Origin of the sequence: Ensifer sp. ENS03 (assembly GCF_014852035.1) — a bacterium.
GTDB lineage: Bacteria > Pseudomonadota > Alphaproteobacteria > Rhizobiales > Rhizobiaceae > Ensifer > Ensifer adhaerens.
Map to the genome: position 1 here is coordinate 115,344 of NZ_JACVAV010000004.1, position 57,671 is coordinate 173,014.

A 57,671-nucleotide genomic window follows, 5' to 3' on the forward strand; every position below is an offset into this window, starting at 1 on the left:
TTGGCGTGGTCGTGCAGCGGCTTCAGCGCGACGACGAGCTGGGCGGTCGAGCAATTCGGGTTGGCGATGATGTTCTTCTTGGTGAACTGCGCGATTGCGTCCGGGTTCACTTCCGGAACGATCAGCGGCACTTCGGCGTCGTAGCGCCAGGCCGAGGAGTTGTCGATGACGACGCAGCCCTGCTGGCCGATCTTCGGCGAATACTTCAGCGATACGGCGCCGCCAGCCGACATCAGGCAGATATCGGTGTCGGAGAAGTCGTAGTTTTCGAGGTTCTTGACCTTGAGGGTCTTGTCGCCGAAGGAAACTTCGGTGCCCTGGGAGCGGGCGGAAGCGAGGGCGACCACTTCATCCGCGGGAAAGCCGCGTTCGGAAAGGATGTTCAGCATCTCCCGGCCGACATTGCCGGTGGCGCCTGCGACTGCAATCTTGAAACCCATGATCTAAGCTCTCTTTTCTGTCTCTCCTCGTCGGGTGAGGGGGAAACCGCGCGACCTGCCGCGAGGGTTCCTGTCCCCGGCCAAACCGGGGAGAGAGCGGAGGGCCAGAGACGTCAGACGGTTTTCGTCGTCGTTTTGGCCGTTGTTTTGCAAGCGAACGAAAAATCGACATCCTGCCCCGCGGCAAGAGCCGGCAGGATCAAAGCAGCGATGGCTGGACCAATCGGTCGCATGGTGGTGATTTCCTCGTTCGTCGCTGCTCTTACGCGGTTTTGGGGAAGAGTCAAGACATTGCCGCGCGCCGGCACGCCCCCGCCCTGCCCGCGATCGATCGCCGCATTAGACGAAAGTCATAAGCCGAAAGCATCTCTGCCTGTGATGACACTTTTCTGACATCCTCATTTCAGGCGCACCACGTCCGGACGTTCGAGGGAGGAATGCTGGACCAGCCAATGGGCGCTCCTTTGGAGTGGAGGATTATCAAAATGGCAAATGTCGCGACAGCGGACGACGCAAAAACGCGTCCGATGACCGGCGAGGAGAAGAAGGTCATCTTCGCCTCGTCGCTCGGTACCGTCTTCGAATGGTACGATTTCTATCTTTACGGTTCGCTCGCCGTCTACATCGGCGCGACCTTCTTCAGTTCCTACCCGGAAACGACGCGTAACATCTTCGCGCTTCTGGCCTTTGCCGCGGGCTTCCTGGTTCGCCCGTTCGGCGCGCTCGTCTTCGGTCGCCTGGGTGACCTCGTTGGCCGCAAATACACCTTCCTCGTGACGATCCTGATCATGGGTCTGTCGACCTTCCTGGTCGGCATCCTGCCCGGCGCTGCCTCGATCGGCATTGCCGCGCCGATCCTGCTCATCGTGCTGCGCATGCTGCAGGGCCTGGCGCTCGGCGGCGAATATGGCGGTGCGGCAACCTACGTGGCCGAACACGCGCCGCATGGGCGTCGCGGCTACTTCACGTCCTGGATCCAGACCACGGCGACGCTCGGTCTGTTCCTGTCGTTGGTGGTGATCCTGCTCGTGCAGTTCGCGCTCGGCAAGGAAGCCTTCGCCGCCTGGGGCTGGCGCATTCCGTTCCTGCTGTCCTGCGTGCTTCTCGGCATTTCCGTCTGGATCCGCCTGAAGATGAACGAATCGCCGGCCTTCAAGAAAATGAAGGAAGAGGGCAAGGGCTCCAAGGCGCCGCTTCGGGAAGCCTTCGGCCAGTGGAAGAACGCCAAGATCGCACTTCTGGCGCTGTTCGGTGCCGTCGTCGGTCAAGCCGTGGTCTGGTACTCCGGTCAGTTCTACGCGCTGTTCTTCCTGACCGGCGTGCTGAAAGTAGACGGTCAGTCGGCCAACATCATGGTCGCCGCCTCGCTTTTGATTGGCACGGGCTTCTTCGTGCTCTTCGGCTGGCTCTCCGACAAGATCGGCCGCAAGCCGATCATCATGGCCGGTCTGCTGCTTGCGATGCTCACCTACTTCCCGCTGTTCAAGGCGTTGACCTGGGCCGGTAACCCTGCACTCGCTGAAGCCCAGGCAACCGTTCGCGCAACGGTGACCGCGGCTCCCGGCGACTGCAAATTCCAGTTCAACCCGACGGGCACGGCGAAGTTCACCACCTCGTGCGACATCGCAACTGCGTTCCTCACCAAGAACTCCGTTCCCTACGACGTCGTCACGACGGCCGCGGCGGGCACGGCGGCGACGGTCAAGGTCGGCGACACCACGATCAACAGCTACGACGCAGTCGCTGCTGGCGATGGTGCCAAGGCCGCCAACGCCGCCTTCGAAAAGCAGACCAACATGGCGCTCCACAATGCCGGCTACCCGCTGGTTCGTGGCGCGGCAAAGGTTCCGGACGCCAAGCTTGACGGTTTTGTCACCGCCAACCCGGAACTGTCGCTTGACGCAGCCGCTGTCCGCGGCGGCGAAAAGACCATGGTTCCGGCCGAAAAGCTCATCGCCGACAAGCTGCTGACCAAGGATGAAGTGGGCGCTGCCACCGAAATGGCTGTCTACACGATCGCCGGCGGCGGCACCTACGCGATGGTCGCGGATCCTGCCAACGTCAACTGGACGACAATCATCGCGGTGCTCACCGTGCTCGTCATCTACGTGACGATGGTCTACGGCCCGATCGCAGCCCTGCTGGTCGAACTCTTCCCGACCCGCATCCGCTACACCGGCATGTCGCTGCCCTACCACATCGGCAACGGCTGGTTCGGCGGGTTGCTTCCGGCAACGGCCTTCGCGATGAGTGCTGCCCAGGGCGATATCTACTACGGCCTCTGGTACCCGATCGTCTTTGCAGGGATTACGCTGGTCATCGGCCTCCTGTTCCTGCCGGAAACGAAGGATCGCGACATCCACGCGATGGATTAAGCCTGGCGCTCCCGGAGAGAACAAATCCCGGGAGCACCTCAAATCTTCCCCGAGCTATTATGGCTCTCCTGACTCCGGCGCGGTCTTCTGCGCCGGCTTTTTTATTGGGTCGGCTCGCTGCGTCCGGCAAGCGGCCAACCGCCCGGGCCGAGGCGAAACAGGCGACCGTATTTGGCGAAGACAAACGCCATCATCACCGATGTCCAAAGGCCGAGCAGCAGCCCGGCGGCGACGTCGCTCGGATAGTGTGCGCCAACGATGACGCGGGAAACACCGATTATCAGCGCCAGGACCAGAAAGAGTGGCCTCAGGCTCGGCAGCAGCATGGCGAAGACGCCGAAAAACGCACCGGCCGCAGTCGAGTGCCCCGACGGAAAGCTCTCATAGAGATCACTGGCGGCGAACGGCGTCAGGCTGTAGGCGCCGAGCTCGGCAAAGAGTTCCGGTCGTGCCCGGCCGATCAGGAGCTTCAGCGTATGCACCAACGCGCTGGCGGTGCCGATCGTCAAAAGGAAATAGGCGGCGAGGTCGCGGGCAGTGCGCGCCTTGTTTTGAAGCGGCCCCTGGCTTGCCGCCCGGCGCAGCACGAAGGCTCCCGCAAGCAGGATACCGGAAAGATAGATCATCCAGCCAAAGGTACCGAAATCGGTGATCCTTTCATTGAAGGTGACGATGTTGTCCGGCAGGCCTTGCGCGCGCTGTGACAGGAACGGATCGAGCGGGATGAGCGCGAACACGAGGATGGCTGTTGTCAGCACGATCCATCCGGTGGCCGCAAGTGGTCGGTTCATGGTTCTCCCATCCTGCCACCCAGATCGCGCGGCAATTGTCTGTTCCTGTCGGGGCACGATGCAGGGCACTTCCCGCGCCAGACGGCCCCGGTCCGTCTTTTCCCGATGTGTCGGTTCTTTTGGCAAATTCAAGGCCGTGAAACGCAAAACACCTCCGGATGCGCTCCGGAGGTGTTGGTTTTCGTAGGCCTGTTGGCGTCGGCGTGACGCCGTTCGGGATCGGTTGTCGCTTACGCCGACAGCGCCTTGAACTCGGCAAGGATGGCGTCGCCCATCTCGGTGGTGCCGACCTTCTTCGCCCCTTCGGCCATGATGTCGCCGGTGCGGATGCCCTTGTCGAGCACGGTGGCGATCGCCTTCTCCAGATTGTCGGCTTCCTTCACCAGGTTGAAGGAGTAGCGCAGGCACATGGCGAAGGAGGCGATCATCGCGATCGGGTTGGCGATGCCCTGGCCGGCAATGTCGGGTGCCGAGCCGTGCACCGGCTCATAGAGCGCCTTGCGCTTGCCGGTGACGCCATCCGGTGCGCCGAGCGAGGCCGAGGGCAGCATGCCGAGCGAGCCGGTGAGCATGGCGGCCACGTCCGACAGCATGTCGCCGAACAGGTTGTCGGTGACGATGACGTCGAACTGCTTCGGCTGGCGCACCAGCTGCATGCCGCCGGCGTCCGCCAGCATGTGCTCGAGCTGGACGTCGGAATACTTCGCCTTGTGCGTCTCGGTCACCACCTGGTTCCACAACACGCCCGACTTCATGACGTTGCGCTTTTCCATCGAGCAGACGCGGTTGTTGCGGGTGCGGGCCAGCTCGAAGGCGACGCCGGCGATGCGCTCGATCTCGTAGGTGTCGTAGACCTGGGTGTCGATGCCACGCTTCTGGCCGTTGCCGAGATCGACGATCTCCTTCGGTTCGCCGAAATAGACGCCACCGGTCAGCTCGCGCACGATCAGGATGTCGAGGCCTTCGACCAGTTCGGGCTTGAGCGACGAGGCGGCGGAAAGCGCCGGATAGCAGATCGCCGGGCGCAGGTTGGCGAAGAGCTCGAGATCCTTGCGCAGGCGCAGCAGACCGGCTTCCGGGCGAACCTCGTAGGGCACCGCATCCCACTTCGGACCGCCGACGGCGCCGAACAGCACCGCATCGGCGGCAAGCGCCTTTGCCATGTCCTCTTCCGAGATCGCCTGACCGTGGGCGTCATAGGCCGAACCGCCAACCAGGCCCTCGTCCGTCACGAAGCCGGCACCAAGCTCGGCATTCATGTAGGCGATGATTTTGCGGACTTCCGCCATGGCTTCCGGGCCGATGCCGTCGCCGGGCAGAAGGAAGAGGTTGCGCACAGTCATGGATAGTCCTTCTCGCGGGGGGAAAACTCGGCCGCGTTCTAGCGCAACTTCGTATCGAGGGAAATCGGCGAAACGAAAGATTTGTGCGCGGCCGCGAGCGGAACGTTCCCTACGGAACAGCTGATCGGTCGAGGCACTGCGATCATCGCCCAGAAGCCGTGTACCTGCCTGGCCGTCGATCCCACGAGGAGAAAAACATGCGCAATTTTGTTCACGCCGTCGCCACCCATATCCGCGCCACGACCAAGAACCTGACCTTTACTGGCCGGCCTTCCGGCAAGCGCTCACCCGCGTCGTCTTATAGTTGGCTTAGCTTTCCTCTTGACTGAAACGGTGCCTCCGGATCGAATGCGGGTAACACAACTGGGAACCCGCCATGTCCGAGACGCTGCTGATTGGAGCCTTTCTCGCCGCCCTCTCCTACGTCCTTATTCCCGGACCGGCATTTCTGGCGCTGCTCGGCATCGGCGCCGGCCAGGGGCGCAAGGCAGGCGCCTTGTTCATGGGCGGACACCTTGCCGGTGACGTTCTCTGGTCGACCCTGGCGCTGGTCGCAATCGTCGGCGCGCGCTCCGTCGGCACGACGATTTTCGATATCCTCGGTCTCTTCTGCGGCGCCTATCTCGGCTGGATCGGCTGGACGGCATTGCGCGCACGCCCCGCCGGCGAGAACCGCGCGCTCGTGACAGTCGAGCGTCCTTTGAGACGCGGACTGATTTTTGGACTCACCAATCCCAAGGGCTATCCGGTAGCGCTCGCAACCTTCACGGCGCTGCTGGCCAGCTCGGCCAACGCGCTCGAGTTCGATGCGCTGCCGGCGCTGCTCGGCGTTTCGCTGATCGGATTTCTCGTGGCCGATCTGATCCTGATCGTCATCATCGGCACCTCCGTCGTGCGGCGTTTCTACCGACGCCACGAACTCGCGATCGTCCGGCTCTCCGGTCTCCTGTTCATCGGCTTTGCCGTTCAGGCGGTCTGGCACGCTGCCCCCGGGCTTCTCGGTTTGCGCAGGCCTTGACGGCAAGCCCCCTCACGACCACCTCCATTGCCTCCGCGTCCTGATGTCATAGATCAGCGACGCCCCTCCCCGGCCCCGCGTCGGACCGCATGCGAAAGGATTTCTGATGACCACCAGCACCCCGCTCAATCCCGCGCTCACCGCATGGACCGGCCACGAAGGCCTGCCGCGTTTCGACCTGGTGAAGGACGAGGATTTTGCTCCGGCGTTCGACGCGGCTTTCAGGGAACATGAGGCGGAGATCGACGCGATTGCCGAAAACCCGGCGACGCCGACCTTCGAAAACACGATCATTGCGCTGGAGATCGCCGGTGACGGACTGTCGCGCGTATCCTCGATCTTCTGGAACAAGGCCGGCGCCGACACCAACGAGACGATCCAGGCGCTGGAGCGCGATATCGCGCCGAAGATGTCCCGGCACTATTCGAAAATTGGCATGAATGCGGCGCTCTTCAAGCGCATCGACACGCTGTGGGAAGGGCGCGCAGGGCTTGGCCTCGATCTTGAAGCGACGCGCGTACTCGAGCGCCACTGGAAGGGTTTCGTCAAATCCGGCGCCAAGCTCGCAAAGCCCGAGCAGGAGCGGCTGGCAGCGATCAACGAGAAACTCGCCGGCCTCGGCGCCAGGTTCGGGCAGAACGTGCTCGCCGATGAGAAGAGCTGGGTTCTGTTCCTGGAGAGCGAGGAACAGCTCGCCGGCCTGCCGGACTTCCTGCGCGACGCCATGGCGGCGGTTGCCGAAGACCGCGGCCAGAAGGGCAAGTACGCCGTCACCCTGTCGCGCTCGATCATCGAACCGTTCCTGACCTTCTCCGACAATCGCGAGCTTCGCGAGCAGGCCTTCCGCGCCTGGATCGCGCGCGGTGAAAATGGCGGCGACACCGACAATCGCGGGCTGATCGCCGAGATGCTGGCGCTGCGGGCCGAAAAGGCGAAGCTGCTCGGCTATGATAACTTCGCGTCGCTGAAGCTCGACGATACCATGGCGAAGACGCCCACTGCCGTGAACGGCCTGCTGATGCAAGTCTGGGAAAAGGCGGTTGCCCGCGCCCGCGAGGAAGAGGCCGAGCTTGCCCGGCTTGTTGCCGACGAGGGCCGCAATCACGACGTCATGCCCTGGGACTGGCGCCATTACGCCGAGAAGCTCCGCGCCGAAAAGTTCAATTTCTCCGAAGGCGAACTCAAGCCTTACCTGCAGCTCGAAAAGATCATCGAGGCCTGCTTCGATGTCGCCAAGCGTCTGTTCGGCATTACCGCGACGGAGAAGAAGGGCATTGCCGCCTACCATCCCGACGTGCGCGTCTTCGAGATCAAGGATGCATCCGGCAAGCTGGTGGCATTGTTCCTTGGCGACTACTTCGCCCGGTCTTCGAAGCGCTCCGGTGCGTGGATGAGTTCGTTCCAGTCGCAGCACAAGCTCAAGCTGAAGAACGGCGCCGAAGGCGAGCTGCCGATCATCTACAACGTCTGCAATTTCGCCAAGCCCGCCGAGGGCAAGCCGGCGCTGCTGTCGCTCGATGATGCCCGAACGCTCTTCCACGAGTTCGGGCACGCATTGCATGGCATGCTATCCAACGTCACCTACCCTTCGGTGTCCGGCACGGGTGTGTCGCGTGACTTCGTCGAGCTGCCGTCGCAGCTTTACGAACATTGGCTGACGGTGCCGGAGATCCTGAAGCGTTATGCGGTGCACTACCAGACCGGCGAGCCGATGCCGCAGGCGCTGCTCGACAAGGTGCTGGCGGCGCGAACCTTCAACTCGGGCTTCGCAACAGTCGAGTTCACGTCGTCCGCACTGGTCGATATGGCCTATCATACGGCAGCGGTGACGGCGGAACCGATGGCGCTCGAAGCCAAGAAGCTCGATGAGATCGGCATGCCGAAATCCATTGTCATGCGCCATCGCAGCCCGCACTTCCTGCACGTCTTCTCGGGCGACGGCTACTCGGCCGGCTACTATTCCTACATGTGGTCGGAAGTGCTCGACGCCGATGCCTTCGCCGCCTTCGAGGAAACCGGCAACGCCTTCGATCCGGCCATGGCCGCCCGCCTCAAGGACAACATCTATTCGGTCGGCGGCTCGATCGATCCGGAGGATGCCTACAAGGCCTTTCGCGGCAAACTGCCGAGCCCGGATGCGATGCTCGCGAAAAAGGGCCTGGCTGCCTGAGCCATGCCAATTGCCGATCACGCCATCCGGCGTGATCGGTTGTTCCAAAGTCCCCGCACTGTCTCGCAAGCAGCCTCGAAGTCGTCGTGATTGCGCACACTGACAAGGGCGGCAGCCGCCGTCGTAATGATGGTGGTTTCCGCGCGCTCGTCGCGGGCAGCACCAGTCCAAACCGCCTGCCAGTATTCGCGGCTGCTCAAGCCGGTGCGCGGTTCGGCCAGCGGCGCGATTTTCGCGGGAATGATGACGTCGGAGGCTTCGCCGCCGACAAGGCGGAAAAGGGGCGTCTGGCGGTAGGGCGTGAACTCAGCGTGGTCGCGGGTGTTGCCGAGGATCGTCAACTCTCTCGTGCCGAGCAGCATGGCGATGTCGCGGCTGAGCGTGCGGCTCGAGGGATTGGCGACTCCGAGCAGGCTTGTCCGTCCGCCCATCGGATTGATGAGGTGAATGGCGGCGTTTAGCGGCATGCGCATCTCCATCAGCCGATAGAGCCCCAGCAAGCGATAGACCTGCGGCGCAAAGGCCGAGAGCGGCAGATAGGCGATGCCTGCCGACCGAAGCGCTGTCTTGGCGGCCGTGATCGACGTGCAGATCGGGATGCCGGCTGCGGAAGCGGCCACCTCCAGCTTGTGCCGATCCGTACCCTCCTCACCGTAGCTTCCATGCAGCACGACGCGATGCCGTTTCCCGGTTCAATTGCGCCGATATGGCGGCGCATGGCGCGCACGAAACCGGCCACCTCCACCGCCGTCGGTCCGCGATAATGCAGCACCGTCATCAGCGCACCGATCTGCACCGGGTCCGCTTCGCCGGCAAGGATGATCGCCAGCGCGTCCTCGGCCTCCTCTTCGCTCAAGGGGCGGCTGCGGCCGGCGCCCGTTCCGACAGTCGCGATGCAGCGAGCCAATCGTCGTTCAGGGGCGGCATCGTCCCCGATTTCGGCCAGCTTTGCGGCGAACTGTTCCGGTGCCGGCTCCCCCTCAAGCAGGCGGCTTGGCCGGACCGCCAGCGGTGGTGCGTCGGTCAGTGCCTGCCCTCCCCAGCCGGAGTGACCTGTCTGTGTGGGTGCGGACGCAGAGCCAGCGGAGCGTGCGTCAAGCAGGGCTTCGGTCTCTGCGGCAAGAGCGCGCACGCGTAGCCGCAGAGACTCGGCAAGCGGGGTCGGGCGCAGGCCATGACCTGTGCGCAGGAACAGCGGATCGGCATAGTCCTCACGCAATTGACCGAGCAAGCGGCTCATTGCCGAGGGCTGCAGACCGACGCTTGAAGCGGCACGGCTGACGCTGTTTTCGCGTAGCAGTGCGTCCAGCGCCAGGAGCAGGCGCAGCTTGCTCAGATCCGTCTGACGTTCGTTGGAGGCCGACGCGCCTCCTGTCACGCTCGCCGTTGCTTTCGCCATGGTTCCGTCCCGCCTTTCTGTCTCATCCGGCATATTCGTGGGCGCTGTTTTGCGTCGTTTCGTATTTGGAACGGTTCCAAAACAGCGTCGTTGACCGTCTCCCTCGCCAATAACTAAGTGGAGTTCACTACTCAAGATATATGCGGGGCGAAGATGATGAAGCGGATGGGGCCTGAGACCGAAACCGAGGGGCAGCGGCAAGGGGCCCGCTGGAACCGGTGCGGCTCGGCCGGATGGCCACGTCGTTTCGTCTGCGCCTGCCTCGCCGGCACGGCGCTGACGGTGCCGACGGAAGCCTTGGCACAGAAGGCCAAGGAAAAGGAGAAGGCGACCGAACTCGAGCAGATTGTGGTGACGGCGACCGGGTTCGAGCAAAACGTCAAGGATGCGCCGGCGAGCATCACGGTGATCTCGGGCGAAGACCTGCAAAAGCGGTCGTTCCGCGATCTCACCGATGCGCTTCGCGACGCGCAAGGGGTTGCGGTGACCGGTGTCGCCAACGAGCGCGACATCTTCATCCGCGGCCTGCCCGGCTCCTACACGCTGATTCTTGTCGACGGAAAGCGCCAGAGCACGCGTGACGCGCGCACCAATGGCAACTCCGGTTTCGAGCAGAGCTTCATTCCGCCGGCCGCCGCCATCGAGCGTATCGAGATCGTCCGTGGGCCGATGTCGTCGCTCTACGGTTCCGATGCCATGGGTGGGGTCATCAACATCATCACCCGCAAGGTCGCCGACAGCTGGACCGGCTCGTTTACCACCGACGGCACGATGCAGCAGCACAAGCAGTTCGGCAATTCGGGCCAAATGTCGTTCTATACCAGCGGGCCGATCCTGAAAGACACGCTCGGCGTACAGATCTGGGGCCGCGGCCTGAAGCGCAGTGAGGACAGGTTCCTTTCCGGCATCACCGGTTCGAAGGAACACGATCTGACTGCGCGGCTTTCCTATACGCCGAACGAGGATTATGACTTCTTCCTCGAAGGCGGGACCGCACGGCTTCGCCGCGATGCCAATGTCGGCAAGACGATCGAGCCTGGACCGCGCGCGGTCAGCACCTACAACGACAACGACCGCGATCACTGGTCGTTCTCCCATACGGGGCGCTGGGGACCGACGACGTCTGACTTCTCCATCCTGCAGGAATGGGCGGAGCGCCGGACCTACAACTACAGCCAGGCAGACGGTCGCTTCGTCAAGCAGCCGCGCGCGCCCGAGGTGCGCAACACCGTCATCGACGGCAAGTTCACCACCCCCATCGATCTCGGCGGCAGCCACACGCTGGTGACTGGCGGGCAATATTTCGAGGCGCGGCTTTCCGACCAGAACCCGGGTCGACGCACGGGCTTGAACGAGACCTTCTCGGCGACGCAATGGGCGCTGTTTGCCGAAGACGAATGGCGCATGGTCGATGACTTCGCGCTGACCACGGGCCTGCGTCTCGATCATCATGAGGAATATGGCTACCACTTGAGCCCGCGCATCTACGGCGTCTGGAACGCGACCGACATGCTGACGGTAAAGGGCGGCATTTCCACCGGCTTCCGTGCGCCCGATATCCGCAGCATCGCGCCGGGTTATGCCTATACGACCGGCGGTGGCGGTTGCTCCTATGGTCCGACCGGCACCTGCGGCGTGATCATCGCCGACCCGAACCTGAAGGCCGAATCGAGCACGAGCTATGAAATCGGCGCGGTTTGGGACAATGGCGACGTCATTCTCGGCGGTACCTATTTCTATACGGATTTCCGGAACAAGATCTCCAACTCGATGGTGCTGGATTCGGCCGGCAATCCGGTGCGCTGGAGCGAGGACCCGAACTACCGCCTCTGGTACAACTACAATATCGACGACGCGATCATTCAGGGCGTCGAGCTGACCGCGACCTGGAATGCGACGCCGGATCTGACACTTCGCGCGAGCTACACCTACACGCAGTCCGAACAGAAGACCGGCACCTTTGCCGGCTTCCCGCTGGCGCGAACGCCGGAACACATGGCCAATCTCAGGGCTGATTGGTACACGCCGGTCGAAGGGCTAGAAGCCTGGGCTTCCGTCAACTATCACGGCGAAGAGATCGCCGCCGGCCCGCGCATCGGCACCAACGGCAAGCCGGTGACGATCAACGGCCAGCAGGGCCGCAAGTACGACGCCTTTACGACGGTCGATATCGGCACGAAATATGATGTCGGCGAGGGCCTGACGCTGAACGCCGCGGTCTACAATCTCTTCGACAAGGAAGTCGAGCAGACCGATTTCAACACGGTTATGGAAGGCCGCCGCTTCTGGATGAGCCTAACGGCAACATTCTGATCATCCGGCCGGTCCCTGCCCGGCTCCCGATCGAAAACAGACGGCGCCCGGAAGGCGCCGTCTGTCATTTCTCAAGCGCCGCTCTTTCTCAGGCGCTTTGGTCCACGCCGAGGGTCGATAGCAGGCTTTTCATTCTCTGGAGCGCCAGTTCCGGCCGGTCGAGCACATTGGCGCGGTCGGCGAGGCGGAAGATATCGGCGTAGTGCAGCACCCCGCGGGCGGACTGCATGCCGGCGGGCATGGTGAAGTGGCGCTGGTGGCCGTTCAGCCAGGCGAGGAGAACGACTCCGGCCTTGTAATACTGTGTCGGCGCCTCGAAGATCTTGCGGGACAGGGGCACGGTCGGCTCGATCACGCCGCGGAAGGTGGCGAGATCGTCCTTCGCCAGCGCCGCGAGTGCCTTGGAGGCGGAGGGCGCCACCGCATCGAAGATGCCGAGCAGCGCGTGGCTGTACTTCGTGCCGTCGCCCTCGATCAGCTCGGCATAGTTGAAGTCGTCGCCGGTAAAGCAGAGCACGCCTTCGGGCAGGCGATTGCGCAGTGCCACTTCCTTGGCGTTGTCGAGCAGCGAAATCTTGATGCCTTCGACCTTGTCGCGGTTGGCTTCGATGATTGAGAGCACCGTATCGAGCGCCTGGTCGAAATTCTCCGAACCCCAATAGCCCCGAAGTTGCGGATCGAACATGTCGCCGAGCCAATGCAACACCACCTTGTGCCTGGTCTGGCCGAGGATGCGGCCATAGACGAGGCGATAGTCGTCGGCCGATCGCGCGACGCGGGCGAGCGCCCGGCTTGCCATCATGATCGCCCTGCCCCCCTCGCCTTCGACGAAGCCGACCTGTTCCTCATAGGCGGCAATCACATCGTCAAGCGAGCGTGCATCGGTGGGCGCAAGATGGTCGGTGCCGGCGCCACAGGCAAGATCGGCGCCCGCTACCTGCCGCGCATCGCTGAGCGATCGGCGGATCAGCTCCTGCGCGCCCGGCCAGGCAAGGCCCATGCCGCGTTGGGCGGTGTCCATCGCCTCGGCGATTTTGAAACCCAGGCTCCAGAGGTGATGGCGAAACGCCATCGTCGCGTCCCAGTCGATCGCCGGGTTGCCCCAGGGATCGAGATCCTTGAGCGGATCCGAGACCACATGGGCGGCCGCATAGGCGATGCGGTTGAAGGTCGGCGGCGTGTTGGGCCGTTCGATCGGCGTTCCGGTCAGGCGATACTGTTCAAGCGAGCCGTCTTGGCGCGGCAGCGTCAGGCTTGTCATTGGGGTTGGTCTCCTCCGCGGACGTTTGTCTTGGAATACTTTGGATCGTTCCAAATGGCAAGCGGCAATGTTTTTCAGGCGAGGCGATCCTCCTCCAGGCGATTGCGGATCTCCAATAATATCATTGAAATTCAATTAAATAATCCGTCAAACCGCAGATCGCGACGCTTCTCAAGGTGCCTTTTGTCTAGACCGAGCGCGGCTGGACGGGAAAAAAGTGATCAACCAACTCTTGACGAAATTGGAACGTTCCAATTATGAAAGAAGAAAGCAGGCAGAAGAATTCGGGAGGATGCTGTGGTCAAGGAGAGGGTAACGGTCATCGATATTGCGCACGCTGCCGGCGTGTCGAAGTCGACCGTGTCGCTCGTTCTTCAGGGCAGCTCGCTCGTCAATGAGGCGACGCGCGCCAAGGTGAATGCCGCCATCCGCGATCTCGGCTATGTCTATAATCGCGGTGCTGCCAATCTTCGGCAATCGAAGTCCAAGATCATCGGCATCGTCGTCAACGATCTCACCAACAGCTTCTTTGCGGAACTCGCCGTCGGCGTCGATGCGGTCGTGCAATCGGCAGGCTTCGTGCAGTTTCTTGCCAATACCGGCGAAAAGATCGAGCGCCAGCGCGAAGTGGTCGCGTCGATGCGCGAGCATGGCGTTTCCGGCCTGATCATTTCGCCGGCGCGTGGCACCGAAGCGGCCGATCTTGCGCCTTTGGTCGAGAGCGGCATTCCCGTCGTGCTCGTCGTCCGCGATATTGCCGGTGCAAATGTCTCTTCGCTGATCTCCGACAACCACGCTGGTGCCGTGGCCGCGGTGCGTCATCTGATCGAACGTGGTCACCAGCGCATCGCCTTCCTCGGCGGCTTTTCCGACACCGCCGTCTTCGAGGCGCGCATGCGCGGCTACCGCGATGCGCTCGTCGAGGCCGGCATGCCGGTTTCGGAATCGCTGATCATCGGTTCGGCGCCGTCGCGTGCCGGCGGGGTGACGGCGGTGGAGCAGGCGATGATGCTCGCCGACCGGCCGACGGCCGCACTCTGCTTCAATGATGCGGTCGCTTTCGGCGTCTGCGATGGCCTGAGGGCCCGGCGGCTTGAGCCGGGTGCCGATTTCGCCGTTATCGGTTTCGACGACGTGATCGAGGCGAAGACAGCAGTTCCGGCGCTGACGACGGTGTCCGTCGATCCGCAAGGCATGGGCCAACGGGCGGCCGAACTGCTGTTGAAGCAGATCAAGGCCGGTAAGGCGGAGCCGGAAGCGATCGTCGGTTCGGTTCGTCTCGTCGTTCGCCAGAGCTGCGGCGCAGCAGTCGAGAGAAAAAGGGAGGCACTGGCATGACACGGTGGGGTCTGATCGGCGCAAGCACGATTGCGCGCGAATGGGTGATCGGCGCAATCCGCGCCGCCGGAGGCGAGGTCGTCTCCGTCATGAGCACGAGCGCGGAGCGCGGCGCGGCTTACGCCGAGGAGAACGGCATCGCCAAGTCGGTGACCACTGTTGCCGAACTCGTCGGCGATCCCGATGTCGATGCCGTCTATGTCTCCACCACCAATGAACTGCATCGCGAGCAGACGCTGGCGGCGATCGCTGCCGGCAAGCACGTGCTCTGCGAGAAGCCGCTGGCGATGACGCTGGAGGATGCGCGCGACATGGTGAGCGCAGCGCAGGAAGCGGGTGTCGTTCTTGCTACCAACCACCACCTGCGCAATGCCGCTAGCCACCGCGCAATGCGCGATGCGATCGCCGAGGGCAGGATCGGCCGGCCGATTGCAGCCCGCGTCTTCCACGCCGTCTATCTGCCGCCGCCTCTCCAGGGCTGGCGACTGGAGAGGCCGGACGCCGGCGGCGGCGTCATTCTCGACATCACCGTGCATGACGCCGATACGATGCGCTTCATCCTCAACGATGATCCGATCGAGGCCGTTGCCATCAGTCACAGTGCCGGCATGGGCAAGGAAGGCCTGGAGGATGGTGTCATGGGTGTCATCCACTTCCGCTCCGGCGTCATCGCTCAGTTCCACGATGCCTTCACCACCAAATACGCAGAGACCGGTCTTGAGGTGCATGGCACCGAAGGATCGCTGATCGGCCGCAACGTGATGACGCAGAAGCCGATCGGCACGGTGACGCTGCGCAACGCCGATGGCGAGAGCGAGCTCGCCCTCGACCACCGCAATCTCTACGAAACAGCGCTTTCCGCTTTCCATGCCGCTGCCCAAGGCAACGGCCGTCCATCTGCGACGGGCGAGGATGGCGTCTGGTCGCTGGCAACGGGCCTTGCCGTCGTCAAGGCGGCGGCCACCGGCCAGGCCGTGGCGATCGAAACGGGACTTTGAACTCATGTCGATGAACAAGCACATCTCGCCGGCCGAAGCGGCTGCCCTGATCCCGGATGGCGCGGTGGTTTCGGTCTCCTCGTCCAGCGGCCTCGGCTGCCCGGATCTGATGCTCAAGGCGATCGGCGAGCGGTTCGAGACGACCGGCCACCCACGCGACCTGACGACGCTGCATCCGATTGCCGCCGGCGACATGAGCGGCATCAAGGGCGTCGACTATATCGCCAAGAAGGGTCTGCTGAAGAAGATCATCGGCGGCTCCTATCCCTCGGGTCCGTCGAGTGCGGAACCGCCGTTGATCTGGCAGATGATCGGCGCTGACGAAGTGGCAGCCTACAACGTGCCCTCCGGCATCCTCTTCGACATGCACCGCGAGGCGGCGGCCAAGCGCCCGGGCGTGATGACCAAGATCGGCCTCGACACCTTCGTCGATCCGTCGCGCGAAGGCTGCGCCATGAATGCTTCGGCCGCGGCTGAGCCTGTGGTGAAGAAGGTCTCGTTCGAAGGCGAGGACTGGCTCTATTTCAAGGCGATCGCGCCGCAAGTGGCGATCATCCGCGCGACGACGGCGGACGAGCGCGGCAATCTCACCTATGAGCACGAGGGCGCCTATCTCGGTGGTCTCGACCAGGCGCTCGCTGCCCGCAACAATGGCGGCATCGTCATTGCCCAGGTCAAGCGCATCACCAAGGAAGGCTCACTGAAACCCCACGACGTGCGCGTGCCGGGCGTGCTGGTGGATTATGTCATCGTCGATCCCGACCAGAAACAGACGACCCAGACGCTTTACGATCCGGCGATTTCCGGCGAGATCTTCCGGCCGCTCGACAGTTTCCGGGTGCCGGAATTCAATATCCAGAAGGTCATTGCCCGCCGCGTGGCGCAGGAGCTTGAAGCCGGCAGCGCCGTCAATCTCGGCTTCGGCATTTCGGCCAATGTGCCGCGCATCCTGCTCGAAGAGGGGCTGCACGGTGCGGTCACCTGGGTGATCGAGCAGGGCGCTGTCGGCGGCGTGCCGCTGCTCGACTTCGCCTTCGGCTGCGCGTCCAATGCCGATGCCTTCATGCCCTCGCCCTACCAGTTCACCTATTTCCAGGGCGCCGGCTTCGATGCCTCGCTGCTCTCCTTCCTTGAGATCGATCGCAACGGCTCGGTCAACGTGTCGAAACTCTCTTTCCGCCCGCATGTGACGGCCGGCGCCGGCGGTTTCGTCGACATAACGGCACGGGCGAAGAAGATCGTCTTCTCCGGCATGTTCAATGCCGGCGCCAAGCTCGCGGTCGCCGACGGCAAACTGGTGATCGAAAAGGAAGGCAAGCTGAAGAAGCTGGTCAACGAGGTCGAACACGTCACCTTCTCAGGCCGTCGCGGTATCGAGCAGGGCCAGGACATCACCTATGTCACCGAGCGCTGCGTGATGAAGCTGACGCCCGAGGGCGTGATGCTGACCGAGATCGCGCCGGGGGTCGACCTGCAGGCGCATATTCTCGACCAGTCGGAATTCCCACTGATCGTTTCCGACAGACTGAAGACCATGGATGCGGGTCTGTTCCAGGATGCATTGCTTGGTCTTGAACTGCCGAAGAAGCCGGCGCGCCGGCTTCAGGGAGGCGACCGTGGCTGAGGGCCGTATCCGCATCGGCGTCGACGATGCTGTCGCGATCATGACGATCGCCCGTCCGGAAAAGCTCAACGCTTTCGATATCGACATGCTGAAGGCGTTGGCATCGGCTTGCGACGAGATTGAAGCCGACCGCAATGTGCGTGTCGTCATCCTCACCGGCGAGGGCAAGGCATTTTCGGCCGGCGGTGACATCAAAGCCTGGGGCGGCATGGATGCGCCTGCCTTCGGGCATGACTGGGTACGGTTCGGTCATCGCGTGTTCGAGCGGCTGGCGACGCTGCGCATGCCCGTCATCGCCGCTCTTAACGGCCATGCGCTTGGCGGCGGGCTGGAACTGGCGGCGGCGGCCGATATCCGGCTGGCCGAAGCGCAGATCAAGATCGGCCTGCCGGAAACGAGCCTCGGCATGGTTCCCGGCTGGTCGGGCACGCAGCGCCTCGTCTCTCGCTTTGGCGCCCAGATCGTCAGGCGCATGGTGCTTGGCGGCGAGATGTTCACCGCCGAGGCTGCTCTGCGCGAAGGTCTGGTCGATGCCGTCGTCGAGACGGGCACGGTGCTGGCCGCTGCCCGCGATTACGCGGCGCGTGTCGCCAAGCGCGGGCCTGCGGCGCTTGAGATTTCGAAACTGATGCTCGCTTCGGCGAATGGCGAAGACAACGGATCCGCAGTCGAAGCGCTCGGCTCGATCCTTGTCGCCAAGACCGGCGACCTCAAGGAAGGTGTCGCCGCCTTCTCCGAAAAGCGTGAAGCCCAATTCAAGGGAGAATGGTAATGACCGTGCTCGTGAAACCCAAGCCGATCGAGGGCCAAAAGGTTCGCGCCTTCCAGATGCTGATCGGCGGCAAATGGGTGGACAGCGCCGAGGGCCGTACGATCGAGCGCGTGGCGCCGGGCCACGGCGTCGTCGTCAGCCGCTATCAGGCGGGCACCAAGGCCGACGCCGAAAAAGCGATTGCTGCCGCACGCCGTGCCTTCGACGAGGGCACCTGGCCGCGCATGACCGCTTCGCAGCGTTCGCTGGTGCTTTTGCGCGCAGCCGATATCATTGCCGAGCGCGCCGATGAGCTTGCCTATCTCGATGCGATCGAATCCGGCAAGCCGATCAGCCAAGCCAAGGGCGAACTCGGCGGTGCCGCCGATATCTGGCGCTACGCCGCGGCTCTCGCCCGCGATCTGCATGGCGAAAGCTACAACACGCTCGGTGACGGTACACTTGGCGTCGTGCTGCGCGAGGCGATCGGTGTCGTCTCGATCATCACGCCCTGGAATTTCCCGTTCCTGATCGTCAGCCAGAAGCTGCCCTTTGCGCTGGCCGCTGGCTGCACCACTGTCGTCAAGCCGTCCGAGCTGACCTCGGCCTCGACGCTGCTGCTCGGTGAAATCCTCGAAGCCGCCGGCGTTCCCGCCGGCGTGGTCAACATCATCACCGGCACGGGGCCGGAGGTCGGCGCGCCAATGACGACGCATCCGGATGTCGACATGGTGTCCTTCACCGGCTCGACCGGCGTCGGCCGCCTGACCATGGCCAATGCTGCCCAGACGCTGAAGAAGGTCTCGCTGGAACTCGGCGGCAAGAACCCGCAGATCGTTTTCCCCGACGCCAATCTCGACGAATTCATCGATGCCGCCGTCTTCGGCGCCTATTTCAATGCCGGCGAATGCTGCAATGCCGGCTCGCGATTGATCCTGCACCGTGACATCGCCGACGAGGTGACGCGCCGCATCGCCGAGCTCTCGGCCAAGGTGAAGGTCGGCGATCCGCTCAATCCGGAAACCCAGGTCGGCGCAATCATCACGCCGCAGCATCTGGAAAAGATCGCCAGCTATGTTTCTGCTGCTTCCAAGGATGGCGCTGCGGTTGCCCATGGCGGCACCGCGCTCGATCTCGGCATGGGCCAGTTCATGGCGCCGACGATCCTTTCTTCCGTGCGCCCGGACATGGCGGTGGCGCGCGAAGAAGTGTTCGGCCCGGTTCTCTCGGTGCTGACCTTCGAGACGACGGAAGAGGCGATCGGCATCGCCAATGCGATCGACTATGGTCTTTCGGCCGGTGTGTGGAGCCGCGACTTCGACACCTGCCTGACGATCGGCCGCCGCGTGCGCGCCGGCACCATCTGGATGAACACCTTCATGGATGGCGCGTCGGAACTGCCCTTCGGCGGCTACCGCCAGTCCGGCCTCGGCCGCGAACTCGGCCGGCATTCGGTCGAGGATTACACCGAGACCAAGACGCTCAACATGCATATGGGGCCGCGTACCGGCTGGTGGATGCCGCGCTAAGGCTGAAACAGGGGAGGAGAGGACATGCGGACGATGGGGAGAACATTGGGGCAGGAGGCAGCGTCACGTGACGCCGCCTTGCGTGCCGTGTTCGCCCCCTCAGCCGGCCGCGCCGAAGCTCGATGGGATCTGCGGACAGAGCAGCAGCTGCAGCTTGCTGACGTCGCTTTCGCCGCCGATCTTCTGCAGGAGCACCCGGCCCATGTCCTCGCCGGTCGCCGTCAGGTCCTCGTAGATCGTCTCGACCTGCGGCTGGATGGCGCTCAGGAGATGCGAGGTCTGCTTGGCGACGATGTCGTATTCGCGTCCGAGCGTCAGCCCGCAATCGCTCATGCCGGTGATGGTTGCGAGCGCGCAGACTTCGCCGCCGCACATGAAACTGTCCGGCGGATCGGGCTCGGCATAGCGCTGGCGCACGCGGTCGCGGATGGCGCCTGCCGGGCTGTCGAGATCGATGCCCGAGAGGATTTCGTAGGCGCAGCCCGCCTCGCGCACGGCGGTCATGAAGCCGTGCTGAAGATGGCCGGCAAAGGTGAAATCGGCGGGACCGCTGATCAGTGCGGGCTTGCGCCTGCCCTTGGCGATCAGGCGCTTCGTCGCCTGGTACGAGAAGGTGAAGTTGTCGTAGTCGACATAGGGATGTGGGGTGGAAAGCTCCGTGCGCCCATGGGTGACGAAGGGAAAGCCGAGATCAGACAGCAATCGGACCCGGGGATCGAGCGGTTCCGTGCGCGAGAAGATCAGGCCATCGGCCATCGCGTTGCGGGTGATGTAGTTGACCGCTTCGACATTGGTCGAGTTCAGGAAGTTCGGCATGACGATCAGGTGGTAGGCCGTGCCCTGAAGTGCCTTGGCGATGCCGCTCATGATCGAGGTGCCGTAGCCGAGGATTTCCTCGTGCGGGTCGAGCAGCACGCCGATGACATTGGTGCGGCCGGTCTTCAGGCGCTGGGCGGCCCGGTCGGGCGAATAGCCGATCTCGTCTGCGACCTCGCGCACTCGCTTGCGGGTATCGAGCGAGATCTGCGGCGCATCGGAAAGGGCACGCGAAACGGTGGTGACCGCAAGGCCGGTGATTTCCGCGATCGTGCGAAGGGTCGGCTTGCCGCGCTTGACGGCAGAACCAATGTCTTCGGCGTGGGCGGGCTTGGAGGGATCGGCCAATGCTAGTCTTTCTGAACGCGGGCGGGAGCGGTGTTTGTATCGTGGTGCGAGGGCTTAGGCAATCGAATCATGAAAACGTTTTAAATCTCGCATCGCGGCATGGCTTGCTGCACCGCAATAGCTAATGTGAGCTATATAATTCAGTAAATTCAAACGGTTCCGAAGGTGCTAAAATACAAAATGGCGGAATGCTTGACTTGCTGAATTTATAACGTTTTAAATGGCCAGCCGCTGGCTGAAGCGGCGCGAATTCCGGGGTGGAGGAGGTTCCGCCTCGTTAACTTGCAAACGGGAGGAAAACGATGCGCAAGTTGATGACGACGACGGCCGTTGTGGCGCTGATGATGGCGGCCACCGCCGCGCGCGCAGCCGAAAATGTGGAAGTTCTGCACTGGTGGACATCCGGTGGCGAAGCCGCCGCACTCGACGTTCTGAAGAAGGACCTGGAAAGCAAGGGCATCACCTGGACCGACATGCCGGTTGCCGGCGGTGGCGGTACGGAAGCGATGACGGTTCTGCGCGCTCGCGTCACCGCGGGCAACGCTCCGACCGCCGTGCAGATGCTCGGCTTCGACATTCTCGACTGGGCCAAGGAAGGCGCACTCGGCAACCTCGACGAGACCGCTTCCAAGGAAGGCTGGGACAAGGTGATCCCGACCGCCCTGCAGCAATTCTCGAAGTATGACGGCCACTGGATCGCGGCGCCGGTCAACGTGCATTCGACCAACTGGGTCTGGATCAACAAGGCCGCCCTCGACAAGGCTGGCGGCAAGGAGCCGACCAACTGGGACGAACTGGTTGCCCTGCTCGACAACTTCAAGGCCCAGGGGATCACCCCGATCGCCCACGGCGGCCAGCCCTGGCAGGATGCGACGATCTTCGACGCCGTCGTGCTTTCGCTCGGCACCGACTTCTACAAGCAGGCTTTCATCGATCTCGACCCGGCAGCGCTCGGCGGCGACAAGATGAAGGAAGCCTTCGACCGCATGACGAAGCTGCGCTCCTATGTCGACGACAACTTCTCGGGCCGTGACTGGAACCTCGCTTCCGCCATGGTCATCGAGAACAAGGCCGGCCTGCAGTTCATGGGCGACTGGGCCAAGGGCGAATTCCTGAAGGCCAAGAAGGTGCCGGGCACCGATTTCGTCTGCATGCGTTTCCCGGGTACGCAAGGGTCCGTGACCTTCAACTCCGACCAGTTCGCGATGTTCAAGGTTGCCGACGACAAGGTTCCGGCCCAGCTCGCCATGGCTTCGGCGATCGAAAGCCCGACCTTCCAGTCGGCCTTCAACGTGGTCAAGGGCTCGGTCCCGGCCCGCACCGACGTTCCGGACACGGACTTCGACGCCTGCGGCAAGAAGGGCATCAAGGACCTGGCAGAAGCCAACACCAACGGCAAGCTCTTCGGCTCCATGGCCCATGGCCATGCCAACCCGGCTGCCGTCAAGAACGCGATCTACGACGTCGTGACGCGCGAGTTCAACGGCGAACTGACGTCCGAAGAGGCCGTCAAGGAACTGGTCTCGGCCGTCGAGGCCGCGAAGTAACGGGCTCGCTCCGGGGCGCACTCTAGGCGCCCCGGACACCCTATTCCGACATGCAGGCGCCGTCGAACCGCCGTGGCCAACAGGACGCGGGGAGGGGCGCTTTGATACCCAGAACCTCGCGCGGATGCCGATATCAGGGATTTCCCGACGGCCGCGCCAGAAGTGGTGAACGTTCATGGATAGCCGCAGTCGCCTGCAGGACCTGATACCGAAGCTGGTGCTTGCCCCGAGCTTCCTCATCGTCCTGATCTTTGTCTATGGCTTTATTGCTTATACCGGCTTTCTGTCGATGACGGACAGCAAGATGCTGCCGTCCTACAATTTCGTCGGGTTAAGCAATTATTCGAAGCTGTGGGCGCTGCCGCACTGGTGGCGGGCGGTGAGCAACCTGGCGATCTTCGCCGCGCTCTATATCGCCATCTGCTCCGTGCTCGGCCTTGGGCTGGCAATCCTGCTCGACCAGAAGATCCGGGCCGAAGGTTTCCTGCGGCCGATCTACCTCTACCCGATGGCACTCTCGTTCATCGTGACCGGAACGGCCTGGAAGTGGTTCCTCGATCCCGGCATCGGCCTTGAGAACACCATGCACCTCTGGGGCTGGGAGAGCTTCTCGTTCAACTGGATCAAGGACCGCAACTACGCGATCTACTGCGTCGTCATTGCCGCGGTGTGGCAGTCGACCGGCTTCATCATGGCGATGTTCCTTGCGGGCCTTCGCGGCGTCGACAACGAGATCATCAAGGCAGCGCAGATCGACGGCGCCAAGACCTCGACGATCTATCGCCGGATCATCATTCCCCTGATGCGGCCGGTGTTTCTCTCCGCATTCGTGGTGCTCGCGCATCTGGCGATCAAGGCCTACGACCTGATCATCGCGCTCACCGGCGGCGGTCCCGGCCAGGCGACCGAACTGCCGGCGACCTTCATGTATTCCTACACCTTCACCCGCAACCAGATGGGCATCGGCGCGTCCTCGGCGATCATCATGCTGGTGATGATCTTCTCGATCATCGTTCCCTATCTCTATTCCGAAATCCGGGGAGCACGACGCTGATGAGCGCTCCGAGCCCAGACAACATCATTTCGCACAACCGCCTCACCCGCGCACTGATCTACACCGCGCTGATCCTCTTCGCGCTCTATTCGCTGTTGCCGCTCTACGTCATGCTGGTGAACTCGGTGAAGCCGCTCGACGAGATCCGCCAGGGCGGCATGCTCAACCTGCCGCAGACCTTTACGGTCGAGCCGTGGCTTCAGGCCTGGTCGACGGCGCAGATCGGCGTGCAGCCGACCGGCCTGAAACCCTTCTTCATCAACTCGATCCTGATGGTCGTGCCGGCCGTAGCAATCTCGACGATCATCGGCGCACTCAATGGCTACGTGCTGACGAAGTGGCGCTTTCCCGGTGCCAACATCTTCTTCGGCATGCTGCTGCTCTCGTGCTTCATCCCGTTCCAGATCGTGCTGATCCCGATGGCACGCATCCTCGGCATCCTTGGGATAGCCGGTTCGATCTGGGGCCTGATCTTCGTCCATGTGATCTACGGCATCGGCTTCACGACGCTCTATTTCCGCAACTACTACGAGGCCTTCCCGACCGAACTGGTGCGCGCAGCGCAGATCGACGGCGCCAGCTTCTTCCAGATCTTCTGGCGCATCCTGTTGCCGTCCTCCGGTCCGATCATCGTCGTCTCGGTCATCTGGCAGTTCACCAACATCTGGAACGACTTCCTGTTCGGCGCGTCCTTCTCGGGACCCTATTCGACGCCGATGACGGTCGCGCTGAACAACCTCGTTTCGTCCTCGACAGGCGTCAAGGAATACAACGTCCACTTCGCGGGCGCGATCCTCGCCGCCCTGCCAACGCTCATCGTCTACATCGTGTCCGGCCGCTACTTCGTTCGCGGGCTGATGTCGGGCGCCGTGAAAGGATAAGCTCATGTCTTTCTTGAAAATCAGCAACCTGCGCAAATCCTACGGCTCGCTCGAGATCCTGAAGGATATCAACCTGGAGATCGAAGAAGGCGGCTTCCTGGTGCTCGTCGGCCCCTCAGGCTGCGGCAAGTCCACGCTGCTCAACACGATCGCCGGGCTTGAGCCGATCACATCGGGCGAGATCGCCATCAACGGCCGCTCGGTTGCCGATCTGCATCCCTCGAAGCGCGACATCGCCATGGTGTTCCAGTCCTACGCGCTCTACCCGAACATGACGGTCGCCGGAAACATTGCCTTCGGCATGGAAATCCGCGGCGTGCCGAAGGAGGAGCGCGAAAAGGCGATCAAGCAGGTCTCGGAAATGCTGCAGATCGGCCATCTGCTCGATCGCAAGCCGAGCCAGCTCTCGGGCGGCCAGCGCCAGCGCGTCGCCATGGGCCGGGCGCTGGTGCGCAACCCGCAGGTTTTCCTGTTCGACGAGCCGCTCTCCAACCTCGACGCAAAGCTGCGCGTCGACATGCGCACCGAAATCAAGCGGCTGCACAACCGCATGAAGACGACGATCGTCTACGTGACCCACGACCAGATCGAGGCGATGACGCTGGCGACCAAGATCGCGGTGCTGAAGGACGGCGTGCTGCAGCAGTTCGGGACGCCGGCCGAGATCTACAACAACCCGGCCAACATGTTCGTCGCCGACTTCATGGGATCGCCGGCGATGAACCTGCTGACGGCGCGGATCGAAAAGAGCGGCTCCGACATCGCGGTCACGCTGACGCGTCCGAATGCCGAACCGCTGAAGCTTGCGGTGCCTCAGGCCAACGGCGCACTGTCTGCCTATGCCGGCAAGGACGTCGTCTTCGGCATCCGTCCGGAAGCGCTGACCGATCCTGATGGCGCCGACCGCAATGCCAAGGTGGTCGCCGAGGGCGAGTGCCTGATCGAGGTGGTCGAGCCGGCCGGCTCCGATACCTTTGCGGTCACCCGTCTCGGCGGCAAGGAGATCGTTGCCCGGCTGAGAGCTGACGCCCGCATCGCGCCCGGGCAGACCTCGCGCCTTGCCTTCAATCTCGACAAGGCGGTGTTCTTCGATCCGCAGAGCCAGCAGCGGATCGCGTAACCAACGATGCAGGAGCAGCCGGACATCGTCATTATCGGGTCGGGGATCGGCGGCTCCACGCTTGCGGCGGGGCTTGCCGGCTCCGGCGCCCGCATCGCCATCCTCGAGCGTGGCGACCGCCTGCCCGATACGCCGGAGGCGCGCAGCTACAGCTCGATCTTCGTCAAGGGTCACTTCCGCCCGAGGGAGATGTGGCGCGAACCCGACGGCACCGAGTTCAACCCCGGAAACTTCTACTTCGTCGGCGGCAATTCCAAGCTCTTCGGTGCGGTGCTCCTGCGCTACCGGGCCGAAGATTTCACCGAGATGCAGCATCTCGGCGGCGTTTCGCCGGCGTGGCCTTTCCCTTACGAGGAGCTGGAGCCCTGGTACGGCAAGGCCGAGCAGCTGTTCGAGGTGCGCGGCGAATTGGGCGACGACCCGACGGAGCCGTTCCACAGCTCGCCTTACACTTTCGGCCCGGTGCCGGACGAGCCGGCGATTGCGCGGGCCCGTGCAGAGCTGAAGGCGCAGGGGCTCAATCCGGCAACGCTGCCGCTCGGCGTCGACATCGACGCCTGGCTTGCCGGGGGGCGCACGCCCTGGGACGGGTTTCCGAACACCGGCAACGGCAAGATGGACGCTGAAACCGCATCGCTCGCTTCCGCACTGAAGGATCCCAATATCGAGCTCATCACCTCGGCGCATGTCGACACGCTGGAGGCGGGACCCGGCGGCCGGATCGAGGCGATCCACTACACCCACAGGGGCGAGAAGAAGAAGCTGTCGCCGAAGCTGGTAATCCTGTCGGCGGGCGCGATCAATTCGGCCGCCATCCTCTTGCGCTCCGGCGACGGCAAGGGGCTCGCCAACGCCTCCGACCAGGTCGGCCGCAACTTCATGAACCACAATTGCAGCGCCATGCTGGCAATCAACCCGTTCAAGCGCAACGACAGCATCTACCAGAAGACGCTGATGCTGAACGACTATTACCTCACCGGCGGCAGGGATGGCCTGCCGCTCGGCAACGTCCAGCTGCTCGGTAAGATCAACGGCGACATCCTCAAGGCCAATGCGCCCCTCTGGGCGCCGCGGTTTGCCTTCGATTTCATGGCCGGCCATGCGGTCGACTGGTACATGATGACGGAGGACCTGCCGAACCCGGAAAGCCGCATCATGGTCGACGGCAACGGCATCATCATGCAGTGGCGACGCTCGAACATGGAGGCGCTGTCCGGGCTCGAAGCGAAGATGCGCGCGCATTTCAAGGCAGCCGGTTATCCGATCGTGCTGTCCCAGGCTTTCGACAAACGCACGCCGTCACACCAGTGCGGCACGGTGCGGATGGGCAAAGACCCGAAGCATGCGCCGCTCGACACCTACTGCCGCGCCTTCGACCACCCAAACCTCTTCGTCGTCGACGCGAGCTTCCTGCCGACATCGGCGGCCGTCAATCCGGCGCTGACTGTTGCCGCCCAGGCGCTCAGGGTCGCCCACCATATCGCCACTAGGGAGTTTCGATCATGACGTCATCGACGCGCCCCGTCGCCATCGTCACCGGCGGCCGCCGCGGCATCGGTCTCGGCGTCGCCCGTGCGCTCGCCCGCGAGGGCTTCGATATTGCGCTCACCGGCCTCGGTGCGGCGGACGCGACGACCGCCCAGACGCTGTCGGAACTTTCCGGCGACCACGGCCGGGCGATCTACATCGAAGCGAACCTTGCCGATATCAGCGGCCATGCGGCGACTGTCGAGCGTGTTCGCGCCGAGCTCGGTCCGATCCGCTGCCTCGTCAACAATGCCGGCATCGCCTCGGTGATGCGGGGTGATTTCCTCGATCTGCTGCCGGAGAATTTCGACACGATCGTCGCCACCAACCTGCGGGGAACGGTGTTCTTCACCCAGGCCGTGCTCGTCTCGATGCTGACGGATCCGGCTGATGTAGCACCGCGGTCGATCATCAACATCACCTCGGTTTCGGCAACGATGACGTCGCCCGAGCGGCTCGACTATTGCATGACCAAGGCCGGCCTTGCCGCCTTCAGCCAGGGGCTGGCGCTCAGGCTTGCCAATACCGGCATTTCGGTTTTCGAGATCCGGCCGGGTATCATCCGCTCCGACATGACCGCCGGCGTCTCGGCGAAATACGATGGCTTGATTGACGGCGGGTTGGTGCCGATGCGGCGCTGGGGCGAGCCCGATGACATCGGCAATATCGCGGCTGGGCTTGCCGGCGGCAAATTCGCCTTTGCCACCGGCTCGGTCATCCAGGCGGATGGCGGGCTTTCGATCGGCCGTCTCTAGGAAACGCGCAGGATTATTGAGGCTCGCAAGCGGGCAGGATTTGAATTGAACACGTCGAAAATTTGGAACGTTCCAAATTGGTGACGGCGGAGGGAAGACAGGGAATGAGCTACGACTACATCATCACCGGCGCCGGCCCGGCCGGCTGCGTTCTCGCCAATCGCCTCTCCGAGGATCCATCGCTCCGTGTCCTTTTGCTGGAGGCCGGTGGCGGCGACTGGAATCCGCTGTTTCATATGCCGGCCGGTTTTGCCAAGATGACCAAGGGCGTTGCCAGCTGGGGCTGGGAGACCGTGCCGCAGAAGCACATGAAGGGCAGGGTGCTACGCTATACCCAGGCCAAGGTCATCGGTGGTGGCTCGTCGATCAATGCCCAGCTCTATACCCGCGGCAACGCCGCCGACTACGACCTCTGGGCGTCCGAAGACGGCTGCACCGGCTGGGACTATCGCAGCGTGCTTCCCTATTTCAAGCGCTCAGAAGACAACCAGCGCTTTGCCGACGACTATCACGCCTATGGCGGCCCGCTCGGTGTCTCGATGCCTACGGCGGCGCTGCCGATCTGCGACGCCTATATCCGCGCCGGTCAGGAGCTCGGCATTCCCTACAATCACGATTTCAACGGTCGCCAGCAGGCGGGCGTCGGCTTCTATCAGCTCACCCAGCGCAATCGCCGCCGCTCGAGCGCATCGCTTGCCTATCTTTCGCCGATCAAGGATCGCCGCAATCTGACGGTTCGCACCGGCGCGCGCGTGGCGCGGATCGTGCTTGAGGGTACACGTGCCGTCGGCGTCGAAGTCGTCACGGCCAAGGGCAGCGAGATCATCCGGGCGGAGCGGGAAGTGCTCGTTTCCTCCGGCGCCATCGGTTCGCCCAAGCTCTTGTTGCAGTCCGGCATTGGGCCTGCCGATCACCTGAAATCGGTGGGTGTCGCGGTAAAACATGACCTACCGGGTGTCGGCGGCAACCTGCAGGATCACCTCGATCTCTTTGTCATTTCCGAATGCACCGGCGACCACACCTATGACGGCGTCGCAAAACTCCATCGTACGCTATGGGCTGGCCTGCAATATGTACTCTTCCGCTCGGGCCCGGTGGCGTCGTCGCTGTTTGAGACCGGTGGCTTCTGGTACGCGGATCCGAACGCCCGCTCGCCCGATATCCAGTTCCATCTTGGTCTCGGCTCGGGCATCGAGGCGGGCGTCGAAAAGCTGAAGAATGCCGGCGTAACGCTGAACTCCGCCTATCTGCATCCGCGCTCGCGCGGAACGGTGCGGCTTTCCTCCTCCGATCCGGCGGCAGCGCCGCTGATCGATCCCAACTACTGGGAGGATCCGCATGATCGCAGGATGTCCATCGAAGGCCTGAAGATCGCCCGCGAGATCATGCAGCAGGCGGCGCTCAAGCCCTTCGTGCTGGCGGAGCGCCTGCCGGGCAATTCGGTCGTCAGCGATGAGCAGTTCTTCGACTACGGCTGCGCCAACGCCAAGACCGACCATCACCCCGTCGGCACCTGCAAGATGGGCACGGACGCGATGGCGGTGGTCGGGCTCGATCTCAAGGTGCGTGGCCTTGAAGGCCTGCGCGTCTGCGACAGCTCGGTGATGCCGCGCGTTCCCTCTTGCAACACCAACGGGCCGACGATCATGATGGGGGAGAAGGGCGCCGACATCATCCGCGAGCGCCAGCCCCTGCCGCCGGCGATCTTCGCCCACGAACGTAACGACAGCCGCCCGCGCGCCCGCGCCGATATCCGTTGAGGTCCCCATGATCCGCCATTGTGTCTTCATTCGCTTCCGCCCCGAAATCTCCAGCGAGGAGAAGGCGGTGATCTTCGGGGAGATTGCCGCGCTGAAGGCCCGGCTACAGGGATTTCTTGCCGCCCATATCGGCGCCAATGTCAGCCCGGAAGTGGGCATGGACAAGGGCTTTGCCGAAGGCTTCATCGTCGACTTCACTGACGCGGCGGCGCGCGATGCCTATCTGGAAGACGAGGAGCACCGCAAGACCGGCGCCAAGATCGTTGCTGCGGCCGAGGGCGGTATTGCCGGCATCCTCGTCTACGATCTCGAAATCGCCGGCTGAGTGGCAGCGATGATCGCAGCGCGCCCCTTCCTGACAGAGCTCTTCGAGGCGGCCGTTCGAGCCGCCGATCCCTATGAGGCGATCAAGGCGCATCTGCCCGCCCCGCCGAAAGGGCGGACGGTGGTCGTCGGCGCGGGAAAGGCGGCAAGCCAGATGGCCGCCGCCTTCGAGAAGCTCTGGAAGCATCCCTTCTCCGGAACGGTCGTCGCCCGTCATGGACCGATCGAACAGTGTGAGACGATCACTGTGCTGCAGTCGGCTCATCCGGTGCCGGATGAGGCGGGGCTTGCTGCCTCGGATGCCTTGCTGAAGGCCGTGGCCGGTTTGACGGCGGACGATCTGGTCATCGCGCTGATTTCCGGTGGCGGCTCGGCCCTGCTCCCGGCGCCGCCTGAGGGTTTGACGCTCGCCGACGAGATCGCCGTCAACAAGGCGCTGCTTGCCTCCGGCGCGCCGATCTCGGCTATGAACGTCGTTCGCAAGCACGTGTCGCGGATAAAGGGCGGGCGGCTCGCTGCAGCCGCCTTTCCGGCGCGTGTCGTTAGTCTGGTCGTTTCGGACGTACCCGGCGACAACCCGGCCTTCGTCGCTTCGGGGCCGACCGTTCCGGATCGCAGCATGGCGGCCGAGGCGCTGGAGATCGTTGCCCGCTATCGCATGGAACTTCCCGACCAAGTGGTGACGCATCTGCGCTCGGAGGCCGCTGCAGCGCCCGATCCGGACAATCCGCGGTTTGCCGCGCATGAGTGTCACGTCGTTGCTTCGGCAAGCGTTTCGCTCGAAGCGGCGGCGGCCAAGGCGCGCGAACTCGGCATCGAGGCGCATATACTCTCGGACGCGATCGAGGGTGAAGCGCGCGATATCGGTCGCATGCATGCAGCGCTTGCCCGCGAAGTGGCGCTGAGAGACCGGCCGTTCGGCAAGCCGGTCGTACTGCTTTCCAGTGGTGAGACGACGGTGACGATTGCGGGCAAGGACCACGGCAAGGGCGGGCGCAACAGCGAGTTCCTGTTGTCGCTGGCGCTCGATATCGACGGCGTGTCGGGGATCGATGCGCTTGCCGCCGATACGGACGGCATCGACGGCTCCGAAGACAATGCCGGTGCCTTTGCAAATGGGCAGAGCATTGCCCGCATGCGGGCGGCTGGCATCGATCCACGCCTACATCTTACCCGGCACGACGCCTGGTCGGCCTTTGACGTGAGCGGCGATCTCTTCGTGCCCGGACCGACCGGAACCAACGTCAACGATTTCCGGGCGCTGTTGATTCGTTAGGACGCGCCTCGCGCGTAGAGACGTTAGCCGGATTCAGGTGTGCAATCGAAATGCAGACGCCGCCGCCGAGATCTTCGGCGGCGGCGTTGCCTTGTCGTGCGTCGCTTGGGCTTACTTGGCGCGCTTCAGCGCATCGCCGAGGATCGAGACGATCTCGCCAAAATGTTTCTCTTCGGCGATCAGCGGCGGCGAGAAGGCTATGATGTCGCCGGTGACGCGGATCAGCAGGCCCTTCTCGAAGCAATCGACGAAGACGTCGTAGGCGCGGGCGCCGATTGCGCCGTCGCGCGACTGCAACTCGATGCCGGCGATCAGGCCGATCGTGCGGATGTCGATGACATAAGGCAGGCCCTTCAGCGAGTGCATGGCGTCGTGCCAGGCGTCCTGCAGCTCGACGGCGCGGGTCATGAGGCCCTCGTCGCGGTAGATGTCGAGCGTGGCGATACCGGCAGCGCAGGCGGCCGGATGGCCGGAATAGGTGTAGCCGTGGAAGAGCTCGATCGCGTTTTCGGGCCCATGCATCAGCGCGTCATGCACCTTGCGGCTGGCAAAGACCGCGCCCATCGGGATCGCACCGTTGGTGAGACCCTTGGCCGCCGTCACCATATCCGGGGTTACACCGAAGAAGTCGGTGGCAAAGGCGGCGCCGAGGCGGCCGAAGCCGGTGATGACTTCGTCGAAGATCAACAGGATGCCGTGCTTGTCGCAGATGGCGCGCAGACGCTCAAGATATCCCTTCGGCGGGATCAGCACGCCGGTTGAGCCGGCGACCGGCTCGACGATGCAGGCGGCGATGGTTTCGGCGCCATGCAGCGCCACCAGCCGCTCGAGATCGTCGGCAAGCTCGGCGCCGTGTTCCGGCTGGCCCTTGACGAAGGCGTTCTTCGCGGGGTCATGCGTGTGGCGCAGGTGGTCGGAGCCAGGAAGCTGCGGGAAGACGCGGCGGTTGTTGAGGATGCCACCGACCGAAATGCCGCCGAAGCCGACACCGTGATAGCCGCGTTCTCGGCCGATCAGGCGCGTGCGGGTGCCCTGGCCGATCGCGCGCTGATAGGCGATCGCCATCTTCAGGGCCGTGTCGACCGATTCAGAACCCGAACCGGTGAAGAAGACGCGGTCGAGCTTCTGGCCTTCCGGACCCGGCGCGATTTCGGCGAGGCGCTCGGCAAAATCGAAGGCAATCGGATGGCCCATCTGGAACGACGGGGCGAAATCCATGGTCGACAGCTGGCGCTCGACGGCCGAGGCGATCTGACGGCGGCCATGGCCGGCGTTCACACACCAGAGTCCGGCGGTACCGTCGAGGATCGTGCGGCCATCGGCGCTGGTGTAGTGCATCCCTTCGGCGGACGCGAGCAGGCGCGGAGCCTGCTTGAACTGCCGGTTGGCGGTAAACGGCATCCAATAGCTGTCGAGAACGGGGGCGTTGGGTTTGGTGTGCTGGTTCATGGCATCCTCCTGAGTTCGGCGATTGACGCCATGATTTGATTTGCCAAACAAGTCCTTTTCTGCTGTCAGTTAAGTCATTGAAATTTATTGTACCGTTGTAGCGTGTTTGCGCTATTTCGAACAACCTGAACACCAAGGGTTCGGATCATATGACCGTCGATATCGGAAGCCGGCTTCGTCATCTCCGCCTGATGCACAATCTGTCGCAGCGCGAACTGGCCAAGCGCGCCGGCGTCACCAATTCGACGATCTCGCTGATCGAGTCGAACGCCTCCAATCCTTCCGTCGGTGCGCTGAAGCGTATTCTCGACGGCATTCCAATCGGGCTTGCGGAATTCTTCTCCTTCGAGCCGGAACGACCGCGCAAGGCGTTCTATGCGGCGGAGGAACTGGTCGAGATCGGCAAGGGGCCGATTTCGTATCGCCAGATCGGCGAAAACCTCTTCGGCCGCAGCCTGCAGATCCTGAAAGAGGTCTATCAGCCGGGCGCCGACACCGGGAAAGTGCCGCTGGTGCATGACGGCGAGGAAGGGGGCATCGTATTGTCGGGCCGTATCGAGGTCACCGTCGACGATGAGCGGCGGATCCTGGGACCGGGGGATGCCTATTATTTTGAAAGCCGGCGGCCGCATCGTTTCCGCTGCGTCGGGCCGGTGCCTTGCGAAGTGATCAGCGCCTGCACGCCGCCGACGTTCTAGGAGCGGACGGCGCCGAGGCGCCGTCCGGAGTTCGTCAAGAAAGCCGAGCGCAGGCGTCGGCGATGCGTTTGAGCGCTTCCTTCAATTCCGCTTCCGAGGTCGCATAGGAAATGCGGAAGAACGGCGAGAGACCGAAGGCCGAGCCCGGAACAACGGCGACGTGGGCGTCGTCGAGGAGGTAGGCGCAGAAGTCCGTATCCGTTGCGATTGCCTTGCCCGAGGGCGTGACCTTGCCGAGCATGCCGGCGCAGCCGGAGAAGGTGTAGAAGGCACCTTCCGGGACGCGGCAATCGAGGCCGTCGATGGCATTGAGGCCGGTAACGACGAGATCGCGGCGGCGCTGGAAGCTGGCGGTCCGTTCCTTCAGGAACTCCTGCGGACCAGTCAGCGCGGCAACCGAAGCGGCCTGGCTGACGGAGGAGGGGCAGGAGGTCGCCTGGCTCTGGACAACAGCCATCGCCTTGATCAGGTCGCGCGGACCGCCGGCATAGCCGATGCGCCAGCCGGTCATGGCATAGGCCTTGGAGACGCCGTTGACCGTGAGCGTGCGGTCCTTGAGGCGGGGCTCGAGCTGGGCCGGGGTGACGAAGCGGAAGCCGTCATAGACGATGTGCTCGTACATGTCGTCGACCAGCAGCCACACATGCGGATGCTTGAGGAGCACGTCGAGCAGCGGCCGGTAGTCGCTCGCGCTGTAGGCGGCACCCGACGGGTTCGAAGGCGAGTTCAAAAGCACCCAGCGCGTCTTCGGCGTGATTGCGGCCTCGAGCTTGTCGGCGGTCAGCCGGAAGCCGGAGGAGGCGTCGCAGGGGATCAGAACCGGCTTGCCTTCGCAGATCTGGACGATATCCGAATAGGAGGTCCAGTAGGGCGTCGGGATGACCACCTCGTCGCCCGGATTGATCGACGCCATCATGGCGTTGAACAGGATCTGCTTGGCGCCGGTCGAAACCGTGATCTCGTCCTGCTCGTAGGCAAGGCCGTTTTCACGCTGGAACTTTTCGCGGATCGCCTTCTTCAGTTCCGGCGTGCCGTCGAGGGCGGTGTACTTGGTGTCACCGCGCTTGATCGCCTCGCAGGCGGCGTCCTTGACGAAGTCGGGCGTGTCGAAATCCGGTTCGCCCGCACCGAGGATGATGACCGGCTTGCCTTCGCGCTTCATCGCTTGCGCGCGAGCGCCGATCTTCAGGATTTCGGACACCCCGATCGAGGAGATCCGCGAGGCGGGCTCAAAGCCCGCCTCCTTGACCGTTGCGTTGATGGTCATGGTCTCTACCTACCTGGGTGCGCCGATTATTCGATGTCGAACGACACGCCCTGCGCCAGCGGCAGGGCCTTCGAATAGTTCACCGTGTTGGTGGCGCGGCGCATGTAGGCCTTCCACGAGTCCGAACCGGATTCGCGGCCGCCGCCGGTTTCCTTCTCACCGCCGAAGGCGCCACCGATTTCGGCGCCCGAGGTGCCGATGTTGACGTTGGCGATACCGCAATCCGAGCCATCGACGGCGAGGAAGCGCTCGGATTCCTGCATGTCGCGGGTGAAGATCGAGGACGACAGGCCGGCTGCGACCGCATTGTGGTCGGCAACGACGGCGTCGAAGTCGCTGTACTTCATGACGTAGAGGATCGGCGCGAAGGTTTCTTCGAGAACCGGTCCGGCCTGCTTGGGCATTTCGACGAGAGCGGGCTTGGCGTAGTAGCCGTTGTCATAACCGAGCTCGACGCGCTCGCCGCCAGTGACGGTGCCGCCATGCGACTTGGCTTCGGCGATTGCCTTCTGCATGCCGTCGAAGGCAGCCTTGTCGACGAGCGGGCCGACGAGGGCGGTGGTTTCGAGCGGGTTACCGACAGAGACCGAACCGTAGGCCTTCTTCAGGCGCGGAACGAGCTGGTCGTAGACGCTTTCATGCACGAACAGGCGGCGCATGGTGGTGCAACGCTGGCCGGCGGTGCCCATGGCGCCGAAGGCGATGGCGCGCAGCGCCATGTCGAGATCGGCCGACGGGCAGACGATGCCGGCATTGTTGCCGCCGAGCTCGAGGATGGCGCGGGCAAAGCGCTTGGCGAGGCGCGGACCGACGTCGCGGCCCATGCGGGTCGAGCCGGTGGCCGATACGAGCGGAACCTTGGGGTTGTCGACGAGAACTTCACCGACGGTGCGGTCACCGATCAGGACCTGCGACAGGCCTTCCGGCGCATCGCCAAAGCGGGCGAGCGCGCGCTCGAAGATCGCCTGCGAGGCAAGCGCCGTGAGCGGGGTCTTTTCCGACGGCTTCCAGACGACGGAGTTGCCGCAGACGAGCGCCAGTGCGGTGTTCCACGACCAGACGGCGACCGGGAAGTTGAAGGCGGAGATGACGCCGACGACGCCGAGCGGGTGCCAGGTTTCCATCATGCGGTGGCCGGGACGCTCGGTGGCGATCGTCAGGCCATAGAGCTGGCGGGAAAGGCCGACTGCGAAATCGCAGATGTCGATCATTTCCTGCACTTCGCCGAGGCCTTCGGAGGTGATCTTGCCGGCTTCGATCGAAACCAGGCGGCCGAGGTCGGCCTTGAAGGCGCGCAGTTCTTCGCCGAGCAGGCGGATCAGTTCGCCGCGCTTCGGGGCGGGAACCAGGCGCCAGGCCTTGAAGGCTTCATGCGCCTGGTCGATCTTGGCGGCGGCTTCAGCGGCCGAAACCGTCTTGAGGGCCGCGATCTTCTCGCCGGTAACCGGGCTATAGGACGGCATGTCGCCGCCGGTGTAGAGTTCCTTGGCGACGCCCATCTTTTCGAGAAGCGCTGCGGCTTCCTTGGTCACGTCGACTTTCTTGGTTGCGATGTTCATGGTCTGACTCCCGTTTTATTGGTTTAGATCATTCGTTGGAGCGAAATGTCGGCGGAAGACCGCACACACTTTCCTCATTCCGCTCTGGCCTATCCGAAACGCACACTGCCGAGCTTTCCCGGCGAGGTCAGCGTCTTCAGGCCCGCGGCCATGTCCTTGAGTTTGTCTGGTGTATAAAAGTCGTAATAGGCCTGATTGCGGCGGCCGATCGCATGTTCCGCGCTGAAGCTGCCGTGATATTCCTCGACGGCGACGGCGAAAACCCATTCGCGTAGCCGGGGTTCGAAAGTCTCGTCCTTGAGAAGATCGCTGTTCTTCGGCACGACGAGGTTGAAGTGCACGCCGCCGTCGCCGATATGGCCGAAATCGCAGACGGTCACGTCGGGGAATTTCGAGGGCATTTCGGCCTTCATATGGTCGCAGAAGGCCATGATGTCACCCCGGCGGAAGGAGACATCGAAGGCGATCAGCTTGCCCAGGTGCTTGACGCCCTCAGACAGCGCGTGGCGTAGCGCCCAGATTTCGTGCGGCGGACCGACGAAGGCGTCGGCGAGCGGTGCCTCCTCCATCTCCCAGATTTCGGCCAGCGCCGTTTCCAGCACGGCGTCGAGCGACTGTTCGCCTTCGCGCGGTGCCCAGGTGCGGCTGATCTCGGCGAGAATGACGTAGTCGGGGACTTGGCCAGCCTGGAACGGGTTTTTCAGCGATGGCACGTGGGCAAAGGCTGCCTTGACGGCATTGCTCGACATGCCCTCGAAGGCCGAAAGGTAGGCGCCGAGGCGTTCTTCCATGGCGCGCAGCAGCGGCATCACATGGGCGCCGCTCGCCGGAACCAGCAGTGCCGTTGCCGTCTGCTGCGGCAGGCGCTCGAGGTTGAGCACGCATTCGGTGACGATGCCGAAGGCGCCCGAGGTGCCGACGAAGATCTGCTTCCAGTCAACGCCGGTGTTGTTCTTGCGCAAGTCGCATTGCAGGTCGAGCACGGTGCCGTCCGCGTCGGCCAGCACCACCTTGAGGCCGAGCGTGTTTCGGCGCACGTCGCCGTATTTCAGGAAGCGTGAGCCGCCGGTATTTGTGGCGATCATGCCGCCGATGCGCGGGTCGGCGCCGAGATCGATCGGGAAGAACAGGCCGTGCTCTTCCAGCCGCCGGTTGAGATCGGACAGCCGGAAGCCGGCGTCGAGCCGAACCGAGCGGTTGTCGAGGTCGAGTTCGAAGCGTTTTGTCAGCCGGTCGAGGCTGAGGATGGCTTCGTCGCCCGACTGATCCGGCGTCGAGCCGGAGACGAGGCCGGTGTTGCCGGACTGCGGGATCAGCGCGATGCCGTTGGTGACGCAATAGGCGACAGCGGCGGAAACCTCTTCGGTCGTCGCCGGCCGCAGCACGAGCGGCGTCCGGCCGCGATCATAGCGCGCGCCGGTCTCGTAGGCTTCCAGGTCTTCCGGACGCGTGACGACACCCTTGTCTCCAAGGATGTCGGTGAGCGCGTCGATGTGCAGTTGGTCGATCATCAGGGAAGCATCATTCCGCAGCGATGGCGCCGGTCAAGGCCTGAATGCAGCTTTCGATCGAAGCCTGCTCGATACCGGCATAGTGATCGAACTCGTTGAGCACGGTCGCACCGAGATCGGCCTCGAAGCGCTTCTGGTTCGGGCTGGCGACGAAATCCTGCTGCGCCCCGTCGCCGAGGTTCGACTGGAAGATGCCCGCGGCGCTGACCGGCAGGAAGTCTTCATAGACGATCGCGTCGAACTGGACGAGGCCAGCGGCGATCAACGCTTCGATGTCGTGCTTGCCGGAGACGCCGGCCTTGCGGCCTTTTTCCGTCAGCGAATAGCTGAAGTAGCCGAGCCCGGCTTCGCGGATGCCTGCCCAGGTGTCCGGGAAAGGCTCGAAAGCCCCGGCAAGTGCCGCTTCGTATTCGCGCGCGTTGGAACCGTCGGCCGCCGGGCGGACGATCTTGCGCGAGGCGTCGAGCAGTTCGTCGTAAAGCGCGCGGCCCTTGGGTGTCAGCGCGATGCCGCGCTGTTCGATCTCGCCGAAGCGGGCGGTGTGCGAGCCTTCCTTCCAGGTGCCGTCGGCATCCTTGAAGGAAACCGGCTCTTCGAGCGCCTTGAACGAGGTCTGGCGCAACAGGATCGGGCACTCGCGGGTCGGCGGGCCCTCGACGACGGCCTTCGGGGCAATCGCGTATGCCGGCATCAGCGCCTGCACCTTGTCGATGTCGAGCGTGCGCGGCGTCAGGTGGTTGATGTGGGGGCCTTTGAAGGAGACGACGTCGGCGATCAGGCGATGGGCGTCATGCAGGCGCTTGTACATGTCGGGGCTGACATTGGCCTTGTCGTGCCAACGAAATGTTTCGAGCACTTCCGAGACGAATCGCTCTGCATCCACCTTGTCGAGACCGCCGTCGCGCTCGGCCTTTTCCGTGAGTTCGACGGCGCCGGCGGTGAAGATCTGGCGCGCGGCCAGAATAACTTCGGCTTCGGCACGCAGCGCTTCATCGGCGATGAGGTCGAGACGGAGCAGCGAGGTGAAGACGCGGAACGGATTACGCTTCAACGCGGCGTCGCCGACCGGGCGGAAGGCGGTTGAATGCACGGGAACGCCAGCGGTCGAGAGATCGTAGTAGCCGACCGGGTACATGCCCATGAAGGCAAAGACGCGGCGCATCATAGCGAGTTCGGCGGGGGTGCCGAGCCGAATCGCGCCGTGGCGCTCCTCGGAGATGCGGTCGAGCGAATCCGTCGCGTCGAGGCGCTCCTTCAGTTTGGGGTCGGCGGCGAGCGTATCGTCGTTGACCTTGGCGACCAGCTCCATCAGCGTGCCGTAGGCCGGCACCTCTTCGCGGTACATGACCGACATGGCTGCGGAAAAGGCCGAGCGGATGTCGTCGGCGGATACGAAACTATTCTCTTTCACTGGGGCTCGCCTCGCGCTATGGGTGAAGGACAAGGTCATTCTCATTTCGGATCATATCCGATCGAACTGGCCATTGATCGCGTTGCTTCTGACTATGTTGATGCGAGGGCGGAATGAAGTTGAGCCGAAGACTGGTTCCCGACGTGACGACGCTGCAGGCGTTCGAATGCGCCGCGCGACACGGCAGCTTCACGCAGGCCGCAGCCGAACTGAACCTCACGCAGAGCGCCGTCAGTCGCCAGATCAAGGATCTCGAAAACCAGCTCGGGGTGCTCCTGTTCGAGCGTGTGCGCCAGCGTGTGATCCTGTCGGATGCCGGGCAGAAGTTTCTGCCGGAGGTGCGCCGCCTGCTCAACCAGACCGAGGAACTGATGGTGCGGGCGATGGCGTCTGCCCGGGCGGATTCAACGCTCTCGATCGCGTCATTGCCGACTTTCGGCAGCCGCTGGCTGGTGCCACGTCTCCCCGATTTCCTCAAGCGCCATCCGGACACGGTGATCAACATCGCCTCGCGCTCTGCGCCGTTCGATTTCGAGGAGCAGAATTTCGATCTGGCTATCCATTACGGGCAGCCGGTCTGGGCGCGCGCCACCTGCAGCTATCTCTGCAGTGAGATCATCGTGCCCGCCGCAAGTCCCGCCATGCTGGCAACCCATCCGGTTGCCTCCCCTGAAGATATCGTCACGGGGCCGATGCTCCATCTCGCCACAAGGCCAAAACTCTGGGCGCAATGGTTCGAGGCCAACGACATGGACGGGCGCGGCGCTTATCGCGGCAACCGTTTCGATCAGTTTTCCATGGTGATCGAGGCGGCGACCGCCGGGCTCGGCTTTGCTCTTTTGCCACGCTACCTGATCGAGCAGGAAATTGCCGCCGGCACGCTGCAGATTGTGCTCGACCGGCCGATGCAGACGGAAAACAGCTATTACCTCGCCGTGCCCGAGGGCAAGCTCGAAAACCCGATCAGCCTGGCGTTTCGCGAGTGGATCACCGAGCAGGTGGGCTGACCTGCGGTGCTTTTGTCGAAAATTCGTGGGAACCTTCCTCGCCCCATCACGTTTCGCCTCGTCTGCCACCCGCGATGAAGCTTGAAAGAGGGCATTTGAAAGAGTTGTATCGAAGTGTCACTGGGGGCGCGCACAGCGGCCGGTTCCGGCTTGATTCGGCTGTGCGCAAAACGTCCGATCTTGTATGAGCAATCCTTGCAAGCTGTTGGCACCACGGCTAAAAAATGCCATTTTCATGCATCACCGCGGCCTTGAAAACCAATGCGCCGCCGGCTTTGCGATCTCCGATGCCCAGTCGAGGGCGGTGCCTGTTACCGCCAGATCCCGGTTTCCCGGGAAATGACGGTGGATGGGAGGACACATGACCGTGTCTAGCAACGCGCCGGCTCAGCCTGATTTCTCAGGACCGCAGCCAACCCGGCACCCCGACGAGGGCCGGGCCGATCAACCCCGGTTGGATTCAGAACCCGTACCCATGCAGCTCCAAACTACGCCGCCCACCTCACCGCGCGAACCGGAAGCGAAGCAGATCGATTACAACGATTCGATCCGCTCCACCTTCTTTTCGATGGAGGACCTCCGGCAATGCGGCGAGGATCTCGCGGCAAAGGGTGTCTCCTCGCTGCCGGGCTTCTTCCCGTTCGAGTTCCGTCCGCGGCATCGCGAGAACGAGAACGAGATCCTGCGCGTCTACCGGGCGACGGCCGCGGACGTCGAGGCCGGGGCAACGATCACGCCGGCCGCCGAATGGCTGCTCGACAACCATCACGTCGTCGAAGAGGCGATCCAGGAAGTGCGGCGCGATTTCCCGCGCCGGTTCTATCGCCAGCTCCCGACGATTTCGGTTTCGGGCACGGTGATCCCGCGCACCATGGCGCTCGCCTGGCTCTACGCTGCCCACACCCACAGCACGGTGACGCGCGAAAGCATCACGGCGATGGTCGAGGGCTTCCAGAAGCACGAGACCTTCAAGATCGGCGAACTCTGGGCCTTGCCGTCGATCCTGCGCTTCGTGCTGATCGAAAATTTGCGGCGGATTGCCATCCGCGTCGAACGCTCGCGCGGCATGCGGCGCAAGGCAAACGACGTCGCCGACCAGATCATTCGCCTCAGCGATCCGGAAAAGTCGCGCACGCTGCTTGCGGAATCGGAAGCGCTGGCGGCCGACAACACCTTCGTCGCGCAGCTGCTCTACCGCATGCGTGACGGGTCGCAGACCTCAGGCGCCGTGATCGGCTGGATCGAGGATCAGCTCGAGAAGCGCGGCAGCGACGTCGAAAGCGCGCTGGTCGCCGAGCAGAACCGCCTGTCGTCCGGCAATGCGACGATGAGCAACATCATCCGCAGCCTGCGTGAGATCGACGACACCGACTGGGCCGTCTGGTTCGAAAGCGTCAGCAAGATCGATGCGGCGCTGCGTGAAGGCTCCGATTATGCGGCGCTCGATTTCGGGTCGCGCAACAAGTACCGCGACACGATCGAAAAGCTGGCGCGCCGTTCGGGGCACAGCGAATTCGAAGTGACGCAAATCGCCATCCAGATGGTGCGCGAGGCGGAAGTCGCGGCCGAGACGGAAGCGCCGCTGCAGCAGCCGAATGTCGGATCCTTCCTCGTCGGCAAGCAACGCAAGCTTCTGGAAAAGAAGATCAGCTACCGGCCGTCGGTGCTGCAGACCATCATTCGCCTCAGCCGCAGGCTCGATTGGTTTGCGATCGCCGGGCCGAACATCCTTCTGACCATCCTGGCGATGATCGCCGTCTACTCCTTCGTCAGCCCGATGGCGATCCCGAGTGGCGCGAAGCTGATCATGCTGCTGCTCTTCGCGCTGCCGGCCTCGGAAGGCGCGATGGGCCTGTTCAACACGCTGGTGACGCTGTTCGTCAAACCGTCGCGGCTGGTCGGCTACGAGTTCCTCGACGGGATCCCCGAGGACGCCCGCACGCTCGTTGCGGTGCCGTGCCTGATTTCCAAGCGCGATCACGTCGACGAACTGGTGCGCAATCTCGAGGTTCACTATCTCGCCAACCCGCGCGGTGAGATCTACTTTGCACTGGTCAGCGACTGGGCTGACAGCAAGGACGAGGAATCGAGCACCGACGCCGATGTGCTCGATTATGCCAAGCGCGAGATCGCTCAGCTCTCGGCGCGTTATGCCTATGACGGCAAGACCCGATTCTACCTGCTGCATCGCCGCCGCCTGTATAACGAGCAGGAAGGCGTGTGGATGGGCTGGGAGCGCAAGCGCGGCAAGCTGCACGAGCTGAACATGCTCTTGCGCGGTGACCGCGACACCTCGTTCCTGCAGGGCGCCAACACGGTGCCGGACAACGTTCAGTACGTGATGACGCTCGATTCCGACACGCGCCTGATGCGCGATGCGGTGACGAAGCTCGTCGGCAAGATGTACCATCCGATCAACCGTCCGGTTGTCGATCCGAAGACGCAGAACGTGATCGCCGGCTACAGCCTGCTGCAGCCGCGCGTCACGCCGTCGCTGACGACGGGCAGCGAAGCCTCCGCCTTCCAGCGCATCTTCTCCTCCAACCGCGGCATCGACCCTTACGTCTTCACCGTTTCGGACGTCTATCAGGACATTGCCGGCGAAGGCAGCTTCACCGGCAAGGGCCTCTATCATGTCGACGCCTTCGAGGCGGCGCTGAAGGGGCGCATCCAGGAAAACGCCGTTCTCAGCCACGACCTGCTCGAAGGCTCCTACGTGCGTTGCGCGCTGGTGACCGACGTCGAACTCGTCGAGGACTTCCCGACCCGCTACGAGGTGGAAATGTCGCGCCAGCATCGCTGGGCGCGCGGCGACTGGCAGCTGCTGCCCTATATCTTCAATCTGTCGAACGGGCTGTCGATGCTCGGACGCTGGAAGATGTACGACAACCTGCGCCGCTCGCTGATCCCGCTTGCCTGGCTCGTCGCCTCGGTCATGGGCTGGTACTACATGGAGCCGACCGAAGCGCTGATCTGGCAGATCGTGCTGATCTTCAGCCTGTTCGTGGCGCCGACGCTGTCGCTGATCAACGGCCTCCTGCCGCGCCGCAACGACATCGTTGCCCGAGCGCACCTGCATGCGGTCTTGAACGAAGTCCGTGCCGCCAACGCGCAGGTCGCGCTGCGCATCGTCTTCATCGCCCACAACGCGGCGATGATGGGCGACGCCATCGTGCGTTCGCTCTACCGCACGTTCGTCAGCGGCAAACTGATGCTGGAATGGCGCACGGCCGCGCAGGTGCAGAGCGCCGGCCACGGCACCATTGGCGACTATTACCGCGCCATGTGGGTTGCGCCGGCGCTGTCGGCGATCTCGCTGGCCCTTGCGGCGATTTCCGACACCGGCCTGCCCTTCATCGGCATTCCCTTTGCGCTGCTGTGGGCCCTGTCTCCAGCCGTTGCCTGGTTCGTCAGCCAGTCGGCCGAAACCGAAGACCAGCTTGTCGTTTCCGATGAGGCGATCGACGAGATGCGCCTGATCGCGCGCCGCACCTGGCGATACTTCGAGACCTTCGTCACCGCCGAGCAGCACTTCCTGCCGCCGGACAACTTCCAGGAAACGCCGCAGCCGGTTCTCGCCGAGCGGACGTCGCCGACGAATATCGGCGTCTATCTGCTCTCCGTCATGTCGGCGCGCGATTTCGGCTGGATCGGCTTCGAGGAGACGATCAACCGGCTGGAGCAGACGATCGCCACCATCGACCGGATGCCGAAATATCGCGGCCACCTGTTCAACTGGTACCGGACGAATACGCTCGAAACGATGGAGCCGCGCTACATTTCGTCGGTCGACAGCGGCAATCTGGCCGGTCATCTGATCGCCGTGTCGTCGATGTGTCGCGACTGGGCCGAAGCGCCGTCGGCGCATGTCCAGGGCAGTCTCACCGGTATCGGCGACGTCGCTGCGATCCTTCAGGAAGTGCTGCGCGACCTGCCCGACGACCGCAAGACGGTGCGTCCGTTGCGTCGCCTGATCGAAGAACGCATCGTCGGCTTTCAGAACGCGCTCGCCGCGATTATGCGCGAACACGAGTTCGCTTCGATCCGGGTGATCAACCTGGCCGTTCTGGCGCGCGACATGCACAAGCTCACCGTCAACCTCGACCATGAGGTGCGCACGCCGCAAAGCAGCGAAGTGACGAAGTGGGCCAACTCGCTCGTCACCACCTGCGAAGCCCATATCGCCGATGGCGTCTTCGATCTCGGCGCAATCGAATCGCTGCGCCAGCGCCTGCTGGTGATGAAGGACCGGGCACGCGACATCGCCTTCTCGATGGATTTCGGTTTCCTGTTCCGTCCGGAGCGGCGCCTGCTGTCGATCGGCTTCCGCGTCAACGCCAACGAGCTCGATGAGGCCTGCTACGACCTTCTTGCGTCGGAAGCCCGTCTCACCAGCCTGTTTGCCATCGCCAAGGGCGATCTTCCGACGGAGCACTGGTACAAGCTCGGCCGGCCGATCGTGCCGATCGGCGCACGCGGTGCGCTGATCTCCTGGTCCGGCTCGATGTTCGAATACCTGATGCCGCCGCTGGTCATGCAGGAGCGTCAGGGTGGTATCCTCAACCAGACCAACAATCTGGTCGTGAAGGAACAGATCAACCACGGCCGTCGCCTCGGCACGCCGTGGGGCATCTCGGAAGCCGCCTTCAACGCGCGTGACCACGAACTCACCTACCAATACACCAACTTCGGTGTGCCGACGCTCGGTCTCAAGCGTGGTCTCGGCCAGAACGCGGTCATCGCGCCCTACGCCTCGATCCTCGCCTGCATGTACGATCCGAAGTCGGCGCTCGCCAACCTCGGGCGTCTCCGCGAGGTCGGCGCGCTCGGCGCATACGGCTACCACGACGCCGTCGACTTCACGCCGACGCGCGTGCCTGAGGGCCAGAAGTGCGCGGTGGTTCGCAACTACTATGCCCACCACCATGGCATGTCGATCGCGGCTGTCGCCAACGTCGTCTTCAACGGCCGCCTGCGCGAGTGGTTCCACGCCGATCCGGTGATCGAAGCCGCCGAACTGCTGTTGCAGGAAAAGGCGCCGCGCGACATTCCGATCATGAATGCCAAGCGCGAGCCGGAATCGGTCGGCAAGGGCCAGGACGATCTCCTGCGCCCTGAGGTCCGCATCATCGAGAACCCGCTTTCGCAGGACCGCGAGACCGTGTTCCTCTCCAACGGCCACTACTCGGTGATGCTGACGGCCAACGGCGCCGGTTACGCCCGCTGGAACGGCCAGTCGGTTACCCGCTGGAAGCCGGATCCGGTCGAGGACCGTACCGGAACCTTCATCTTCCTGCGTGATACGACGACCGGCGACTGGTGGTCGGCGACGTCGGAGCCGCGACGCGCGGCCGGTGAGAAGATGCTGACGCGCTTCGGCGACGACAAGGCGGAATTCGTCAAGACCGTCGGTGATCTCACCAGCGAGGTGGAATGCATCGTCGCCACCGAACACGACGCCGAAGGGCGCCGGGTCATGCTGCTCAACACCGGCACCCAGGACCGCTTCATCGAAGTGACCTCCTATGCCGAGCCTGTGCTTTCGACAGACGAGGCCGACAGCGCACACCCGGCGTTTTCGAAGATGTTCCTGCGCACGGAAATCAGCCGCCGCGGCGATGTCATCCGCGTCAGCCGCAACAAGCGCAGCTCCGGCGATCCGGACATGGAAGTGGCGCATCTCGTCACCGACAATGCCGGCAGCGACCGCCATACGGAAGCCGAGACCGACCGTCGCCGCTTCATCGGTCCGGGCCGCACGCTTGCCGAAGCCGCTGCCTTCGATACGGATGCGGTGCTTTCCGGCACGGACGGCTTCACGCTCGATCCGATCATGTCGCTGCGCCGGGTCGTGCGCGTCCCCGCCGGCAAGAAGGTCAGCGTCGTCTTCTGGACGATCGCCGCCCCGAGCCGCGAGGAGGTCGATCGCGCGATCGACCGCTACCGCCATCCGGAGACCTTCAACCAGGAGCTCATCCACGCCTGGACCCGCAGCCAGGTGCAGATGCGCCATGTCGGCGTGACCTCGCAGGAAGCGGCAAGCTTCCAGATGCTCGGCCGCTACCTCGTCTATCCGGACATGCATCTGCGCGCCGATTCGGCGACGGTTCAGGCCGGCCTGGATTCTCAGTCGAAGCTCTGGCCGCTGGCGATTTCGGGCGACTACCCGATCTTCTGCCTGCGCATCAATGACGACGGCGATCTCGGCATCGCCCGTGAGGCGCTGCGCGCCCAGGAATACCTGCGCGCCCGCGGCATCACCGCCGATCTCGTGATCATCAACGAGCGCGCCTCGTCCTATGCCCAGGACATGCAGCACGCGCTCGACTCCATGTGCGAGAACCTGAGGCTTCGCGGTCTCTCGGACGGTCCGCGCCAGCACATCTTCTCGGTGCGCCGCGACCTGATGGAGGCGGAGACGTGGTCGACCTTGCTGTCGGCCTCGCGCGCGGTCTTCCATGCCCGCAACGGCACGATCTCCGACCAGATCGCCCGCGCCAACTCGCTCTATTCGCCGGCACCGGTGAAAGGCTCCGAAAAGAGCGCCGAGTTCTCAGGCCCGCTGCTGGCAGCGCCGCAGGAGAACGGGGATGCCGCTCCGGCGGAAATCAAGGGCGATGGCCTTTCCTTCTGGAACGGCTTCGGCGGTTTCGCCGATGGCGGTCGCGAATACGTCGTGCGCCTGCGCGGCGGCGAAGCGACGCCGCAGCCGTGGATCAATGTCATCTCCAATGATGCTTTCGGCTTCCACATCTCGGCCGAGGGTGCGGCCTATTCCTGGAGCCGCAACTCGCGCGACTACCAGCTGACGCCCTGGACCAATGATACGGTCGTCAACCGGCCGGGCGAAGCCATCTTCATCCGCGACATGGCAAGCGGCACGGTCGCCACGCCCTATGCGGCGCTCTCGCGCCGCCGTTCCGTCGTCTTCGAGACGGCGCACGGGCTCGGCTATTCGATCTTCCGCAGCACCCAGGACGACCTTGAGATCCAGGTCGTCCAGACGGTACATCGCAGCCTGCCGGCCAAGCTCGTCCGCGTGTCTGTCCGCAACCGTGCGGCGTCGGCGCGGCAGTTGAGGCTCTACGGCTACAACGAGTGGGTGCTTGGCAACAACCGTGCCCGTTCGGCGCCCTTCGTCCTTTCGAAATGGGACGAGACGGCCGAGGCGCTGGTGGCGACCAACCCTTACAGCATCGATTTTGCCGGCCGATCCGCGTTCTTCGCCGTCGATGGCGGCGATGCGGCCGGCTACACTGCCAGCCGCCGGGAGTTCCTGGGCGCGATCGGCGGCATTCTGGCGCCGCAGGCGGTCACTTCGGGTGCCGATCTTTCGGGCTCCGTCGATGTCGACGGCGATCCTTGCGCCGTGGTCGCAACGGACATTTCCATCGAGCCCGGTGCCGAACGGCAGGTCACGTTCATCCTCGGCGATACCGATACGGACGATCAGGTTCGAGCCATCATCGGCGAACTGCGTGAGACCGCGTTCGACACGGTGCTTGAGGCGAACAAGACGTTCTGGCGCGAATTCACTGACATCGTGAAGGTGGAAACGCCGGATCCGGCCTTCAACGCCATGATCAACAACTGGCTGCCCTATCAGAGCCTCGGCTGCCGCATCATGGCGCGCTCGGCCTTCTATCAGGCAAGCGGTGCCTTCGGTTTCCGCGACCAGTTGCAGGATACGCTGGCGTTCCTGATCCATCGTCCGGAACTCGCCCGGGCACAGATCCTCAACGCTGCCTCCCGCCAGTTTACCGAAGGCGACGTGCAGCATTGGTGGCTGCCGGGAACCGGCGCCGGCGTGCGCACGATGATCTCCGACGACGTCGTCTGGCTCGCCCATGCCGTGACCCGCTATTGCACGGTGACCGGCACGTCCGATCTCCTTGCCGAGAAGCTTGCCTTCATCACTGGCCCGGCGCTCGAAGCGGGGCAGCACGACGCCTTCTACAAGCCGGAGATTTCCGAAGAGGTCGGCGACGTCTACGAGCATTGCGCCCGTGCACTCGATCTTGCGATCAAGCGGACCGGTGAGAACGGCCTGCCACTGTTCCTTGCCGGCGACTGGAACGATGGCATGAACCGGGTCGGCGAGAAGGGGCAAGGCACGAGCACCTGGCTCGGCTGGTTCCTCGCCGGCACGCTGCGTGGCTTCCTGCCCTTCGCGCGCGAGCGCAAGGACGAGGCGCGCATCACGCGCTGGGAGGCGCATCTCGAAGCGCTCAAGAAGGCGCTCGCGACCGCGGGCTGGGATGGCGACTACTACCGTCGCGGCTATTACGACGATGGCACGCCGCTTGGCACGAGTGAGGCTCTGGAGTGCCGGATCGATTCGATCGCTCAGTCCTGGAGCGTGCTTTCGGGCGAAGGCGACGAGCAGCGTTCGCTGAAGGCGATGGACGCAGTCATGGCTGAACTGGTCGACCCCGACCAGCGCATCGTGCGGCTGTTCACACCGCCGCTCGAGCGGACGTCGCAGGATCCGGGCTACATCAAGGCCTATCCGCCGGGCGTGCGCGAGAATGGCGGGCAATATACTCACGCCGCCACCTGGGTCGCCTTGGCCTTTGCCGAACAGGGCAGGGCGGAAGAGGCCTGGCGGGTCTTCCAGATGCTGAATCCGATCTCGCATGCCGAAAACCGCGAAGCGGCGGAACACTATCGCGTCGAGCCCTATGTCGTTGCCGCCGATATCTACGGCGAAGGCGATCTGGCGGGGCGTGGCGGCTGGACCTGGTATACGGGATCTGCCGGCTGGCTCTACCGTGTCGGCGTCGAGGGCATCCTCGGTATTCGCCGGCAGGGCGACAGGCTGGTCATCCGTCCGGTGCTGCCGGCAGCCTGGAACGGCTACTCGGCCGAAGTGACGCTCAATGGCGCGCGGCACAAGATTTCGGTCGAACGCGACAAGAAAAGTGGCGAGCCGATCGTCAGCGTCAACAATAGTGTCACAAAAAACGCGCATGAAGGCATTTTGCTGTAACGGCCGGCATTGAAGACAGGATGAAACCGGCTTTGTTCCCGCAAGGGCAAGGCCGGTTTTTCTTTGCGGATTTGCCGGCGGCGCGACCTCGACGGCTGAGCGTCGTGCAGGAATCCAAAGTCCTACAGCGATCTTTGCACGTCTGATAAGACGCGCGGCGCTGTAGATTTCGTGAGCGGGGTGCCGGGCGGGAAACCGCCTGCGGATGGCCTCCCGCTCTCCTTCATGGTGCCGGGCATCGCGCGAAAGGCGGGACGTCGGTACCCGTTTCAACAGGGATGGGGCAGGGGCGCCAAATCCTGGAAAACGGACCGCATGCTGCAAAAGACTTTTCAGGGTGGCGTCGACCCGATGTCCGCCCGATTGGTTCCGAAGGAGCGTGACACACGCCTTGATGTGTTCAGGGCGCTGTGTCTCCTGACGATTTTCGTCAATCACGTTCCCGGGCAATATCTCGAATACCTGACCCACAAGAACTTCGGCTTTTCCGATTCCGCTGAAGCTTTCGTCCTAATCTCGGGCCTCTCGGTCGGGATCGCCTATGGCGGCAAGTTCGTCTCCGGCGGTCGGCTGGCCATGACGCTCAAAATCTGGCGCCGGGCCCTGGCGCTTTACGTCGCCCACATCATGACGAGCATCGTAACGCTGGCGATCTTTGCCGGCGGCGCGATCTACTTCGGAAGGCAGGACCTGATCGGCGAGATCAACATCCGCCCGATGGTGGAGCAGACGGAGCAGGGCATCGTTGCCATGGTGCTCTTGGGACATCAGCTCGGCTACAACAACATCCTGTCGATGTATGCGGCGCTGTTCCTGCTGCTGCCGGGCATCCTCTGGCTGAACGGCGTCAGCAAGAAACTGCTGCTTCTGCTCTCGGCCGCGCTGTGGTTCGCCGCGGGCATCTTCAAGTTCGTGCCGTCGAACTTCCTCGACGAGGGCTACTGGTTTCTCAATCCCTGGTCCTGGCAGTTCCTGTTCGTCATCGGCGTGGTGATGATGACCTATGTGCGCAACGGCGGATCGCTGCCGCGCTGGCCCTGGCTGGTCATGCTGTCCTGTGCCTATCTTGCCGTTTCCGCCGTCTGGGTCTTGTTCTCGTTCTGGAGCATCGACCTCTCCTTCGGTCTTCCGGCCGTTCTGACAGGCTTCGATAAGACCTTCCTGTCCACGCCGCGATTGCTGCATGTGCTGGCGCTCGGCTACGTCATCGCGGTGACGCCTCGGATCAGCAACCTCGCCAAACTCGACCGCGACCATCCGCTGGCGGTGGTCGGCCGGCATTCGCTACCGATCTTCATCTTCGGCACGATCCTGGCGATGTCCGGCCAGGTGCTGCTGTTCGTGACGGGGAAGAACCCGGTCTTCGGCAGCCTCTTCGTGCTCGCCGGCATCGGCCTGCACTTTGCCTATGCCTATTATCTCGAATGGCTGCGCGGCATCGCGTCTGCCAAACCGCTAAGGGCGGCGTAGCAAACGCCACCCTTGACCGTGCGTCAGCATCAGGTTCGGGAACCCAGCGCCAGGCGGCAGGCAAGCCCCGTGAACACGCCGGCGAGAAGGTATTGCGGCAGTTTCGGGAAACGCCGGAAGCCGGAAAGTCTTGCGCGCAGATGGCTGCCGACAAGGATGACAGTGCCGTTCACGAGCAAGCCGATCCCGTTCAGGATGGTCGCAAGCAGAAGCATCTGCAGGACCATCGACCCGCCATTCGGGTCCACGAACTGGGGGAAAAGGGCCAGCACGAACAGCGCCATCTTCGGATTGAGCAGGTTCGTCATCAGTCCCTCGCCGAAGACCCGCCGGCGTGAGAGCCGCTTGAGCGTCGACGTCGGGGACGCGCCCGAGGGATGCGAACGCACCGTCTTCCAGGCGAGATAAAGCAGATAGGCGCAGCCCGCCCAGCGCACGATCTCATAGGCAACCGGTACGGTGAGGAAGAGCTGCGAGAGGCCGAGCGCGGCCGCGAGCGCATGGCAGTAGGTGCCAAGCGCGATGCCGGCATAGGTGAGAAACCCGACGGCACGGCCCTGGCTGAGGCTGCGAGACGCAATCAGCAGCATGTCGGGGCCGGGCGTTGCGGTCAGCACGAGGCTTGCGGCGGCAAACAGAGCGATGGTGGAGATATCCGGCATTGGTGATTCCCTTGGAATTGAAGCCGGAATTCCCGTCTACCAACAATTTGGCGAATGACAAGACTTCCTGATGCGGCGCTTGTCCAAAAAGAAAAGCCACCCGCGGCTGACCGCGGGTGGCTTGATGTACGATTTGCCTGACGTCGGGCGAGCGTTACGCTGCCGTGTGGCTCATGCGGACGTCGTCGTCCGTCAGGATGCCGCTGGCGCGGAGCAGGGCTGCAAAGCGGCCGTTGCTCTGGCTGAGCTCGTTGAAACCGCCCATCTCGACGATCCGGCCCTGGTCCATGAAGACCACCAGGTCGGCCTCGCGCACCGTCGACAGGCGGTGGGCGATGATGAAGGTCGTGCGGTTCTTGCGCAGCGCATCGATCGCATCCTTGACGCGGTTCTCGGTCTCGACGTCGAGCGCGCTGGTCGCCTCGTCGAGCACCAGGATCGGCGCGTTCTTGAGGATGGCGCGAGCGATGGCCACACGCTGGCGCTCGCCACCCGACAGACGGTTGCCGCGCTCGCCGACGACCGTATCGTAACCGGTCGTGCGGCCCTCGATGAAGTCGCAGGCAGCAGCCGCTTCGGCGGCAGCCATGACTTCCTCGATCGTCGCGTCGTCACGGCCAAGCCGGATGTTTTCCGAGATCGAGCGGTTCATCAGGCCCGCATCCTGGAAGACGGTGGCGATCGAACGGCGCAGCGACTTGCGCGTTACCTTCGAGATGTCGTTGCCGTCGATCAGGATCTGGCCGTCGCGCGGATCGTGGACGCGTTGCAAGAGGTTGACGAGCGTCGTCTTGCCGGCACCCGTCGGGCCGACGATGGCGATCGTCTGGCCGGCCTTGGCGGTGAACGAGACGTTGTGCACGCCCTGGTTCGTGTTGGCAAAGTCGAAGGAGACGTTGCGGAACTCGACCTCGCCGACAACCGGCGGCAGCTCGGTCGCACCGGCCGGCTCGTCGCGTTCGCGCACGGCGTCTTCGAGGGTGAAGAAGTCCTCGAGCTTGGCACGAGCTTCGAAGATCTGCGTGACGAAGGCTTTCATCTGGTCGAGGCGCCCGATCAGCAGGTTGGCAAAGCCGATGAAGGCGATGACTTCGCCGACGCCGAGTTCGCCGCGCTGCACCAGCACGGTACCGATCACGAGGATCGCCATCATAGAGATGGTCGAGGCGACGCGGTTCAGCCCGCTTGCGAGTGCCCACCAGTCGAGTACCGGGAACTGGGCCGAGATCAGCCGCTCGGTGAACTTCTTCAGCTCGCGGGTTTCAGCCTCGATGCGGTTGTAGCTGTGCACGACCGAAACGTTGCTGATCGCGTCGGAAACGTGCGAGAAAACCGTGTGGTAGTGGTTCTCGACCGAAGCCTGGCCCTCCTTGGTGCGGCTCATGACCACCTTGCTGATCACCACATAGAGCGCGCCGAGAACGACGAGCACGAGCGACAGGCGCACGTCCATGGCAAAGGCGGTCGGAACGAGCAGAACGAGGGCGACGGCGGTCGCCAGATGCTGGCGCATGAATTCGAGCCAGAGACCGAAGAGGGTTTCGCAGGCGCGAAGCAGCGTGTGCAGGGCGTTGGACGTACCGCGCTGGCTATGCCAGGCAAGCGGCATGGAAACGATGCGGCCGAAGGCTTCCGTCAGGAGCGTGGCGCGGCGGCCATGGGCCAGCCGGTCGGCCTCGCGGGCGACGAGCACGAAGGCGACGGTGTTGAAGACGCCGAGGCCTGCCCACATGAGCAGCATCGGCGTGACTTCGCCCTTCGACGAGATGGCGTCGATGATACGACCGAACAGGATCGGTTCGGCAATTGTGATCGCTGCCAGAACGACGTTGGCAAGCACGATCGCTGAGACGCGAAACTTGTGAACCGCAAGATACTGGAGCGCTCTTGCATACACCTGGAACAATGACACTGTCTCACCCCTTCCGGGTACCGGATTTGACGCGCCGCAGACCTTCTGCGGCGGATGCACCCGCGTCCTCGAGGTTCCCCATGGCGAGCATTGAAGCCTCGCGCCGTTAGAGCACTCGGGGCCGCGCTGAGACGGTCTTTTGCGGCAATGGGAAGCCGTAGCCGGACGCAGGACAGCCACTCGTTTTCCCGTTTCGCTCGTCTGTGAGCTTGGCGAGAATATTCATAGTCTGCTATCTGTCGTGCCAACTCCGATTTCTTGCATATTTCGCATAAGACCGGGCGTGGTATGACGGATTATCGCGGGTGCAACATGAATGGTCGCTGAACGGTGCCTTTATGTCCGGATTCGGAAATGCGACCATATGCATCGACCTGGAAGGTGATCCATGAACATTACGCTGCTCGTACAGTTTCTCGCGCTTCTGGAGGAGATGAAGACACGCGAGGAAATCATCCCGGAATTCGAGCGCCTGCTCGATCGCTGCGGCTTCGACTTCTACGGTGTCGTGCGCCAGCCCAAGCCGCATGACAACCCGCTGAGGCTGCTGCTTGCCGGTCGCTGGCCCGAGGGCTGGCCACAGATCTATATCCGCAAGAAGTTCGTGGTGATCGACCCGACCATCCGCTATCTCGGCCATGCCCAGCGCGGTTTCCGCTGGCGCGATACGCTGTTTGCTTTCCGCTCCGATCCGCATCGCAAGCGCATGGAAAGCATGATGATCGAGGCCCGCAACCACGGTCTCTACGACGGCTACATCTTCCCGGTGCACGGCCGGCGCGGCCTGCTCGGCAACCTGACGGTCGGCGGCCGCGTCGTCGACTTGAGCCCTGTCGAGATAAGCCTGTTCGACTCGATCGCCAAGCGGCTGTTCTGGAAGCTCTTGGACCTGACCGACCCCGAGGTTTCGGCCGAGCTCGGTTCGCGCGTCGAAGTGCAAATGACGCGGCGCGAAATGGAAGCCCTCAATTATCTCGCCGACGGACTGACCTCCAACGACATCGGCAAGGTGCTGGATATTTCGAGCCACACGGTCGATTGGTACATGAACGGAATCCAGGAAAAGCTGAAGGCCAAGAACCGCCACCACGTCGTGGCGATCGCCTTCCGCCTCGGCCTGATTTCCTAAAGTCGAAAGGCATTCGGTTTCCTGTCGCATCTGAAATTGCGCTCTGCCCGGTGACCCGCTAATACTTTATTTCGCGGGTGCAGCATTTCCCGCAATATCAAGTCATTGAGGAGACCGACTTGCCTATCTCGAAGATCCTTGTTGCCAACCGTTCTGAAATTGCCATCCGCGTCTTTCGCGCTGCAAACGAACTCGGTCTGAAAACGGTCGCGATATGGGCGGAAGAGGACAAACTCGCGCTGCACCGCTTTAAGGCGGATGAAAGCTACCAGATCGGCCGCGGCCCGCATCTTGCGCGCGACCTCGGCCCGATCGAAAGCTACCTGTCGATCGAGGAAGTGATCCGCGTCGCCAAACTCTCGGGTGCCGACGCCATTCATCCGGGCTACGGCCTGCTGTCGGAAAGTCCGGAATTCGTCGATGCTTGTGACGCCGCCGGCATCATTTTCATCGGTCCGCGCCCGGCGACGATGCGCCAGCTCGGCAATAAGGTCGCAGCCCGCAACCTCGCCATTTCCGTCGGCGTTCCGGTCGTGCCGGCCACCGATCCGCTGCCGGACGACGAAAAGGAAATCCATCGCCTCGCCGCCGAGATCGGCTACCCGGTCATGCTCAAGGCCTCCTGGGGCGGCGGCGGACGCGGCATGCGCGCCATTCGCGATCCGAAGGATCTGATCCGCGAGGTGACGGAAGCCAAGCGCGAGGCCAAGGCCGCCTTCGGCAAGGACGAGGTCTATCTCGAAAAGCTGGTCGAGCGCGCCCGCCACGTCGAAAGCCAGATCCTCGGCGACACCCACGGCAATGTCGTGCATCTGTTCGAGCGCGACTGCTCCATCCAGCGCCGTAACCAGAAGGTCGTCGAGCGCGCGCCGGCGCCCTACCTCTCCGATGCGCAGCGGCAGGAACTGGCCAACTACTCGCTGAAGATCGCCAAGGCGACCAACTACATCGGCGCCGGCACCGTCGAGTATCTGATGGATGTGAACACCGGCAAGTTCTACTTCATCGAAGTGAACCCGCGCATCCAGGTCGAGCACACCGTCACCGAAGTGGTGACCGGCATCGACATCGTCAAGGCGCAGATCCACATTCTCGACGGCGAGGCGATCGGCACGCCGGAATCGGGTGTGCCTGACCAGGCTGACATCCGCCTCAACGGCCACGCGCTGCAGTGCCGCATCACCACGGAAGATCCGGAGCAGAACTTCATTCCCGACTACGGCCGCATCACCGGCTATCGTTCGGCGGCCGGTTTCGGCATCCGTCTCGACGGCGGCACGGCCTATACCGGCGCCTACATCACCCGCTACTACGATCCGCTGCTGGTGAAGGTCACGGCCTCGGGCAGCACGCCTCAGGAAGCGATCAGCCGCATGGACCGGGCGCTGCGCGAATTCCGTATCCGCGGTGTGGCGACCAACCTCACCTTCCTCGAGGCGATCATCGGCCACGAGCAGTTCCGCAACAACACCTACACCACCCGCTTCATCGATACGACGCCGGAACTCTTCCAGCAGGTCCGGCGCCAGGACCGTGCGACGAAGCTCTTAACCTATCTCGCCGACGTCACCGTCAACGGTCATCCGGAGGCCAAGGGTCGTCCGAAGCCGCCGGCGGATGCGGCCAAGCCCGTCGTGCCGTTCATCCAGGGCGAAATCCCCGCCGGTACCAAGCAGAAGCTCGACGCGCTCGGCCCGAAGAAATTCGCCGAGTGGGTGCGCGGTGAAAAGCAGGTTTTCCTGACCGATACGACGATGCGCGACGGCCATCAGTCGCTGCTTGCGACCCGCATGCGTACGCATGACATCGCCCGCGTCGCCGGCACCTATGCTCGTGCGCTGCCGCAGTTGTTCTCGCTCGAATGCTGGGGTGGTGCGACCTTCGACGTTTCCATGCGCTTCCTCACCGAGGACCCGTGGGATCGTCTCGCCCGCATTCGCGAGGACGCGCCGAACCTGCTGCTGCAGATGCTTTTGCGCGGCGCCAACGGCGTCGGCTACAAGAACTACCCCGACAACGTCGTGAAGTACTTCGTGCGCCAGGCGGCGAAGGGCGGTATTGACGTCTTCCGCGTCTTCGACTGCCTCAACTGGGTCGACAACATGCGCGTGTCGATGGAGGCCGTTGCTGAAGAGAACCGCATCTGCGAGGCGGCAATCTGCTACACCGGCGACATCCTGAACTCGGCCCGCCCGAAGTACGATCTCAAGTACTACACGGCATTGGCGGCCGAGCTCGAAAAGGCCGGCGCGCACATGATCGCCGTCAAGGACATGGCGGGCCTGTTGAAGCCGGCCGCCGCGCGCGTGCTGTTCAAGGCGCTGCGCGAAGCGACGGACCTGCCGATCCACTTCCACACCCACGACACCTCGGGCATTGCGGCTGCGACCGTGCTTGCCGCCGTCGACAGCGGCGTCGATGTCGTCGATGCGGCGATGGACGCACTCTCCGGCAACACCTCGCAGCCCTGCCTCGGCTCGATCGTCGAGGCTCTGCGCGGCTCGGAGCGTGATCCGGGCCTCGATCCCGAATGGATCCGCCGCATCTCCTTCTATTGGGAAGCAGTGCGTTACCAGTACGCCGCCTTCGAAAGCGACCTCAAGGGACCGGCGTCGGAAGTCTACCTGCACGAAATGCCGGGCGGTCAGTTCACCAACCTCAAGGAGCAGGCCCGTTCGCTCGGGCTGGAGACCAAGTGGCACCGCGTTGCCCAGGCCTATGCCGATGCCAACCAGATGTTCGGCGATATCGTCAAGGTGACGCCGTCCTCCAAGGTGGTCGGCGACATGGCACTGATGATGGTCTCGCAAGACCTGACGGTTGCCGACGTCGAGAACCCGGCCAAGGATATCGCCTTCCCGGATTCGGTCGTCTCGATGCTGAAGGGCGATCTCGGTCAGCCTCCGGGCGGCTGGCCGGAAGCGCTGCAGAAGAAGGCGCTGAAGGGCGAGAAGGCTTACACCGCCGTTCCCGGCTCGCTGCTGCCGCCGGCCGATCTCGACGCGGAGCGCAAGGCGATCGAGGACAAGCTCGAGCGCAAGGTCGACGACTTCGAGTTCGCCTCCTACCTGATGTACCCGAAGGTCTTCACCGATTACGCGGTCGCGGCCGACACCTATGGTCCGGTCAGCGTGCTGCCGACGCCGGCCTATTTCTATGGGCTTGGACCGGGCGAGGAGCTGCAGCCGGAGATCGAGCGCGGCAAGTCGCTGGTTATCCTGCACCAGGCCAAGAGCGAGCCGGACGAGAAGGGCATGGTCAAGGTGTTCTTCGAACTCAACGGCCAGCCGCGCCTGATCAAGGTTCCGGACCGCAACCGCAGTGCGACGAGCGCCGTGCGCCGCAAGGCCGAGGGCGGCAACGCCGCCCAGCTCGGCGCGCCGATGCCGGGCGTCATCTCGACCGTCGCGGTTCATCCGGGCCAGGCGGTTAAGGCCGGTGACGTGCTGCTCTCGATCGAGGCGATGAAGATGGAAACGGCGCTGCATGCCGAGAAGGACGGCACGGTCGCCGAAGTTCTGGTGCGCGCCGGCGACCAGATCGACGCCAAGGACCTGCTGATCGTCTTCGACGCGTAAGCGTTTGCCACACGGACAGACAAAAACGGCCGGATGCGAATCCGGCCGTTTTTGTTTTGCCATGGATGAGACAACGGCTGCTTAGCGCCTAGGCCAATGGAACCGGTCCCAATGCTTCCCTTCAGATCTCGTAGTCGTGAGGAGCGCTGAGCGAGGCAATGAACTTCTTCGTTCGCTCGCGCTCGGGCGCCGAGAAGATCGTCTTTGGCGCGCCGCTTTCGACGATGAGGCCGCCGTCGAGGAAGATCACCTTGTCGGCAACGCGCGAGGC

At 63.4% G+C, this 57,671-nt stretch carries 40 protein-coding genes (2 of these 40 cut by a window edge); 25 read left to right on the plus strand and 15 right to left on the minus strand.

The features are described from left to right. On the minus strand, positions 1–440 hold the 5' portion of the coding sequence (locus IB263_RS16950) for an aspartate-semialdehyde dehydrogenase (RefSeq protein WP_034800169.1). 595 nt of this gene lie to the left of the window's left edge; 440 of the gene's 1,035 nt are visible here — the first part of the coding sequence; it begins with the start codon at positions 438–440; its stop codon lies beyond the left edge, outside the window. Between the two features lie 485 nt (positions 441–925). Between IB263_RS16950 and IB263_RS16955 the strand changes: the two genes are divergently transcribed. After that, positions 926–2,815, plus strand: a complete 1,890-nt coding sequence (locus tag IB263_RS16955) for an MFS transporter (protein ID WP_034800173.1) — start codon at positions 926–928, stop codon at positions 2,813–2,815. A 101-nt stretch (positions 2,816–2,916) separates the two neighbouring features. Here IB263_RS16955 and IB263_RS16960 read toward each other — a convergent pair whose 3' ends face one another. Both IB263_RS16960 and leuB read right to left on the minus strand, forming a co-directional pair. Next, entirely contained in the window at positions 2,917–3,606 is a 690-nt protein-coding gene (locus tag IB263_RS16960) for a phosphatase PAP2 family protein (protein WP_112977241.1), read from the minus strand. Between the two features lie 230 nt (positions 3,607–3,836). Next, positions 3,837–4,949: a 3-isopropylmalate dehydrogenase gene (gene leuB, locus IB263_RS16965; RefSeq protein WP_192438738.1), complete on the minus strand. Its 1,113-nt coding sequence runs from the start codon at positions 4,947–4,949 to the stop codon at positions 3,837–3,839. Between the two features lie 197 nt (positions 4,950–5,146). On the opposite strand from leuB, the gene IB263_RS34480 reads away from it, so the two are divergent. The 3 genes from IB263_RS34480 (at position 5,147) to IB263_RS16975 (ending at position 8,137) form a co-directional block, all read left to right on the plus strand. Beyond that, positions 5,147–5,278 carry a hypothetical protein gene (locus IB263_RS34480; RefSeq protein WP_256436061.1) on the plus strand — a complete coding sequence of 44 codons (132 nt, stop codon included), beginning with the start codon at positions 5,147–5,149 and terminating at the stop codon, positions 5,276–5,278. Positions 5,279–5,325: 47 nt separating this feature from the next. Further along, on the plus strand, positions 5,326–5,967 hold the full coding sequence (locus IB263_RS16970) for a LysE family translocator (RefSeq protein ID WP_034803056.1): 642 nt from the start codon (positions 5,326–5,328) through the stop codon (positions 5,965–5,967). A gap of 106 nt (positions 5,968–6,073) precedes the next feature. Next, positions 6,074–8,137 carry a M3 family metallopeptidase gene (locus IB263_RS16975; protein WP_192438739.1) on the plus strand — a complete coding sequence of 688 codons (2,064 nt, stop codon included), beginning with the start codon at positions 6,074–6,076 and terminating at the stop codon, positions 8,135–8,137. 17 nt (positions 8,138–8,154) lie between these two features. Here IB263_RS16975 and IB263_RS34100 read toward each other — a convergent pair whose 3' ends face one another. Further along, positions 8,155–8,604, minus strand: coding sequence for a hypothetical protein (locus tag IB263_RS34100; RefSeq protein ID WP_246811030.1), 450 nt, complete (start codon positions 8,602–8,604; stop codon positions 8,155–8,157). An 11-nt stretch (positions 8,605–8,615) separates the two neighbouring features. Then, the gene (locus IB263_RS16980) at positions 8,616–9,536 is read right to left on the minus strand and encodes a LysR family transcriptional regulator (RefSeq protein ID WP_246811031.1); all 921 of its coding nucleotides are present in this window, start codon (positions 9,534–9,536) and stop codon (positions 8,616–8,618) included. Positions 9,537–9,689: 153 nt separating this feature from the next. On the opposite strand from IB263_RS16980, the gene IB263_RS16985 reads away from it, so the two are divergent. Next, on the plus strand, positions 9,690–11,849 hold the full coding sequence (locus tag IB263_RS16985; RefSeq protein ID WP_246811032.1) for a TonB-dependent receptor domain-containing protein: 2,160 nt from the start codon (positions 9,690–9,692) through the stop codon (positions 11,847–11,849). Between the two features lie 88 nt (positions 11,850–11,937). On the opposite strand, the gene IB263_RS16990 is transcribed toward IB263_RS16985, so the two are convergent. After that, the gene (locus IB263_RS16990; RefSeq protein WP_192438740.1) at positions 11,938–13,110 is read right to left on the minus strand and encodes a dihydrodipicolinate synthase family protein; all 1,173 of its coding nucleotides are present in this window, start codon (positions 13,108–13,110) and stop codon (positions 11,938–11,940) included. 297 nt (positions 13,111–13,407) lie between these two features. Between IB263_RS16990 and IB263_RS16995 the strand changes: the two genes are divergently transcribed. Genes IB263_RS16995 through IB263_RS17015 form a run of 5 tightly spaced genes read left to right on the plus strand, consistent with a single transcriptional unit; the run spans position 13,408 to position 19,350 of the window. Beyond that, positions 13,408–14,448 carry a LacI family DNA-binding transcriptional regulator gene (locus tag IB263_RS16995; RefSeq protein ID WP_034803047.1) on the plus strand — a complete coding sequence of 347 codons (1,041 nt, stop codon included), beginning with the start codon at positions 13,408–13,410 and terminating at the stop codon, positions 14,446–14,448. Next, the gene (locus IB263_RS17000; RefSeq protein WP_192438741.1) at positions 14,445–15,446 is read left to right on the plus strand and encodes a Gfo/Idh/MocA family protein; all 1,002 of its coding nucleotides are present in this window, start codon (positions 14,445–14,447) and stop codon (positions 15,444–15,446) included. Before IB263_RS16995 ends, IB263_RS17000 begins: the two co-directional genes overlap by 4 nt. 4 nt (positions 15,447–15,450) lie before the next feature. Further along, positions 15,451–17,070: an acyl CoA:acetate/3-ketoacid CoA transferase gene (locus IB263_RS17005; RefSeq protein WP_192438742.1), complete on the plus strand. Its 1,620-nt coding sequence runs from the start codon at positions 15,451–15,453 to the stop codon at positions 17,068–17,070. After that, positions 17,063–17,842: an enoyl-CoA hydratase/isomerase family protein gene (locus IB263_RS17010; protein ID WP_371814134.1), complete on the plus strand. Its 780-nt coding sequence runs from the start codon at positions 17,063–17,065 to the stop codon at positions 17,840–17,842. The genes IB263_RS17005 and IB263_RS17010 overlap by 8 nt, the downstream gene beginning before the upstream one ends. Further along, complete coding sequence (locus IB263_RS17015) at positions 17,842–19,350, plus strand: aldehyde dehydrogenase family protein (RefSeq protein ID WP_192438744.1); 1,509 nt, start codon at positions 17,842–17,844, stop codon at positions 19,348–19,350. Before IB263_RS17010 ends, IB263_RS17015 begins: the two co-directional genes overlap by 1 nt. Before the next feature lie 99 nt (positions 19,351–19,449). On the opposite strand, the gene IB263_RS17020 is transcribed toward IB263_RS17015, so the two are convergent. Then, on the minus strand, positions 19,450–20,514 hold the full coding sequence (locus IB263_RS17020; RefSeq protein WP_034803036.1) for a LacI family transcriptional regulator: 1,065 nt from the start codon (positions 20,512–20,514) through the stop codon (positions 19,450–19,452). A 314-nt stretch (positions 20,515–20,828) separates the two neighbouring features. On the opposite strand from IB263_RS17020, the gene IB263_RS17025 reads away from it, so the two are divergent. From IB263_RS17025 to IB263_RS17065, 9 genes are all read left to right on the plus strand, one after another. Then, positions 20,829–22,061, plus strand: coding sequence for an ABC transporter substrate-binding protein (locus IB263_RS17025; RefSeq protein ID WP_370689582.1), 1,233 nt, complete (start codon positions 20,829–20,831; stop codon positions 22,059–22,061). 175 nt (positions 22,062–22,236) lie between these two features. Then, positions 22,237–23,115, plus strand: coding sequence for a carbohydrate ABC transporter permease (locus IB263_RS17030; RefSeq protein WP_060521497.1), 879 nt, complete (start codon positions 22,237–22,239; stop codon positions 23,113–23,115). Continuing rightward, positions 23,115–23,996, plus strand: coding sequence for a carbohydrate ABC transporter permease (locus tag IB263_RS17035; RefSeq protein ID WP_034803016.1), 882 nt, complete (start codon positions 23,115–23,117; stop codon positions 23,994–23,996). Before IB263_RS17030 ends, IB263_RS17035 begins: the two co-directional genes overlap by 1 nt. A gap of 4 nt (positions 23,997–24,000) precedes the next feature. Then, entirely contained in the window at positions 24,001–25,116 is a 1,116-nt protein-coding gene (locus IB263_RS17040) for an ABC transporter ATP-binding protein (protein ID WP_034803014.1), read from the plus strand. Between the two features lie 6 nt (positions 25,117–25,122). Next, on the plus strand, positions 25,123–26,622 hold the full coding sequence (locus tag IB263_RS17045) for an FAD-dependent oxidoreductase (protein ID WP_192438745.1): 1,500 nt from the start codon (positions 25,123–25,125) through the stop codon (positions 26,620–26,622). After that, positions 26,619–27,398: a 3-ketoacyl-ACP reductase gene (locus IB263_RS17050; RefSeq protein WP_034803008.1), complete on the plus strand. Its 780-nt coding sequence runs from the start codon at positions 26,619–26,621 to the stop codon at positions 27,396–27,398. Before IB263_RS17045 ends, IB263_RS17050 begins: the two co-directional genes overlap by 4 nt. Before the next feature lie 104 nt (positions 27,399–27,502). Next, on the plus strand, positions 27,503–29,158 hold the full coding sequence (locus IB263_RS17055) for a GMC family oxidoreductase (protein ID WP_192438746.1): 1,656 nt from the start codon (positions 27,503–27,505) through the stop codon (positions 29,156–29,158). 7 nt (positions 29,159–29,165) lie between these two features. After that, complete coding sequence (locus IB263_RS17060) at positions 29,166–29,483, plus strand: Dabb family protein (protein ID WP_090295206.1); 318 nt, start codon at positions 29,166–29,168, stop codon at positions 29,481–29,483. Positions 29,484–29,492: 9 nt separating this feature from the next. Then, positions 29,493–30,758 carry a glycerate kinase gene (locus IB263_RS17065; RefSeq protein ID WP_192438747.1) on the plus strand — a complete coding sequence of 422 codons (1,266 nt, stop codon included), beginning with the start codon at positions 29,493–29,495 and terminating at the stop codon, positions 30,756–30,758. 111 nt (positions 30,759–30,869) lie between these two features. Here the strand turns inward: IB263_RS17065 and IB263_RS17070 are convergent, their stop codons facing one another. Continuing rightward, entirely contained in the window at positions 30,870–32,207 is a 1,338-nt protein-coding gene (locus IB263_RS17070; protein WP_090295207.1) for an aspartate aminotransferase family protein, read from the minus strand. Positions 32,208–32,356: 149 nt separating this feature from the next. Here IB263_RS17070 and IB263_RS17075 point away from each other — a divergent pair, with 149 nt between their 5' ends. After that, a complete protein-coding gene (locus IB263_RS17075; protein ID WP_034802993.1) occupies positions 32,357–32,905 on the plus strand; it encodes a cupin domain-containing protein in 549 nt (182 codons plus the stop codon). A gap of 34 nt (positions 32,906–32,939) precedes the next feature. Here IB263_RS17075 and IB263_RS17080 read toward each other — a convergent pair whose 3' ends face one another. The 4 genes from IB263_RS17080 to IB263_RS17095 form a co-directional block, all read right to left on the minus strand. Beyond that, positions 32,940–34,172, minus strand: a complete 1,233-nt coding sequence (locus IB263_RS17080) for a pyridoxal phosphate-dependent aminotransferase (protein WP_034802990.1) — start codon at positions 34,170–34,172, stop codon at positions 32,940–32,942. A gap of 26 nt (positions 34,173–34,198) precedes the next feature. Beyond that, positions 34,199–35,731, minus strand: a complete 1,533-nt coding sequence (locus IB263_RS17085) for an aldehyde dehydrogenase family protein (protein ID WP_034802987.1) — start codon at positions 35,729–35,731, stop codon at positions 34,199–34,201. Between the two features lie 89 nt (positions 35,732–35,820). Continuing rightward, positions 35,821–37,242 (minus strand): FAD-binding oxidoreductase, encoded by a 1,422-nt coding sequence (locus IB263_RS17090; RefSeq protein ID WP_192438748.1) that lies wholly within the window; start codon positions 37,240–37,242, stop codon positions 35,821–35,823. A gap of 10 nt (positions 37,243–37,252) precedes the next feature. Continuing rightward, a complete protein-coding gene (locus IB263_RS17095) occupies positions 37,253–38,653 on the minus strand; it encodes a VOC family protein (RefSeq protein WP_192438749.1) in 1,401 nt (466 codons plus the stop codon). A 113-nt stretch (positions 38,654–38,766) separates the two neighbouring features. Between IB263_RS17095 and IB263_RS17100 the strand changes: the two genes are divergently transcribed. The 3 genes from IB263_RS17100 (at position 38,767) to IB263_RS17110 (ending at position 50,119) form a co-directional block, all read left to right on the plus strand. Next, the gene (locus IB263_RS17100) at positions 38,767–39,660 is read left to right on the plus strand and encodes a LysR family transcriptional regulator (RefSeq protein WP_034802979.1); all 894 of its coding nucleotides are present in this window, start codon (positions 38,767–38,769) and stop codon (positions 39,658–39,660) included. Between the two features lie 361 nt (positions 39,661–40,021). Then, on the plus strand, positions 40,022–48,649 hold the full coding sequence (gene ndvB / locus IB263_RS17105; protein WP_110818890.1) for a cyclic beta-(1,2)-glucan synthase: 8,628 nt from the start codon (positions 40,022–40,024) through the stop codon (positions 48,647–48,649). A 315-nt stretch (positions 48,650–48,964) separates the two neighbouring features. Further along, complete coding sequence (locus IB263_RS17110) at positions 48,965–50,119, plus strand: OpgC family protein (RefSeq protein ID WP_089044281.1); 1,155 nt, start codon at positions 48,965–48,967, stop codon at positions 50,117–50,119. A 29-nt stretch (positions 50,120–50,148) separates the two neighbouring features. Here the strand turns inward: IB263_RS17110 and IB263_RS17115 are convergent, their stop codons facing one another. Together IB263_RS17115 and IB263_RS17120 are read right to left on the minus strand one after the other, a co-directional pair. After that, on the minus strand, positions 50,149–50,781 hold the full coding sequence (locus IB263_RS17115; protein ID WP_112976174.1) for a LysE family translocator: 633 nt from the start codon (positions 50,779–50,781) through the stop codon (positions 50,149–50,151). A gap of 154 nt (positions 50,782–50,935) precedes the next feature. Then, on the minus strand, positions 50,936–52,693 hold the full coding sequence (locus IB263_RS17120) for a glucan ABC transporter ATP-binding protein/ permease (protein WP_034802972.1): 1,758 nt from the start codon (positions 52,691–52,693) through the stop codon (positions 50,936–50,938). Between the two features lie 388 nt (positions 52,694–53,081). On the opposite strand from IB263_RS17120, the gene IB263_RS17125 reads away from it, so the two are divergent. After that, complete coding sequence (locus tag IB263_RS17125; RefSeq protein WP_034802969.1) at positions 53,082–53,822, plus strand: autoinducer binding domain-containing protein; 741 nt, start codon at positions 53,082–53,084, stop codon at positions 53,820–53,822. A 119-nt stretch (positions 53,823–53,941) separates the two neighbouring features. Then, the gene (gene pyc, locus IB263_RS17130) at positions 53,942–57,400 is read left to right on the plus strand and encodes a pyruvate carboxylase (protein ID WP_192438750.1); all 3,459 of its coding nucleotides are present in this window, start codon (positions 53,942–53,944) and stop codon (positions 57,398–57,400) included. 121 nt (positions 57,401–57,521) lie between these two features. Here the strand turns inward: pyc and IB263_RS17135 are convergent, their stop codons facing one another. Beyond that, positions 57,522–57,671, minus strand: the 3' portion of a protein-coding gene (locus IB263_RS17135; RefSeq protein ID WP_060586573.1) for an amino acid ABC transporter ATP-binding protein. Its footprint extends 612 nt past the window's final position; the window shows 150 of its 762 coding nt (coding positions 613–762); its start codon lies beyond the right edge, outside the window; its stop codon occupies positions 57,522–57,524.

Coding starts and splice junctions, on each gene's coding strand:
- IB263_RS16955 (WP_034800173.1), top strand. CDS start 926: ATGGCAAATGTCGCGACAGCGGACGACGCAAAAACGCGTCCGATGACC.
- IB263_RS16960 (WP_112977241.1), bottom strand. CDS start 3,606: ATGAACCGACCACTTGCGGCCACCGGATGGATCGTGCTGACAACAGCC.
- leuB (WP_192438738.1), bottom strand. CDS start 4,949: ATGACTGTGCGCAACCTCTTCCTTCTGCCCGGCGACGGCATCGGCCCG.
- IB263_RS34480 (WP_256436061.1), top strand. CDS start 5,147: ATGCGCAATTTTGTTCACGCCGTCGCCACCCATATCCGCGCCACGACC.
- IB263_RS16970 (WP_034803056.1), top strand. CDS start 5,326: ATGTCCGAGACGCTGCTGATTGGAGCCTTTCTCGCCGCCCTCTCCTAC.
- IB263_RS16975 (WP_192438739.1), top strand. CDS start 6,074: ATGACCACCAGCACCCCGCTCAATCCCGCGCTCACCGCATGGACCGGC.
- IB263_RS34100 (WP_246811030.1), bottom strand. CDS start 8,604: ATGCCGCTAAACGCCGCCATTCACCTCATCAATCCGATGGGCGGACGG.
- IB263_RS16980 (WP_246811031.1), bottom strand. CDS start 9,536: ATGGCGAAAGCAACGGCGAGCGTGACAGGAGGCGCGTCGGCCTCCAAC.
- IB263_RS16985 (WP_246811032.1), top strand. CDS start 9,690: ATGATGAAGCGGATGGGGCCTGAGACCGAAACCGAGGGGCAGCGGCAA.
- IB263_RS16990 (WP_192438740.1), bottom strand. CDS start 13,110: ATGACAAGCCTGACGCTGCCGCGCCAAGACGGCTCGCTTGAACAGTAT.
- IB263_RS17000 (WP_192438741.1), top strand. CDS start 14,445: ATGACACGGTGGGGTCTGATCGGCGCAAGCACGATTGCGCGCGAATGG.
- IB263_RS17005 (WP_192438742.1), top strand. CDS start 15,451: ATGTCGATGAACAAGCACATCTCGCCGGCCGAAGCGGCTGCCCTGATC.
- IB263_RS17015 (WP_192438744.1), top strand. CDS start 17,842: ATGACCGTGCTCGTGAAACCCAAGCCGATCGAGGGCCAAAAGGTTCGC.
- IB263_RS17025 (WP_370689582.1), top strand. CDS start 20,829: ATGACGACGACGGCCGTTGTGGCGCTGATGATGGCGGCCACCGCCGCG.
- IB263_RS17030 (WP_060521497.1), top strand. CDS start 22,237: ATGGATAGCCGCAGTCGCCTGCAGGACCTGATACCGAAGCTGGTGCTT.
- IB263_RS17035 (WP_034803016.1), top strand. CDS start 23,115: ATGAGCGCTCCGAGCCCAGACAACATCATTTCGCACAACCGCCTCACC.
- IB263_RS17040 (WP_034803014.1), top strand. CDS start 24,001: ATGTCTTTCTTGAAAATCAGCAACCTGCGCAAATCCTACGGCTCGCTC.
- IB263_RS17045 (WP_192438745.1), top strand. CDS start 25,123: ATGCAGGAGCAGCCGGACATCGTCATTATCGGGTCGGGGATCGGCGGC.
- IB263_RS17050 (WP_034803008.1), top strand. CDS start 26,619: ATGACGTCATCGACGCGCCCCGTCGCCATCGTCACCGGCGGCCGCCGC.
- IB263_RS17055 (WP_192438746.1), top strand. CDS start 27,503: ATGAGCTACGACTACATCATCACCGGCGCCGGCCCGGCCGGCTGCGTT.
- IB263_RS17060 (WP_090295206.1), top strand. CDS start 29,166: ATGATCCGCCATTGTGTCTTCATTCGCTTCCGCCCCGAAATCTCCAGC.
- IB263_RS17065 (WP_192438747.1), top strand. CDS start 29,493: ATGATCGCAGCGCGCCCCTTCCTGACAGAGCTCTTCGAGGCGGCCGTT.
- IB263_RS17070 (WP_090295207.1), bottom strand. CDS start 32,207: ATGAACCAGCACACCAAACCCAACGCCCCCGTTCTCGACAGCTATTGG.
- IB263_RS17075 (WP_034802993.1), top strand. CDS start 32,357: ATGACCGTCGATATCGGAAGCCGGCTTCGTCATCTCCGCCTGATGCAC.
- IB263_RS17080 (WP_034802990.1), bottom strand. CDS start 34,172: ATGACCATCAACGCAACGGTCAAGGAGGCGGGCTTTGAGCCCGCCTCG.
- IB263_RS17085 (WP_034802987.1), bottom strand. CDS start 35,731: ATGAACATCGCAACCAAGAAAGTCGACGTGACCAAGGAAGCCGCAGCG.
- IB263_RS17090 (WP_192438748.1), bottom strand. CDS start 37,242: ATGATCGACCAACTGCACATCGACGCGCTCACCGACATCCTTGGAGAC.
- IB263_RS17100 (WP_034802979.1), top strand. CDS start 38,767: ATGAAGTTGAGCCGAAGACTGGTTCCCGACGTGACGACGCTGCAGGCG.
- ndvB (WP_110818890.1), top strand. CDS start 40,022: ATGACCGTGTCTAGCAACGCGCCGGCTCAGCCTGATTTCTCAGGACCG.
- IB263_RS17110 (WP_089044281.1), top strand. CDS start 48,965: ATGCTGCAAAAGACTTTTCAGGGTGGCGTCGACCCGATGTCCGCCCGA.
- IB263_RS17115 (WP_112976174.1), bottom strand. CDS start 50,781: ATGCCGGATATCTCCACCATCGCTCTGTTTGCCGCCGCAAGCCTCGTG.
- IB263_RS17125 (WP_034802969.1), top strand. CDS start 53,082: ATGAACATTACGCTGCTCGTACAGTTTCTCGCGCTTCTGGAGGAGATG.